This is a genomic window from Escherichia sp. MOD1-EC6300 (assembly GCF_002965045.1).
In the GTDB taxonomy this organism is placed as follows: domain Bacteria; phylum Pseudomonadota; class Gammaproteobacteria; order Enterobacterales; family Enterobacteriaceae; genus Escherichia; species Escherichia coli_F.
Genome location: NZ_PTRH01000015.1, coordinates 57672 through 101139, shown reverse-complemented (window position 1 = coordinate 101139; position 43468 = coordinate 57672). Strand labels below are relative to the sequence as shown.

The 43468-nt window shown below is 52.3% G+C and carries 43 protein-coding genes, 2 tRNA genes, 3 pseudogenes and 1 CRISPR repeat array (1 of these 49 running past the window's edge); of the genes and pseudogenes, 13 read left to right on the top strand and 35 right to left on the bottom strand.

Annotated features, from left to right (window positions below; genetic code table 11):
- Nucleotides 1–269: 269 nt before the first annotated feature.
- The 7 genes from BGE37_RS19820 to pncC form a co-directional block, all read right to left on the bottom strand.
- Nucleotides 270–346: transfer RNA gene (locus BGE37_RS19820), tRNA-Arg, on the bottom strand.
- 3 nt (nucleotides 347–349) lie between these two features.
- Nucleotides 350–442, bottom strand: a tRNA-Ser gene (locus tag BGE37_RS19815).
- Between the two features lie 314 nt (nucleotides 443–756).
- On the bottom strand, nucleotides 757–942 hold the full coding sequence (csrA, locus tag BGE37_RS19810) for a carbon storage regulator CsrA (RefSeq protein WP_000906486.1): 186 nt from the start codon (nucleotides 940–942) through the stop codon (nucleotides 757–759).
- A gap of 234 nt (nucleotides 943–1176) precedes the next feature.
- Nucleotides 1177–3807, bottom strand: a complete 2631-nt coding sequence (gene alaS / locus BGE37_RS19805; RefSeq protein ID WP_105288367.1) for an alanine--tRNA ligase — start codon at nucleotides 3805–3807, stop codon at nucleotides 1177–1179.
- 127 nt (nucleotides 3808–3934) lie between these two features.
- On the bottom strand, nucleotides 3935–4435 hold the full coding sequence (recX, locus tag BGE37_RS19800) for a recombination regulator RecX (RefSeq protein ID WP_032184980.1): 501 nt from the start codon (nucleotides 4433–4435) through the stop codon (nucleotides 3935–3937).
- A gap of 68 nt (nucleotides 4436–4503) precedes the next feature.
- Entirely contained in the window at nucleotides 4504–5565 is a 1062-nt protein-coding gene (gene recA, locus BGE37_RS19795; protein ID WP_000963143.1) for a recombinase RecA, read from the bottom strand.
- A gap of 79 nt (nucleotides 5566–5644) precedes the next feature.
- Entirely contained in the window at nucleotides 5645–6142 is a 498-nt protein-coding gene (gene pncC / locus BGE37_RS19790) for a nicotinamide-nucleotide amidase (protein ID WP_032184981.1), read from the bottom strand.
- A 182-nt stretch (nucleotides 6143–6324) separates the two neighbouring features.
- Here pncC and BGE37_RS19785 point away from each other — a divergent pair, with 182 nt between their 5' ends.
- Nucleotides 6325–6564 carry a hypothetical protein gene (locus BGE37_RS19785; protein ID WP_032184982.1) on the top strand — a complete coding sequence of 80 codons (240 nt, stop codon included), beginning with the start codon at nucleotides 6325–6327 and terminating at the stop codon, nucleotides 6562–6564.
- A gap of 38 nt (nucleotides 6565–6602) precedes the next feature.
- Here the strand turns inward: BGE37_RS19785 and mltB are convergent, their stop codons facing one another.
- The gene (gene mltB / locus BGE37_RS19780) at nucleotides 6603–7688 is read right to left on the bottom strand and encodes a lytic murein transglycosylase B (RefSeq protein ID WP_012311623.1); all 1086 of its coding nucleotides are present in this window, start codon (nucleotides 7686–7688) and stop codon (nucleotides 6603–6605) included.
- A gap of 255 nt (nucleotides 7689–7943) precedes the next feature.
- Here mltB and srlA point away from each other — a divergent pair, with 255 nt between their 5' ends.
- From srlA to BGE37_RS19745, 7 genes and pseudogenes are all read left to right on the top strand, one after another.
- The gene (gene srlA / locus BGE37_RS19775; protein WP_000573321.1) at nucleotides 7944–8507 is read left to right on the top strand and encodes a PTS glucitol/sorbitol transporter subunit IIC; all 564 of its coding nucleotides are present in this window, start codon (nucleotides 7944–7946) and stop codon (nucleotides 8505–8507) included.
- On the top strand, nucleotides 8504–9463 hold the full coding sequence (gene srlE, locus BGE37_RS19770) for a PTS glucitol/sorbitol transporter subunit IIB (protein WP_105276638.1): 960 nt from the start codon (nucleotides 8504–8506) through the stop codon (nucleotides 9461–9463). Before srlA ends, srlE begins: the two co-directional genes overlap by 4 nt.
- 10 nt (nucleotides 9464–9473) lie before the next feature.
- Complete coding sequence (srlB, locus tag BGE37_RS19765) at nucleotides 9474–9845, top strand: PTS glucitol/sorbitol transporter subunit IIA (RefSeq protein WP_000216201.1); 372 nt, start codon at nucleotides 9474–9476, stop codon at nucleotides 9843–9845.
- Nucleotides 9846–9848: 3 nt separating this feature from the next.
- Complete coding sequence (gene srlD / locus BGE37_RS19760) at nucleotides 9849–10628, top strand: sorbitol-6-phosphate dehydrogenase (protein ID WP_001077351.1); 780 nt, start codon at nucleotides 9849–9851, stop codon at nucleotides 10626–10628.
- Nucleotides 10629–10733: 105 nt separating this feature from the next.
- The gene (gene gutM, locus BGE37_RS19755; RefSeq protein WP_086217630.1) at nucleotides 10734–11093 is read left to right on the top strand and encodes a transcriptional regulator GutM; all 360 of its coding nucleotides are present in this window, start codon (nucleotides 10734–10736) and stop codon (nucleotides 11091–11093) included.
- A gap of 66 nt (nucleotides 11094–11159) precedes the next feature.
- Nucleotides 11160–11933 carry a glucitol operon DNA-binding transcriptional repressor SrlR gene (gene srlR / locus BGE37_RS19750; RefSeq protein ID WP_000804546.1) on the top strand — a complete coding sequence of 258 codons (774 nt, stop codon included), beginning with the start codon at nucleotides 11160–11162 and terminating at the stop codon, nucleotides 11931–11933.
- A pseudogene (locus tag BGE37_RS19745) lies at nucleotides 11926–12238 on the top strand (SIS domain-containing protein); the annotation flags it as partial. The gene srlR and the pseudogene BGE37_RS19745, both read left to right, overlap by 8 nt.
- Here BGE37_RS19745 and BGE37_RS19740 read toward each other — a convergent pair.
- The 12 genes and pseudogenes from BGE37_RS19740 to cysD all read right to left on the bottom strand — a co-directional run.
- Nucleotides 12235–12645 (bottom strand): annotated as a pseudogene (locus BGE37_RS19740) (sigma-70 factor domain-containing protein); the annotation flags it as partial. The pseudogenes BGE37_RS19745 and BGE37_RS19740 sit on opposite strands and share 4 nt — an antisense overlap.
- A 62-nt stretch (nucleotides 12646–12707) precedes the next feature.
- Complete coding sequence (gene nlpD, locus BGE37_RS19735; protein ID WP_306299019.1) at nucleotides 12708–13802, bottom strand: murein hydrolase activator NlpD; 1095 nt, start codon at nucleotides 13800–13802, stop codon at nucleotides 12708–12710.
- Between the two features lie 184 nt (nucleotides 13803–13986).
- The gene (pcm, locus tag BGE37_RS19730) at nucleotides 13987–14613 is read right to left on the bottom strand and encodes a protein-L-isoaspartate O-methyltransferase (protein ID WP_000254708.1); all 627 of its coding nucleotides are present in this window, start codon (nucleotides 14611–14613) and stop codon (nucleotides 13987–13989) included.
- Entirely contained in the window at nucleotides 14607–15368 is a 762-nt protein-coding gene (surE, locus tag BGE37_RS19725; protein WP_001295182.1) for a 5'/3'-nucleotidase SurE, read from the bottom strand. Before surE ends, pcm begins: the two co-directional genes overlap by 7 nt.
- Nucleotides 15349–16398: a tRNA pseudouridine(13) synthase TruD gene (gene truD, locus BGE37_RS19720; protein WP_000568944.1), complete on the bottom strand. Its 1050-nt coding sequence runs from the start codon at nucleotides 16396–16398 to the stop codon at nucleotides 15349–15351. Before truD ends, surE begins: the two co-directional genes overlap by 20 nt.
- A complete protein-coding gene (gene ispF / locus BGE37_RS19715) occupies nucleotides 16395–16874 on the bottom strand; it encodes a 2-C-methyl-D-erythritol 2,4-cyclodiphosphate synthase (RefSeq protein ID WP_001219246.1) in 480 nt (159 codons plus the stop codon). Before ispF ends, truD begins: the two co-directional genes overlap by 4 nt.
- The gene (ispD, locus tag BGE37_RS19710; protein ID WP_032303660.1) at nucleotides 16874–17584 is read right to left on the bottom strand and encodes a 2-C-methyl-D-erythritol 4-phosphate cytidylyltransferase; all 711 of its coding nucleotides are present in this window, start codon (nucleotides 17582–17584) and stop codon (nucleotides 16874–16876) included. Before ispD ends, ispF begins: the two co-directional genes overlap by 1 nt.
- Nucleotides 17585–17602: 18 nt before the next feature.
- Nucleotides 17603–17914 (bottom strand): cell division protein FtsB, encoded by a 312-nt coding sequence (gene ftsB, locus BGE37_RS19705; protein ID WP_000517477.1) that lies wholly within the window; start codon nucleotides 17912–17914, stop codon nucleotides 17603–17605.
- A 193-nt stretch (nucleotides 17915–18107) separates the two neighbouring features.
- Nucleotides 18108–18431, bottom strand: a complete 324-nt coding sequence (locus BGE37_RS19700; RefSeq protein WP_001246111.1) for a DUF3561 family protein — start codon at nucleotides 18429–18431, stop codon at nucleotides 18108–18110.
- Between the two features lie 49 nt (nucleotides 18432–18480).
- Complete coding sequence (gene cysC / locus BGE37_RS19695) at nucleotides 18481–19086, bottom strand: adenylyl-sulfate kinase (protein WP_039021008.1); 606 nt, start codon at nucleotides 19084–19086, stop codon at nucleotides 18481–18483.
- The gene (cysN, locus tag BGE37_RS19690; protein WP_105288366.1) at nucleotides 19086–20513 is read right to left on the bottom strand and encodes a sulfate adenylyltransferase subunit CysN; all 1428 of its coding nucleotides are present in this window, start codon (nucleotides 20511–20513) and stop codon (nucleotides 19086–19088) included. The genes cysC and cysN overlap by 1 nt, the downstream gene beginning before the upstream one ends.
- Before the next feature lies 1 nt (nucleotide 20514).
- Nucleotides 20515–21423, bottom strand: coding sequence for a sulfate adenylyltransferase subunit CysD (gene cysD, locus BGE37_RS19685; RefSeq protein WP_000372392.1), 909 nt, complete (start codon nucleotides 21421–21423; stop codon nucleotides 20515–20517).
- A 251-nt stretch (nucleotides 21424–21674) separates the two neighbouring features.
- Here cysD and iap point away from each other — a divergent pair, with 251 nt between their 5' ends.
- Nucleotides 21675–22712, top strand: a complete 1038-nt coding sequence (iap, locus tag BGE37_RS19680; protein ID WP_105288365.1) for an alkaline phosphatase isozyme conversion aminopeptidase — start codon at nucleotides 21675–21677, stop codon at nucleotides 22710–22712.
- Between the two features lie 82 nt (nucleotides 22713–22794).
- Nucleotides 22795–24165: a CRISPR direct-repeat array (repeat unit 29 nt; unit sequence CGGTTTATCCCCGCTGGCGCGGGGAACAC).
- A 96-nt stretch (nucleotides 24166–24261) separates the two neighbouring features.
- Here iap and cas2e read toward each other — a convergent pair.
- From cas2e to cysJ, 12 genes and pseudogenes are all read right to left on the bottom strand, one after another.
- Entirely contained in the window at nucleotides 24262–24555 is a 294-nt protein-coding gene (gene cas2e, locus BGE37_RS19675) for a type I-E CRISPR-associated endoribonuclease Cas2e (protein WP_000063171.1), read from the bottom strand.
- Nucleotides 24552–25475, bottom strand: a complete 924-nt coding sequence (gene cas1e, locus BGE37_RS19670; RefSeq protein ID WP_105288364.1) for a type I-E CRISPR-associated endonuclease Cas1e — start codon at nucleotides 25473–25475, stop codon at nucleotides 24552–24554. Before cas1e ends, cas2e begins: the two co-directional genes overlap by 4 nt.
- Nucleotides 25472–26122, bottom strand: a complete 651-nt coding sequence (gene cas6e / locus BGE37_RS19665; RefSeq protein WP_032303663.1) for a type I-E CRISPR-associated protein Cas6/Cse3/CasE — start codon at nucleotides 26120–26122, stop codon at nucleotides 25472–25474. The genes cas1e and cas6e overlap by 4 nt, the downstream gene beginning before the upstream one ends.
- The gene (gene cas5e, locus BGE37_RS19660; protein ID WP_032303664.1) at nucleotides 26104–26850 is read right to left on the bottom strand and encodes a type I-E CRISPR-associated protein Cas5/CasD; all 747 of its coding nucleotides are present in this window, start codon (nucleotides 26848–26850) and stop codon (nucleotides 26104–26106) included. Before cas5e ends, cas6e begins: the two co-directional genes overlap by 19 nt.
- 10 nt (nucleotides 26851–26860) lie before the next feature.
- Nucleotides 26861–27916, bottom strand: coding sequence for a type I-E CRISPR-associated protein Cas7/Cse4/CasC (cas7e, locus tag BGE37_RS19655; RefSeq protein ID WP_032303665.1), 1056 nt, complete (start codon nucleotides 27914–27916; stop codon nucleotides 26861–26863).
- Nucleotides 27917–27930: 14 nt separating this feature from the next.
- A complete protein-coding gene (gene casB / locus BGE37_RS19650; protein WP_000029337.1) occupies nucleotides 27931–28467 on the bottom strand; it encodes a type I-E CRISPR-associated protein Cse2/CasB in 537 nt (178 codons plus the stop codon).
- Nucleotides 28464–30026, bottom strand: a complete 1563-nt coding sequence (gene casA / locus BGE37_RS19645) for a type I-E CRISPR-associated protein Cse1/CasA (RefSeq protein ID WP_105288363.1) — start codon at nucleotides 30024–30026, stop codon at nucleotides 28464–28466. Before casA ends, casB begins: the two co-directional genes overlap by 4 nt.
- Nucleotides 30027–30122: 96 nt before the next feature.
- Nucleotides 30123–32823, bottom strand: a pseudogene (cas3, locus tag BGE37_RS19640) (CRISPR-associated helicase Cas3').
- A 195-nt stretch (nucleotides 32824–33018) separates the two neighbouring features.
- Nucleotides 33019–33171, bottom strand: coding sequence for a Hok/Gef family protein (locus BGE37_RS19635; RefSeq protein ID WP_000956457.1), 153 nt, complete (start codon nucleotides 33169–33171; stop codon nucleotides 33019–33021).
- A 263-nt stretch (nucleotides 33172–33434) separates the two neighbouring features.
- Complete coding sequence (gene cysH, locus BGE37_RS19625) at nucleotides 33435–34169, bottom strand: phosphoadenosine phosphosulfate reductase (protein WP_000039850.1); 735 nt, start codon at nucleotides 34167–34169, stop codon at nucleotides 33435–33437.
- 73 nt (nucleotides 34170–34242) lie between these two features.
- Nucleotides 34243–35955 carry an assimilatory sulfite reductase (NADPH) hemoprotein subunit gene (gene cysI / locus BGE37_RS19620; RefSeq protein ID WP_001003078.1) on the bottom strand — a complete coding sequence of 571 codons (1713 nt, stop codon included), beginning with the start codon at nucleotides 35953–35955 and terminating at the stop codon, nucleotides 34243–34245.
- Nucleotides 35955–37760 carry an NADPH-dependent assimilatory sulfite reductase flavoprotein subunit gene (gene cysJ / locus BGE37_RS19615; RefSeq protein ID WP_105288361.1) on the bottom strand — a complete coding sequence of 602 codons (1806 nt, stop codon included), beginning with the start codon at nucleotides 37758–37760 and terminating at the stop codon, nucleotides 35955–35957. The genes cysI and cysJ overlap by 1 nt, the downstream gene beginning before the upstream one ends.
- Before the next feature lie 315 nt (nucleotides 37761–38075).
- Between cysJ and queD the strand changes: the two genes are divergently transcribed.
- The 4 genes from queD (at nucleotide 38076) to BGE37_RS19595 (ending at nucleotide 40633) form a co-directional block, all read left to right on the top strand.
- A complete protein-coding gene (gene queD, locus BGE37_RS19610; RefSeq protein WP_105288360.1) occupies nucleotides 38076–38441 on the top strand; it encodes a 6-carboxytetrahydropterin synthase QueD in 366 nt (121 codons plus the stop codon).
- Between the two features lie 77 nt (nucleotides 38442–38518).
- Entirely contained in the window at nucleotides 38519–39790 is a 1272-nt protein-coding gene (locus BGE37_RS19605; protein WP_105288359.1) for an FAD-dependent oxidoreductase, read from the top strand.
- Nucleotides 39781–40041, top strand: a complete 261-nt coding sequence (locus BGE37_RS19600) for a ferredoxin family protein (RefSeq protein WP_000109506.1) — start codon at nucleotides 39781–39783, stop codon at nucleotides 40039–40041. The genes BGE37_RS19605 and BGE37_RS19600 overlap by 10 nt, the downstream gene beginning before the upstream one ends.
- A gap of 16 nt (nucleotides 40042–40057) precedes the next feature.
- On the top strand, nucleotides 40058–40633 hold the full coding sequence (locus BGE37_RS19595; RefSeq protein ID WP_098401305.1) for a glycerol-3-phosphate responsive antiterminator: 576 nt from the start codon (nucleotides 40058–40060) through the stop codon (nucleotides 40631–40633).
- A 145-nt stretch (nucleotides 40634–40778) separates the two neighbouring features.
- Here BGE37_RS19595 and BGE37_RS19590 read toward each other — a convergent pair whose 3' ends face one another.
- The 3 genes in view from BGE37_RS19590 to BGE37_RS19580 are tightly spaced (each overlapping or abutting the next) and all read right to left on the bottom strand, a layout consistent with a single transcriptional unit that may run on beyond the window.
- The gene (locus BGE37_RS19590) at nucleotides 40779–41639 is read right to left on the bottom strand and encodes an electron transfer flavoprotein subunit alpha/FixB family protein (protein ID WP_105276663.1); all 861 of its coding nucleotides are present in this window, start codon (nucleotides 41637–41639) and stop codon (nucleotides 40779–40781) included.
- Nucleotides 41636–42415: an electron transfer flavoprotein subunit beta/FixA family protein gene (locus BGE37_RS19585; RefSeq protein WP_105271779.1), complete on the bottom strand. Its 780-nt coding sequence runs from the start codon at nucleotides 42413–42415 to the stop codon at nucleotides 41636–41638. Before BGE37_RS19585 ends, BGE37_RS19590 begins: the two co-directional genes overlap by 4 nt.
- Nucleotides 42393–43468: the 3' portion of an MFS transporter gene (locus tag BGE37_RS19580; RefSeq protein WP_161397385.1), read on the bottom strand. It continues 334 nt past the right edge of the window; only the last 1076 of its 1410 coding nucleotides appear in the window; the start codon falls outside the window, past its right edge; its stop codon occupies nucleotides 42393–42395. Before BGE37_RS19580 ends, BGE37_RS19585 begins: the two co-directional genes overlap by 23 nt.

Here is a 43468-nt window from a genome sequence, read left to right as displayed (position 1 = left end):
TCCGGGAGGATTCGAACCTCCGACCGCTCGGTTCGTAGCCGAGTACTCTATCCAGCTGAGCTACGGATGCATCGGGAAACTTACTTTACTGCAGATTTTTTGATACCGCTACTAAAGCCGTATCAAGTAAGAGATGGTGCATCCGGGAGGATTACTCGCCTTACGGCTCGCCCTTCGGGCCGTTGCTAAAGCAACGTTATCCTCCCTGGTGCTTGCGGTTAGTACCGCCACCTCTTCGACACCTTCATTGCTGAAGATTTCGTAGAATATGGTGCATCCGGGAGGATTCGAACCTCCGACCGCTCGGTTCGTAGCCGAGTACTCTATCCAGCTGAGCTACGGATGCAAATGGCGGTGAGGCGGGGATTCGAACCCCGGATGCAGCTTTTGACCGCATACTCCCTTAGCAGGGGAGCGCCTTCAGCCTCTCGGCCACCTCACCACACGCCTCTTACGAGTGCTTCGAAGAACTTGTTTATCGCTCATCGTCGCTGCGTGGCGCACATATTACTTTCTGAGACTTATAAGTCAAACAATTTTTCCCACACTTTTATCGTTTGCACAATTCACACTCAATTAGTCTGTAAAAACGTCAAAAAGAGTGTTTTATCAACAGAAAAACGGAGGTCTGACAGATAGCAGTAATGCAAAAAATGGAGACTAAAGTTGAATGAACGGGAGTAAAGCGAAAAAACAATGGAGTGAAGGAGGAATTTTGAGGGTGCGTCTCACCGATAAAGATGAGACGCGGAAAGATTAGTAACTGGACTGCTGGGATTTTTCAGCCTGGATACGCTGGTAGATCTCTTCACGGTGAACAGAAACTTCCTTCGGGGCATTTACGCCAATACGTACCTGGTTGCCCTTTACCCCTAAAACTGTCACGGTGACCTCATCCCCAATCATGAGGGTCTCACCAACTCGACGAGTCAGAATCAGCATTCTTTGCTCCTTGAAAGATTAAAAGAGTCGGGTCTCTCTGTATCCCGGCATTATCCATCATATAACGCCAAAAAGTAAGCAATGACAAACACATTACATGTAAGCAGTCATGGCATTACATTCTGTTAAACCTAAGTTTAGCCGATATACACAACTTCAACCTGACTTTATCGTTGTCGATAGCGTTAATGCGAATGCCGTGAAGCGAGTCCACGGCATTGCCTGGCGCTTATATTATTGCAATTTCGCGCTGACCCAGCCTTTCACACTGGCTAACGCTGCAGGTAAGGCCGCAGCATCCGTACCACCGGCTTGCGCCATGTCAGGACGTCCACCACCCTTGCCGCCCACCTGCTGAGCGACCATACCAATCAGTTCCCCTGCTTTCACACGATCTGTGACGTCCTTAGATACGCCTGCAATCAGAGAAACCTTACCTTCGGCTACCGTTGCCAGCACGATAATTGTCGACCCCAGCTGATTTTTTAAATCGTCAACCATGGTACGCAACATTTTCGGCTCAACACCGCTAAGCTCGCTAACCAACAGCTTAACACCATTAACATCAATTGCCTTAATGGAAAGATTTGCGCTCTCCTGTGCGGCTGCTTGTTCTTTAAGCTGTTGTAACTCTTTTTCCAGCTGACGCGTACGTTCCAGTACTGAACGCACTTTATCAGCCACATTATTGCTATCGCCTTTCAGCAGATGTGCGACTTCGCTTAAGCGATCGCTGTCTGCATGAACGGTGGCGATAGCGCCTTCTCCGGTTACCGCTTCGATACGACGAACACCTGCAGCAGTACCCGATTCAGAGATGATGCGGAACAGACCAATATCACCGGTGCGGCTGGCGTGAGTACCGCCACACAGCTCGGTGGAGAAATCGCCCATGCTCAGCACGCGTACGCGCTCATCATACTTCTCGCCAAACAGAGCCATCGCACCTTTCGCTTTCGCCGCTTCGAGATCCATGATGTTGGTTTCGATCGGCAAGTTACGGCGAATCTGCGCGTTCACCAGGTCTTCAACCGCACGAATCTCTTCTGGTTTCATCGCTTCGTTGTGTGAGAAGTCGAAGCGCAGCACTTTGTCGTTAACCAGTGAACCTTTCTGCGATACATGAGTACCCAAAACCTGGCGCAGCGCAGCGTGCATCAGGTGCGTTGCGGAGTGATTCAGACGAATACGAGCGCGACGAGCCTCATCAACATCAGCCTGCACCGCGTCGCCCACTTTCAGAGAACCCGCAGCAAGTTTACCGATGTGACCAATCGCCTGGCCGTATTTCTGCGTATCTTCCACCGCAAAGGAGAAGTTAACGCCTTTCAGTTCGCCTTTATCGCCAACCTGACCGCCAGATTCCGCATAGAATGGCGTTTGATCCAGCACGACTACCGCTTCCTGGCCTGCATTGATGGCATCAACCGCTTTACCATCAACAAACAGCGCAGTCACTTTGCCGTTCAGTTCCAGATGGTCATAGCCTTTAAATTCAGATGCACTGTCAACACGGATCATTGCGTTGTAATCGGCACCAAAGCCGCTGGCTTCGCGCGCACGACGACGCTGCTCTTCCATTGCTGCTTCAAAACCAGCTTCGTCAACTTTGATGTTGCGTTCACGACAAACATCAGCCGTCAGGTCAACTGGGAAACCGTAGGTGTCGTACAGACGGAAAGCAGTTTCGCCATCCAGCGTATCGCCAGAAAGTTTCGCCAGCTCTTCGTCCAGCAGCGCCAGACCGCGCTCCAGAGTGCGGGCAAACTGTTCTTCTTCAGTCTTCAGCACCTGCTCAACCTGTGCCTGCTGGCGTTTCAGGTCTTCACCCGCAGAGCCCATAACGTCGATCAGCGGACCAACCAGTTTGTAGAAGAAAGTTTCTTTCGCGCCCAGCATATTGCCGTGACGCACTGCGCGACGAATGATACGACGCAGTACATAACCACGGTTTTCGTTGGACGGCATTACGCCATCCGCGATCAGGAACGCACAAGAACGAATGTGGTCAGCGATTACGCGCAGCGATTTATTGCTCAGATCGGTCGCGCCAGTGACTTTCGCTACCTCCTGGATCAGCGTGCGGAACAGGTCGATGTCATAGTTAGAGTTAACGTGTTGCAGCACCGCAGCAATACGTTCCAGCCCCATACCGGTATCCACAGACGGCTTCGGCAGCGGTTCCATCGTACCATCTGCCTGGCGGTTGAACTGCATGAAGACGATGTTCCAGATCTCAATGTAGCGATCGCCGTCTTCTTCCGGACTTCCCGGAGGGCCACCCCAAATGTGGTCGCCGTGATCGTAGAAGATTTCGGTGCACGGGCCACACGGACCAGTGTCACCCATCTGCCAGAAGTTGTCAGATGCGTATGGCGCACCTTTGTTATCGCCGATGCGAATAATACGTTCGCGCGGGATCCCTACTTCTTTTTCCCAGATTTCGTAGGCTTCGTCGTCGCTTTCATAGACGGTAACCCACAGACGCTCTTTCGGCAGGGCAAACCATTTTTCGCTGGTCAGCAGTTCCCATGCAAACTGAATAGCATCGTGTTTGAAATAGTCGCCGAAGCTGAAGTTGCCCAGCATTTCGAAGAAGGTATGGTGACGCGCGGTGTAACCGACGTTTTCCAGGTCGTTGTGTTTACCACCCGCACGCACGCAGCGTTGGGAAGTGGTAGCGCGGGAATAATTACGCTTGTCGAGCCCAAGGAACACATCCTTGAACTGGTTCATCCCGGCGTTGGTAAACAACAAAGTTGGGTCGTTATGGGGTACCAGGGAGCTGCTGGCAACTACCTGATGTCCCTTACTATGGAAAAAGTCGAGAAACGCCTGACGGATCTCAGCGGTGCTCTTGCTCATAATTATCCTGAAATCAAGCTAACGAAATATCGCCACCAGCGACAGCGTGTCTTAACCGCCGGGCTGGTAACTGAAAAGTGGGAATAAGATAAGTTTTCTTGACTGGGAAGTAAAATACCGTATGCGTTCAGTCGGCAAAATTTCGCCAAATATCCTGGATATCCTCCATCAGATAGCCGCGATAGAGCAGAAAACGCTGGATCTTAACTTTTTCTGAAAAGACAGTTGGCAAAGGTTCGCCATATTTTCGCGTCGCCTGATCGCGCGCCAGTGCACACCAGTCGATGTCACATTCACGCATCGCTTTTTCTGTCGCCTCGCGGGAAAGACCTTTCTGATTCAGTTCCTGACGGATACGCGCCGGACCGTAACCTTTGCGGCTCCGGCTGGCGATAAAGCGCGCCACAAATCGGCTGTCATCGAGATAGCCATGTTCATGGCACCAGGCGATAACGCGCTCGTAATCTTCTGCCGTGGCATCAATCTCTTCCGGGCCATTTTTGCCCATAATCGGTGCCGCGAGTTTACGTCGCAGTTCTTGCTCACTGTGATCGCGCACCGCCAGAATGCGTACCGCACGATCCAACAGGCGAGCATATGCCGGGCGACGGGACGTTGATTCTGTCATGGCATATCCTTACAACTTAAAAAAGCAAAAGGGCCGCAGATGCGACCCTTGTGTATCAAACAAGACGATTAAAAATCTTCGTTAGTTTCTGCTACGCCTTCGCTGTCATCTACAGAGAAATCCGGCGTTGAGTTCGGGTTGCTCAGCAGCAACTCACGTACTTTCTTCTCGATCTCTTTCGCGGTTTCCGGGTTATCTTTCAGCCAGGCAGTCGCATTCGCTTTACCCTGACCGATCTTCTCACCTTTGTAGCTGTACCACGCGCCAGCTTTCTCGATCAGCTTCTCTTTCACGCCCAGGTCAACCAGTTCGCCGTAGAAGTTGATACCTTCGCCGTAGAGGATCTGGAATTCAGCCTGTTTAAACGGCGCAGCGATTTTGTTCTTCACCACTTTCACGCGGGTTTCGCTACCCACCACGTTTTCGCCCTCTTTCACCGCGCCGATGCGACGGATGTCGAGACGAACAGAAGCGTAGAATTTCAGCGCGTTACCACCGGTAGTCGTTTCCGGGTTACCGAACATCACACCAATTTTCATACGGATCTGGTTGATGAAAATCAGTAGCGTGTTGGACTGCTTCAGGTTACCCGCCAGCTTACGCATCGCCTGGCTCATCATACGTGCCGCAAGGCCCATGTGAGAGTCGCCGATTTCGCCTTCGATTTCCGCTTTCGGTGTCAGTGCCGCCACGGAGTCAACGACGATAACGTCTACTGCGCCAGAACGCGCCAGAGCGTCACAGATTTCCAGTGCCTGCTCGCCGGTGTCCGGCTGGGAGCACAGCAGGTTGTCGATATCGACGCCCAGTTTACGTGCATAGATTGGGTCCAGCGCGTGTTCAGCATCGATAAACGCACAGGTTTTACCTTCGCGCTGGGCTGCGGCGATCACCTGTAACGTCAGCGTGGTTTTACCGGAAGATTCCGGTCCGTAGATTTCGACGATACGGCCCATCGGCAGACCACCTGCCCCAAGCGCGATATCCAGTGAAAGCGAACCGGTAGAGATGGTTTCCACATCCATGGAACGGTCTTCACCCAGGCGCATGATGGAGCCTTTACCAAATTGTTTCTCAATCTGGCCCAGTGCTGCCGCCAACGCTTTCTGTTTGTTTTCGTCGATAGCCATTTTTACTCCTGTCATGCCGGGTAATACCGGATAGTCAATATGTTCTGTTGAAGCAATTATACTGTATGCTCATACAGTATCAAGTGTTTTGTAGAAATTGTTGCCACAAGGTCTGCAATGCATACGCAGTAGCCTGACGACGCACCGCATCACGGTCACCGCTGAAGCATTCCCGCCGGGTAATGCCTTCTCCACGGGCAGTGGCAAAAGCAAACCAGACGGTGCCAACAGGCTTCTCTTCACTGCCGCCATCCGGCCCGGCGATACCACTAATAGACACGGCATAATCAGCACGAGCCGCTTTCAGTGCGCCTATCGCCATTTCCACCACGACGGGTTCGCTCACCGCGCCGTGCTGCGCCAGCGTCTCTTCGCGTACGCCGATCATCTGCGCTTTGGCTTCGTTACTGTAGGTGACAAATCCGCGTTCAAACCAGGCGGAACTACCGGCAATATCGGTAATCACTTTCGCTACCCAACCGCCGGTACAAGACTCGGCAGTTGTTACGGTTGCGCCACGGGCTTTCAGCGCCTGCCCTACCTGTTCGCTTAACTGCATCAGTTCACTGTCAATCATCACAACCTCAGTCAGTCAAAAAATATATGCCGGACAAGATAGCACTTTCCCGCAGAAGATGGGGACGAGCGATTCATTTTACGAGTTGCGTTCCGGAAAAAGACTGTTGCGACCAGTCGGTAAAGAAAAAGCGCTACCATGCCGCGTTCACATTGATATGTATTCACAGGGAGAGAATAGCAATGGCAACAAAGAAAACGGATAACACGCCACAAAACGTGCTTAAACAAACCACGCAAATGCGTATTTGGGTCATCATTGGTGGCATCGGCGCACTGGTTTCAGTGATATGTAAAATTTTATCTTCTGGCTACCTTGAACCTTTCGACTTCGGTCAGGCTGCGTTAGGCGTTGTCTGCCTGGGATATGCGATATCGCTGTCGAAAAAAATCAAGCAATTACGTCATTCGAATAAACAGTAAGAAAACAGAGGGAAGTTTAACCTCCCTCTTGCAAAGAGTTACTGCACGCGCGCCAGTGCCACGGCTTGTCCTAACTGCCAGACGGCCATTGCGTAATGGGTGCTGTGATTGTAACGGGTGATAGTGTAGAAGTTCGGCAAACCGTACCAGTACTGGTAACCGGTGCCAACATCCAGGCGCAGTAAGCTGGCCTGCTGATGGTTGCCCAGCGGCTGCTGTGGCGTTAAACCTGCCGCGGCAAGCTGCGAAATGCTGTACTTGGTTTTGAAGCCATTTGGCAAGCCTGGAGCCTGACCGTTTGCCATTACCGCAACCTGATCACCTTTCACCCAGCCGTGCGCTTTGAAATAGTTCGCCACGCTACCGATGGCATCAACCGGATCCCACAGGTTGATATGCCCGTCGCCGCTGAAATCTACCGCATATTGTTTATAAGACGATGGCATAAACTGTCCGTAGCCCATCGCCCCGGCAAAGGAACCTTTCAGATTGAGCGGATCGTCCTGCTCATCGCGCGCCATCAGCAAGAAGGTTTCCAGCTCACCAGAGAAATACTCCGCGCGGCGTGGGTAGTTAAATGACAACGTTGCCAGCGCATCGAGGATACGAGTTTTCCCCATCACGCGTCCCCAGCGAGTTTCGACGCCGATAATCCCGACGATGATTTCTGGCGGTACGCCATACACTTGCCATGCGCGATTCAGCGCATCTTCATACTGATTCCAGAAAACCACGCCGTTTTGCACGTTGTCCGGCGTAATAAATTTTTTGCGATAACGCAGCCATGCGCCGTTCGGACCTGATGGCGGCTTCACCGATGTGGTTGGTGCCTGGTTATCCATCAGCCGCAATACCGAATCCAGACGTTTCGCCTGGGAGAGAATTTCCTGCAACTGCTGACGATTGAAACCGTGTTTGTTCACCATTTTGTCGATGAACTGCTGGGCATTCGGGTTGTTAGCGAAATCGCCGCCCATCTGCATCACATTGTGCTGCGGCTCAAGCAGGAAGCCGCCAGACGGCGTTCCGGTGGTCGTTTCAGTCTCAGTAGGTTTTGGCTTGCTGCTACAGGCGGCAAGCAACACAAAAAGGGGAAGCAATGTTACATAACGACGCTTGAACATGAGGGGTCCATTTAACAGATTCAACCAGGGGCAAGTATGGTAAAGCATCACGCCCCGCACAAGGAAGCGGTAGTCACTGCCCGATACGGACTTTACATAACTCAACTCATCCGCCTCACTATCCTTTTATATAAACTTTCAAATTAAAATATTTATCTTTCATTTTGCGATCAAAATAACACTTTTAAATCTTTCAATCTGATTAGATTAGGTTGCCGTTTGGTAATAAAACAATAAATCCTGAAGGAGAGAACAATGATAGAAACCATTACTCATGGTGCAGAGTGGTTTATCGGGCTGTTCCAAAAGGGCGGAGAGGTGTTTACCGGGATGGTGACCGGCATTCTTCCGCTGTTGATTAGCCTGCTGGTTATCATGAACGCACTGATTAATTTTATCGGTCAGCATCGTATTGAACGTTTTGCTCAACGTTGCGCAGGTAACCCTGTTTCCCGTTACCTGCTGTTACCGTGCATTGGCACGTTTGTCTTTTGCAATCCGATGACCTTAAGCCTGGGTCGCTTTATGCCGGAAAAGTACAAACCCAGCTATTATGCGGCGGCCTCTTATAGCTGCCACTCAATGAATGGCCTCTTCCCCCATATCAACCCTGGCGAACTGTTTGTTTATCTTGGCATTGCCAGTGGTCTGACAACGCTAAATCTGCCACTTGGCCCACTGGCGGTGAGCTATCTGCTGGTTGGTCTGGTGACCAACTTCTTCCGCGGCTGGGTAACCGATCTGACCACCGCTATTTTTGAGAAAAAGATGGGCATTCAACTTGAACAAAAAGTTCACCTGGCAGGAGCAACATCATGACACGTATTCGGATCGAAAAAGGAACGGGTGGCTGGGGCGGCCCGCTTGAGCTGGAAGCCACACCGGGCAAAAAAATCGTCTATATCACCGCCGGTACACGTCCTGCATTTGTCGACAAACTGGCACAGCTTACTGGCTGGCAGGCTATCGACGGATTTAAAGAAGGTGAACCTGCGGAGGAAGAAATTGGTGTCGCGGTAATCGACTGTGGCGGCACATTACGCTGCGGCATCTATCCGAAACGGCGTATTCCCACCATTAATATCCACTCGACGGGCAAGTCCGGTCCACTGGCGCAGTACATTGTGGAAGATATTTATGTCTCTGGCGTGAAAGAAGAAAACATCACTGTAGTGGGTGATGCGACACCACAACCCTCTTCCGTGGGCCGTGACTATGACACCAGCAAGAAAATCACCGAACAAAGCGATGGTTTACTGGCGAAGGTGGGAATGGGTATGGGTTCTGCCGTTGCCGTGCTGTTTCAATCTGGCCGTGACACCATCGACACTGTATTAAAAACCATTCTGCCGTTTATGGCGTTCGTCTCGGCGCTCATTGGCATCATTATGGCTTCTGGCCTTGGTGACTGGATTGCCCACGGTCTTGCTCCGCTGGCGAGCCATCCACTGGGTCTGGTCATGCTGGCGCTCATCTGCTCCTTCCCGCTGCTTTCACCTTTCCTCGGCCCAGGCGCAGTTATCGCACAGGTTATCGGCGTATTGATTGGCGTGCAGATTGGTCTCGGCAATATTCCGCCGCATCTGGCTTTACCTGCACTGTTTGCCATCAACGCGCAGGCGGCCTGCGACTTCATCCCGGTCGGTTTGTCGCTGGCGGAAGCCCGTCAGGACACGGTTCGCGTCGGTGTCCCTTCTGTACTGGTGAGCCGCTTTTTAACCGGCGCGCCGACTGTACTGATCGCCTGGTTTGTCTCCGGTTTTATCTATCAATAGAGGCTGAAACATGACCGTTATTTATCAGACCACCATCACCCGTATCGGCGCGAGTGCCACTGACGCCCTCAGCGACCAGATGCTCATCACCTTTCGTGAAGGCGCTCCTGCGGATCTCGAAGAGTATTGCTTCATTCATTGCCACGGCGAGTTGAAAGGTGCACTCCATCCCGGTTTGCAATTTTCGCTCGGGCAGCATCGCTATCCGGTGACCGCCGTTGGCAGCGTGGCGGAAGACAACCTTCGCGAACTGGGTCATGTCACCCTGCGCTTCGATGGTTTAAACGAAGCGGAATTTCCGGGCACTGTCCATGTGGCAGGCCCTGTACCCGACGATATCGCGCCGGGATCGGTTTTGAAGTTTGAATCTGTTAAGGAGTAAAAAATGAATCAGGTTGCCGTTGTTATCGGTGGTGGGCAAACCTTAGGCGCGTTCCTGTGCCACGGTCTGGCTGCCGAGGGGTATCGCGTCGCGGTTGTCGATATTCAGAGCGACAAAGCCGCAAATGTGGCACAAGAAATTAACGCCGAATATGGTGAAGGAACAGCGTACGGTTTTGGTGCTGACGCCACCAGCGAGCAAAGCGTTCTGGCGCTCTCTCGTGGGGTAGATGAAATCTTTGGTCGCGTGGATTTACTGGTCTACAGCGCCGGAATAGCAAAAGCAGCCTTTATCAGCGACTTCCAGCTCGGCGATTTTGATCGTTCGCTACAAGTGAATCTGGTGGGTTATTTCCTGTGTGCGCGTGAATTTTCGCGTTTGATGATCCGCGACGGGATTCAGGGGCGCATTATTCAGATCAACTCGAAATCCGGCAAAGTGGGCAGCAAACACAACTCTGGCTACAGCGCAGCGAAATTTGGTGGCGTCGGACTGACTCAATCACTGGCTCTGGATCTGGCGGAGTACGGCATTACGGTGCATTCACTAATGCTCGGTAATCTGCTGAAATCGCCGATGTTCCAGTCACTGTTGCCACAATACGCGACCAAGCTAGGTATCAAACCGGATCAAGTCGAGCAGTATTACATCGATAAAGTACCGCTCAAACGTGGCTGCGATTATCAGGATGTGCTGAATATGCTGCTGTTCTACGCCAGTCCAAAGGCATCGTACTGCACTGGACAGTCGATTAATGTCACCGGCGGTCAGGTGATGTTCTGATCAACAGCGGAGATCCGTTAAGGATCTCCGCGAGACTAATAGAATGCCTGATGCGCTACGCGCATCAGGCATACAGGACTTCCGCCACTACATTAAGGAAAAGTTATGGTATCCGCACTCATCACCGTCGCCGTTATCGCCTGGTGTGCGCAACTGGCCTTAGGCGGCTGGCAAATTTCTCGTTTTAACCGTGCCTTCGACACACTATGCCAGCAAGGGCGGGTTGGCGTGGGCCGTTCCAGCGGACGCTTTAAACCGCGGGTCGTGGTCGCCATCGCCCTGGACGATCAGCAGCGCATCGTCGATACCTTGTTTATGAAAGGACTGACCGTTTTCGCTAAACCGCAAAAAATTCCCGCAATTACGGGTATGTATCCTGGTGATTTACGGCCCGATGTGATCTTTCCCCATGATCCACTATCACAGAATGCTCTATCATTGGCGCTTAAACTGAAACGTGGATAATTTCGTTGTGAATGTTACTTGCTTGCGAAGTTATCATTTTGAAACCTAAATCAGGTAATCACGCCCATGAAACCTCGTCAGCGTCAGGCCGCCATTCTGGAGTATCTGCAAAAGCAGGGTAAATGCTCGGTTGAAGAATTGGCGCAATACTTTGACACCACAGGCACAACCATTCGCAAAGATCTGGTCATTCTGGAACATGCAGGAACCGTCATTCGTACTTATGGCGGAGTGGTGTTGAATAAAGAGGAATCCGATCCGCCTATCGATCATAAAACACTCATCAACACCCACAAGAAAGAGCTGATTGCAGAAGCTGCCGTTAGTTTTATCCATGATGGCGATTCGATCATTCTTGATGCTGGCAGTACAGTTTTGCAGATGGTCCCCCTGCTCTCGCGCTTTAATAACATCACAGTAATGACCAACAGCCTGCATATCGTCAATGCGCTATCCGAACTGGATAACGAACAAACTATCCTGATGCCAGGCGGAACGTTTCGTAAAAAATCGGCCTCATTTCACGGGCAGCTGGCAGAGAACGCCTTCGAACATTTCAGCTTCGATAAATTGTTTATGGGCACCGATGGCATCGATCTCAATGCAGGCGTAACTACCTTCAACGAGGTCTATACCGTCAGTAAAGCGATGTGTAATGCCGCGCGCGAAGTGATTTTGATGGCGGACTCATCAAAGTTTGGCCGTAAAAGCCCCAACGTAGTTTGCAGTCTTGAAAGCGTCGATAAGCTAATTACCGACGCAGGTATCGATCCGGCGTTTCGTCAGGCGCTGGAAGAGAAAGGGATCGATGTGATCATAACCGGAGAGAGCAATGAGTGAAGCACTACTGAACGCGGGACGTCAGACGTTAATGCTGGAGTTGCAGGAAGCAAGCCGTTTACCAGAACGTCTGGGCGATGATTTTGTTCGCGCCGCCAATATCATCCTGCACTGCGAAGGCAAAGTGGTGGTTTCGGGAATTGGCAAATCGGGCCACATTGGTAAGAAAATCGCCGCAACGCTTGCCAGTACCGGCACGCCTGCTTTTTTTGTCCATCCGGCAGAAGCACTGCACGGCGATCTGGGGATGATTGAAAGCCGCGATGTGATGCTGTTTATCTCTTACTCCGGTGGCGCAAAGTTCCGGGTCAAACTTCTCTACCGCGCGGATCAGCCCCAGGTTGCCCTCTTCGATAAGATCCAGCAAAGCCAGACCACGATTGCCATAACGGCGGGCAATTTTTACCACCAGACGCAAGTTACTCTCGATCATCCGGCGGCGGGAGGCAACATCTCCTCGCAGTGCGCGACGCGCAAAATAAACTTCTTCTTCGGCCGTTAACAGTGGTGAATAACCAATCTCACCAAGGTAAAGCTGAGTCGCGTCCAACACACGCTGTGTGGCCCCTTGCGATAACAGTTCCTCTTCGGCCAAATCGTTATCACTGGGTTCCTCTTCTACTAAGGCCTTTTCGTCAAAAACCTCAACTCCGTTCTCATCAAATTCCGCATCTTCATTTAAATCATGAACTTTCAGCGTATTCTGACTCATAAGGTGGCTCCTACCCGTGATCCCTTGACGGAACATTCAAGCAAAAGCCTGGTTCCGCCGATTTATCGCTGCGGCAAATAGCGCAGCGGGTTTACGGATTTCCCCTTGTAACGAATTTCAAAATGCAAGCGTGTTGAACTGGTTCCGGTGCTACCCATAGTCGCTATTTTTTGCCCCGCCTTCACTTCTTGTTGTTCCCGGACCAGCATTGTGTCGTTATGGGCGTAGGCACTCAGGTAATCATCATTATGTTTGATGATAATCAGATTACCGTAGCCGCGCAGCGCGTTACCGGCATAAACAACGCGGCCATCTGCGGTCGCGATAATTGCCTGTCCTTTGCTGCCTGCGATATCAATCCCCTTGTTACCCCCCTCAGAAGCACCAAAGGTTTCGATCACTTTGCCCTCAGTCGGCCAGCGCCAGGTGGAGATAGGCGCACTGGTTGATGTACTGCTGACAGTCGGCTCGGTTGTGCTTGCTGTTGGTACCGTTACAGGCGCTGTGACCGTGGTCCCAGTTGGCTTGTTGTTCGGCAACATTTTGTTAGCACTCTGTTCACCCGAAGACTCAGAATACGTAATTGTCGGTTGCGACGCAACAGCAACGGTGGAATTTTGTGCAGGCTTGATCACAACTCCTTGCTCTGCTGCATCGGCCTGGGTAATGGCATTTCCACCAGTGATTGGCGTACCGGAAGCATTACCCACCTGTAAGGTCTGACCTACATTCAGCGCGTATGGTGCCTGAATATTGTTGCGCTGAGCAAGGTCACGGAAATCATTGCCAGTAATCCAGGCGATATAGAAAAGTGTGTCGCCTTTTTTCACGGTGTATGTACTGCCGCTATAACTGCCTTTCGGAATGTTCCCATACTGACGGTTGTAGACGATGCGTCCGTTTTCCATCTGTACCGGCGGCTGAGCAACTGGCTGCACCGGCTGGATTTGCGGTTGTTGTGCAGATTGAATTTGTGGCTGCTGTACCGGCTGAATTTGCGGTTGCTGCGTTGTAGACGTCGTCCCCATTTTCGGCGGCGGCGTAATCAACATACCAGAATTGGTGTTTGCAGACGCATTGCCATTAACGGAGCTGACCGGTGCCGGTGGATTTGAAGTGTCAGAACAGCCTGCCAGCCATAGCGAAACCAGTGACAAAGCCGCAATGCGGCGAACGGTGAATTTTGGGCTTCCCGCGCTCATTTATCCCCCAAGAAAAATTGGTTAATAACCAGTGACATAATTACCGTGCAAGGCACCATACTGAACACTGGAAAAGATGTTCACGATACGCTGACCTGCGGCAAAATAACCAGGAAAAATCCAGGTATTTCCTCACGTTTTAAGCCAGCTCACCCTTCACTAAAGGGACAAAGCGCACGGCCTCCACGGTATCGATAATAAATTCGCCTCCCCGACGACGCACCCGTTTCAAATACTGGTGCTCCTCCCCTACGGGTAAGACGAGAATCCCGCCTTCGTCCAGCTGCGTCATTAGCGCAGTTGGAATTTCCGGCGGTGCCGCCGTAACAATGATAGCGTCAAACGGCGCACGTGCCTGCCAACCTTGCCATCCATCGCCATGACGGGTTGAAACATTATGTAAATCAAGGTTTTTCAGGCGGCGACGCGCCTGCCACTGCAAGCCTTTAATACGTTCAACCGAGCAAACATGCTGGACAAGATGCGCCAGAATTGCCGTTTGATATCCCGAACCGGTGCCAATTTCCAGCACCCGCGACTGCGGCGTCAGCTCGAGTAATTCGGTCATTCGCGCCACCATATACGGCTGCGAAATTGTCTGCCCCTGACCTATCGGCAAGGCGATATTGTCCCAGGCTTTTTGTTCAAACGCTTCATCAACGAATTTTTCACGCGGCACGGCGGCAAGTGCATTCAGCACCTGCTCATCCTGAATACCTTGCGCACGTAATTGATCCAGAAGTGCTTGTACGCGTCTGCTTACCATTGCGTGCCAACTCCCACGCTGTTTAACCAGTCTGAAACCACATCTTGCGCGCTATGCGCAGTTAAATCCACATGCAGCGGCGTGATAGAGACATAGCCCTCATCTACCGCAGCAAAATCGGTCCCCGGACCGGCATCGCACTTACCACCCGGCGGGCCAATCCAGTACAGCGTATTGCCGCGCGGATCTTGCTGCGGGATCACCTGATCTGCCGGATGTCGGGTACCGCAGCGCGTCACGCGAATACCTTTGATTTGATCCAACGGTAAATCCGGTACGTTAATATTGAGAATACGCCCGGTGCGCAACGGCTCTTTACACAGTGCGCGCAAAATGGAACAGGTTACCGCCGCGGCAGTGTCGTAATGTTTATGCCCGTCAAGCGAGACAGCAAGCGCCGGAAAGCCTAAATGACGGCCCTCCATCGCGGCGGCTACCGTACCGGAATAAATAACATCATCCCCCAGATTCGGCCCGGCGTTAATCCCCGACACAACAATGTCCGGGCGCGGACGCATCAGAGCATTCACGCCAAGATAGACGCAATCGGTCGGGGTTCCCATTTGCACAGCAATATCACCATTTTCAAAGGTAAACGTGCGCAAGGAGGATTCCAGTGTCAGAGAATTTGAAGCGCCGCTGCGGTTACGATCGGGGGCGACCACCTGAACGTCAGCAAACTCACGCAAGGCTTTCGCCAGCGTTTGTATACCGGGTGCATGTACCCCGTCATCATTACTCAGCAATATGCGCATAATCACCTGTTGTGTTGATAAGTTCCCTGACAACGCTGGTCGCAAAACTGCCTGCCGGAAGCCAGAAACGGATTTCTACGGTGACGTCATCCCACCAGTTCCAGCTTAATTGTTGCGGATACAGCAGCATCGCTCTGCGCGCGGCTTCAACTTTTTCGCGCACCAGTAAGGCTTGCAATTCAGTTTCTTCGGCGACAGCTGCTTGTTCGAATGCCAGCGCTTCACGCTGAGTTCCCCATTCGCCACTGCCCGGCAATGCAGCAGTAATCATCAGCTCTTTATCGTTGACGCGACGCTGTAATTCCGCCAGTTCTTCATTGGAGGCAACAAACCAGCTGCCACGTCCGGCTAATTGTAGCGCATCGCCGTCAACAACTTGATTAACGTCTGCTTTTTTGAGGCGCTCAGCAACAATCTGATTAAACAACGCACTGCGGGCTGCCGACAACCAAAAACTCCGTTTATTGCGATCACGCACCGGAGTATTGGTTTGCGCCCAGCGCAGCGCACCCTGCAAGTTGCTGCCGCTAATACCAAAACGTTGGGCACCAAAGTAGTTCGGTACACCTTTTACGCAAATATCGATCAGACGTTGTTCAACGTCATCACGATTGCTCACTTCGCGGAGTACCAGGGTAAAAGCGTTACCTTTCAGCGCCCCTAAACGCAGCTTACGCTTGTGCCGCGCATACTCCAGCACCTGACAACCTTCCAGTTGAAAAGCACTGAGATCGGGCATCTCTTTGCCTGGCACGCGAGCGCATAACCACTGTTCCGTAACAGCATGTTTGTCTTTTTGCCCAGCGAAGCTGACTTCACGGGCATGAATTTTCAGGAATTTCGCCAGTGCATCCGCCACAAAACGGGTATTACAGCCGTTTTTGAGGATTCTAACCAGAATATGCTCACCTTCACCATCAGGCTCAAAGCCCAAATCTTCCACCACCACAAAGTCTTCCGGATTGGCTTTCAGCAGCCCGGTACCTTGCGGTTTACCGTGGAGGTAAGTGAGATTATCAAACTCAATCATTTTGTTGCCTTAATGAGTAGCGCCACCGCTTCACAGGCAATCCCTTCCCCACGCCCGGTAAATCCTAATTTTTCCGTAGTAGTGGCTTTCACGTTAACATCATCCATATGGCAGCCGAGATCTTCGGCAATAAACACGCGCATTTGTGGAATATGCGGCAACATCTTCGGTGCCTGAGCGATGATAGTGACATCGACGTTACCGAGGGTATACCCCTTCGCCTGAATACGACGCCAGGCTTCGCGCAGCAATTCGCGGCTGTCGGCCCCTTTAAATGATGGATCGGTATCCGGGAACAGCTTGCCGATATCCCCCAACGCCGCTGCACCAAGCAATGCATCGGTCAGCGCATGTAACGCCACGTCGCCATCAGAATGCGCCAGCAACCCTTTTTCGTAAGGAATGCGTACGCCACCAATGATAATTGGGCCTTCACCGCCAAAGGCGTGTACGTCAAAACCGTGTCCAATTCGCATTATGTATTCTCCTGATGGATGGTTCGGGTGAGGTAAAACTCGGCCAGTGCCAAATCTTCCGGACGCGTGACTTTAATGTTATCCGCGCGGCCTTCGACCAACTGCGGATGGAATCCGCAATATTCCAGCGCCGAGGCTTCGTCGGTAATAGTCGCACCTTCATTTAAAGCGCGCGTCAGACAGTCATGTAACAGCTCACGAGGGAAAAATTGCGGCGTCAGCGCGTGCCATAAGCCGTTGCGATCAACGGTATGAGCAATGGCATTTTTGCCAGGTTCGGCACGTTTCATGGTATCGCGCACCGGTGCGGCGAGGATCCCCCCTGTGCGACTGGTTTCGCTCAACGCCAACAATCGCGCAAGGTCATCCTGATGCAGACAAGGACGAGCGGCGTCATGCACCAATACCCACTGCGCGCCGTCAGCGGCTTTCAGACCTGCCAGCACGGAATCGGCACGCTCATTACCGCCATCTACAACGGTAATTTGCGGATGATTCGCCAGAGGAAGTTGTGCAAAGCGGCTATCGCCAGGACTTATGGCAATGACGACACGAGTCACCCGGGGATGCGCCAGCAGCGCATGCACCGAGTGTTCAAGAATGGTTTGATTACCGATTGAGAGATATTGCTTAGGACATTCCGTTTGCATTCGACGGCCAAATCCGGCCGCCGGAACCACGGCGCAAACATCCAAATGAGTGGTTGCCATGTTAATTCCCGGGCTGATTTATCGAGTGTTTTGCCCCGCAGACTGTGCGCGTTTCGACGCGTCAGGCACCAGACGATAAAAAGTTTCGCCCGGCCTGGTCATGCTGAGTTCATTACGCGCACGCTCTTCGAGCGCCTCCTGGCCGCCATTGAGATCGTCAATTTCGGCAAAAAGTTGATCGTTTCGCGCTTTAAGTTTCGCGTTTGTAGCTTGCTGTGCCGCCACATCATCATTGACGCGGGTATAGTCATGTATACCGTTCTTACCGAACCACAGCGAATACTGTAGCCAGACCAGAATAGCCAGCAACAGCAGCGTTAGTTTACCCATCCTGCCCCCTGAAAAACGGCATCATCATCCCATGCATCCGAAGACGACTCTACATCCTCTGTTGGGGATACCGCGACAACGCGGGCAAATGTACCACATTTGTCCATTGTTACGTATACCCAGGGCGTGCAGAACATAATCTCATTATTCGTTACGGTTTGAATTATGAACAGAGGAGACGGGAAAGTACAAATTAGCCCAGTAGCCACATAAACAGTGCGCCAAACATAATGCCGACTGTCACCAGGGTGAAAACAATACTGTAGCGTAGCTTTCCGTCCATCAATGAATGCAGTGCAATCCCCACCACCACCGCGACAGGCATCAGTGCCAGAAAGAAAGGCCAGGTGTAGATAAAGAAGAACAGCGTGTTAGAGCCATAAATCAACATCGGCATCGCCAGCGCAAATAACCAGGAGACAAAACCGACCACAGCACCTGGCAGTGACCATGTGGTTTCTTCATCCTCAGTAAGGCTGTCGTTATTTGTTAGTGTAATGTTATGGCTATTACGCATATTTGATCCTGTAACTTTGACGGACCGGGCATGGAAACCCGGTGGTGTCTCAGGATCTGATAATATCGTTCTGTCTCAACAGATCTAATAATTGCTGTACCAAATTTGTTACTAATTGTTCACCATTGAGATGAATTTCTGCCGATTCAGGTGCTTCGTAAACGGAATCTATTCCCGTAAAGTTACGCAGTTCACCGGCACGTGCTTTCTTATATAAGCCTTTTGGATCGCGGGCCTCGCAAATCGCCAGCGGCGTATCGACAAACACTTCGATAAAACGCCCTTCTCCTACGCGTTCGCGAACCATCTGGCGTTCGGCGCGGTGTGGCGAGATAAAAGCGGTCAGCACCACCAGTCCAGCTTCAACCATTAAATTCGCCACTTCACCGACGCGACGGATATTCTCTTTACGATCGGCATCGCTAAAACCGAGATCGCTGCATAAGCCGTGGCGGACGTTGTCGCCATCCAGCAAATACGTACTGACACCAAGGTTATGTAACGCCTCCTCCAGCGCCCCGGCGACCGTGGATTTACCGGACCCGGATAGGCCGGTAAACCACAACACAACACCACGATGACCGTGGTGTTGCTCGCGTTGTTGCACTGTGACCGGATGGCTATGCCAGACGACGTTTTCGTCATGCAGCGCCATTATTTATCTCCCCGTAAATCGCGAGCGCCCCAGTGCGGGAAATGACGACGGACCAGGGCATTCAATTCCAGTTCGAATGCACTGAATTCAGATGGCACAGCAGTTGCCTGGCTAACTGGCTCGTGCACCATACCGGCACCTACGGTCACATTACTCAGGCGATCGATAAAAATCAGCCCACCGGTAACCGGGTTTTGCTGATAACGATCTAACACCAGTGGCTCGTCAAAGGTGAGATCTACCAGGCCGATGCCGTTCAGCGGTAGGTTTTCAACTTCGCGTTGGGTAAGGTTATTGATATCAACCTGATAACGAATGCCATCAACACGAGCACGCGTCTTCTTACCGGCAATTTTGATGTCGTAACTCTGGCCCGGGGAAAGCGGCTGTTCCGCCATCCACACCACATCCACCGACGCACTCTGCACAGCCGGTAACACTTCGTCTGCCGCCAGCAGCAGATCGCCACGGCTGATGTCGATCTCATCCGTCAGCACCAGGGTGATCGCTTCTCCGGCAAAGGCTTCTTCGCGATCGCCATCAAAGGTCACGATCCGCGCGACGTTTGATTCCACACCAGAGGGCAGCACTTTGACACGTTGCCCGACTTCCACGCGACCGGATGCCAGCGTTCCGGCGTAGCCACGAAAATCGAGATTCGGGCGGTTAACGTACTGCACCGGAAAGCGCATTGGCTGAGCATCCACCACTCGCTGGATTTCCACGGTTTCCAGCACTTCGAGCAGTGTCGGACCGCTGTACCACGGCATACTTTCACTTTGCGAAGCCACGTTGTCGCCTTCCAGTGCGGAGAGCGGCACAAAGCGGATATCCAGATTACCCGGCAGCTGCCCGGCAAAGGTCAGATAATCTTCACGAATGCGGGTGAACGTCTCTTCGCTGTAACCCACCAGATCCATTTTGTTGATCGCCACGACCAGATGTTTGATACCCAACAGCGTGGAGATAAAACTGTGACGACGGGTTTGATCGAGCACGCCTTTACGGGCATCGATCAGTAAGATCGCCAGTTCGCATGTCGATGCGCCAGTCGCCATATTGCGGGTGTACTGCTCGTGCCCGGGAGTGTCGGCAATGATAAATTTACGCTTCTCGGTGGAGAAATAGCGGTAAGCCACATCAATGGTGATGCCCTGTTCACGCTCAGCTTGCAGGCCGTCCACCAGCAGGGCCAGATCCAGTTTTTCGCCCTGGGTGCCGTGACGTTTACTGTCGTTATGCAGTGATGAGAGCTGATCTTCGTAGATTTGGCGGGTATCGTGCAGCAGGCGACCAATCAGGGTACTTTTGCCGTCATCGACGCTACCACAGGTCAGAAAACGCAGCAGGCTTTTATGTTGTTGCGCAATCATCCAGGCTTCGACGCCGCCTTCGTTGGCGATTTGTTGTGCAAGTACGGTGTTCATCTTAAAAATACCCCTGACGTTTTTTCAGCTCCATGGATCCCGCCTGGTCGCGGTCAATCACGCGCCCCTGACGTTCACTGGTGGTGGAAACCAGCATCTCTTCGATGATTTCCGGCAGTGTTTGCGCATTTGACTCCACCGCGCCGGTCAGCGGCCAGCAGCCCAGCGTACGGAAACGCACCATCCGTTTTTTAATCACTTCGCCCGGTTGCAGGTCGATACGGTTGTCATCAATCATCATCAACATACCGTCGCGTTCCAGAACCGGACGTTCAGCGGCGAGATACAGTGGGACAATGTCAATATTTTCCAGCCAGATGTATTGCCAGATATCCTGCTCGGTCCAGTTAGAGAGCGGGAAGACACGAATACTTTCGCCTTTGTTAATTTGCCCGTTGTAGTTGTGCCACAGTTCCGGGCGCTGATTTTTCGGGTCCCAGCGATGGAAGCGATCACGGAAAGAGTAGATACGCTCTTTAGCGCGGGATTTCTCTTCGTCACGACGTGCGCCACCGAAGGCGGCATCAAAACCGTACTTGTTCAACGCCTGCTTCAAACCTTCGGTTTTCATAATATCGGTATGTTTTGCGCTGCCGTGTACGAATGGATTAATCCCCATCGCCACGCCTTCCGGGTTTTTATGCACCAGCAACTCGCAGCCATAGGCTTTAGCCGTACGATCGCGAAACTCATACATCTCGCGGAATTTCCAGCCAGTATCAACATGCAGCAGAGGGAAAGGCAGCGTACCCGGATAAAACGCCTTGCGCGCCAGATGCAGCATGACGCTGGAATCTTTACCGATAGAGTAGAGCATCACCGGATTTGAGAATTCTGCCGCCACCTCGCGAATAATGTGGATGCTTTCCGCCTCCAGTTGCCGCAGGTGAGTAAGTCGTTTTTGATCCATAACCGTTCCTTTGCAATACCGCTATTTTCTTGCCATCAGATGTTTCGACTATAGGGAGCGTAAGAGAACGAATGAAATTACCAATTAGAATGAGTAGTTCCTTAACGGAATAACGATTTGGCAAAGCTAATATCAAAAAGTGCTTAAGGCACCGGATTTCGGGCGTTTAGGAAGATTTGAAATTGTTTTAGCGCAGCGGCAGTTTCATACTATGGCGGTAAAAAAATTTGCATGGTATTTAAGGACTCACTATGTTTTCCGCATTGCGCCACCGTACCGCTGCCCTGGCGCTCGGCGTATGCTTTATTCTCCCCGTACACGCCTCGTCACCTAAACCTGGTGATTTTGCTAATACACAGGCACGACATATTGCTACTTTCTTTCCGGGACGCATGACCGGAACTCCTGCAGAAATGTTATCTGCCGATTATATTCGCCAACAGTTTCAACAGATGGGTTATCGCAGTGATATTCGGACATTTAATAGCCGATATATTTACACCGCCCGCGATAATCGCAAGAGCTGGCATAACGTGACGGGAAGTACGGTGATTGCCGCTCATGAAGGCAAAGCGCCGCAGCAGATCATCATTATGGCGCATCTGGATACTTACGCCCCGCTGAGCGATGCTGACGCCGATGCCAATCTCGGCGGGCTAACGTTACAAGGAATGGATGATAACGCCGCAGGTTTAGGTGTCATGCTGGAACTGGCTGAACGCCTGAAAAATACGCCTACCGAGTATGGTATTCGATTTGTGGCGACCAGCGGCGAAGAGGAAGGAAAATTAGGCGCTGAGAATTTACTCAAACGGATGAGTGACACCGAAAAGAAAAATACGCTGCTGGTGATTAATCTCGATAACTTAATTGTTGGCGATAAATTGTATTTTAATAGTGGTGTAAATACACCAGAGGCTGTCAGGAAATTAACCCGTGATCGAGCGCTGGCAATTGCGCGTAATCATGGGATTGCAGCGACAACAAATCCAGGTTTGAATAAAAACTATCCGAAAGGCACCGGGTGTTGTAACGATGCAGAAGTTTTCGACAAAGCCGGTATTGCGGTACTTTCGGTGGAGGCGACCAACTGGAATCTTGGAAATAAGGATGGTTATCAGCAACGCGCAAAAACACCGGCCTTCCCGGCGGGAAATAGCTGGCATGATGTAAGGCTTGATAATCAACAGCATATTGATAAGGCGCTTCCTGGAAGAATAGAACGTCGCTGCCGTGACGTTATGCGGATAATGCTACCGCTGGTGAAGGAGCTGGTGAAGGCGTCATGAGGCGTTTGAAAATGGGAGCTGGGAGTTCCCCCGCTGACGCGGGGGAGCTCAGTTATGGGTAACAGTACCCCAGAACCGAGAGCGGTTTATCCCCGCTGGCGCGGGGAACACTTCTGCAATGTGGAAAGCACCTATTGGTTTTGCGGTTTATCCCCGCTGGCGCGGGGAACACAAATATCCGGGCAAAACCCGCCGTGCTGCCTGCGGTTCATCCCCGCTGGCGCGGGGAACACCTCATACGCGTCAATTCAATTGCAATGTTAATCGGTTTATCCCCGCTGGCGCGGGGAACACCCATTCCCCATCCTTGATGTAGTCACTTGTGCCGGTTTATCCCCGCTGGCGCGGGGAACACTCCCGTTGCTCCCAGAACCACCGATGAAGCTCCGGTTTATCCCCGCTGGCGCGGGGAACACCCCCGGCGACGTAACTCAATACACAGGTGGTACGGTTTATCCCCGCTGGCGCGGGGAACACACGCTCTCTGGCCTGCTCCTGAGTATCAGCCGCGGTTTATCCCCGCTGGCGCGGGGAACACATTTTTTTAGCGTATTTAGCTGATGCGGCGTTCGGTTTATCCCCGCTGGCGCGGGGAACACACGTTAGTGGCGCTTGTCTGGGTGTGAGCGGTCGGTTTATCCCCGCTGGCGCGGGGAACACGTGGTCTCAATCCACTGACTTTCCGTGTGGACCGGTTTATCCCCGCTGGCGCGGGGAACACCTTTACATGCTTTACGATAAAGATGCGGCGCCCGGTTTATCCCCGCTGGCGCGGGGAACACGACACAGTACCCCTGATATCGCTTGACCGTATGGTTTATCCCCGCTGGCGCGGGGAACACGGCCACATCCGCCAGCTCACGTAAAGCCTGGGCGGTTTATCCCCGCTGGCGCGGGGAACACGCCGGATGAGTATCACGAGATGATGCCGATGATCGGTTTATCCCCGCTGGCGCGGGGAACACATGACCGCAAAAAGAGCGGCCGGCCGTTGTCACGGTTTATCCCCGCTGGCGCGGGGAACACTACCGGATCATAATTCCCCGCATGCCACACCTCGGTTTATCCCCGCTGGCGCGGGGAACACGAAATAATATTCAGTGGGATGTTATTAGCCAGCGGTTTATCCCCGCTGGCGCGGGGAACACGCAAACAGGAAGCTCTCTGGCGTCATAATCCACGGTTTATCCCCGCTGGCGCGGGGAACACTCGTACTCACCCGTTGTGCAGTCGTAAAAGTGCGGTTTATCCCCGCTGGCGCGGGGAACACTATTTGTCAACTCCTCTGACAGATCGCCAATGCGGTTTATCCCCGCTGGCGCGGGGAACACATAAAATCGGTGAAATCGGCAATGAGAAACAACGGTTTATCCCCGCTGGCGCGGGGAACACGTCTTTTGGCCGACCGTAATCGTTGTTTCCGGCGGTTTATCCCCGCTGGCGCGGGGAACACACTAAGCATACGTATCTGTTTTTAAACAATTTTATTCCACATCAACAATCTACCAACTAAATTCAAACATTTCCTTATTTTTAAAGAACGGGTAACTTATTGATTCTCAACAGGAAGAAACGAAACCAACCGTAACCCATCCAAATCCACCGGAATACGTCTGTTTTCACCCCAGGTCTGAAATTCAAAACCCGACTCGGTATTGGTCGCCCAGGCCATGACCACATTTCCGCAACCTGCCAGTTGGGAGATTTGCTGCCAGATCATCTCCCGAATACGTTTGGATGTATCACCAACATAAACACCAGCACGCACTTCCAGTAGCCAGATCGCGAGCCGTCCACGTAAGCGCGGCGGGACATTTTCTGTAACAACCACGACCATGCTCATCCGCTGCGCCCCCGGTGACCACTATCACCCAGCGTTTCAGGTTCCGGGATAGCTGGCGGTAACATATCCGGCGCGGGTTGTGGTGGTTCAATTTCACCGGCGGCAAGGACTTCCTCAATTAACGGGATTAATTTGCCCGTTAACTTAGTGCTACGGAAAATATCGCGACAGGCCAACCTGACTTCTTTATCTGGTTCTGCGGGTTGCCTCGCCGCTATTTCAAATGCCTTTGGCACAACCGTATCAAATTTAATGATATCGGCTATGTCATAAACAAATGAAAGCGGTTTGCCACCATGGATAAAACCAATAGCGGGCGCATATCCCGCGGCTAATACTGCCGCTTCAGAAATACCGTACAGGCATGATGTGGCAGCACTGATGCAGCGATTCACAACATCGCCTTTTTCCCAGTCTTTAGGATCGTATTTGCGACCATTCCATTTCACGCCATATTGCTTCGCCAGTAATGCATAGGTCTGGCGAACGCGGGCTCCCTCAATTCCCCGTAACTGCTCCATTGAACGGCGAGCTGGCGGTGGTTCACGAAAACGTAATTCATACATTTTGCGCACCACCTTCAACCGTAGATCTTCCGTTAAAGCCAGCTTTGCCTGGTAGAGTAATTTATCTGCCCGCGCCCCTCCGGGTTGTCCGGAGGAGTAAACGCGAACGCCCGCTTCACCGACCCAGACCAGCAGTGTCCCCACCGTGGCGGCCAGATGCACCGCCGCGTGGGAAACTCTCGTTCCTGGTTCGAGCATTATGCAAGCGACCGATCCCACCGGAATATGCGTGCGGATCCCTGTTTTGTCGATCAGCACGAAAGCGCCGTCCAGTACGTCGATCTGACCGTACTGGAGGAAGATCATGGAGGTGCGATCTTTTAACGGGATCGGACTCAGTGGTACAAACGTCACGCCTCTGCTCCGGGTTTGATTAACATCAGACCACAGCCGAACGCCCGGCTTTTGCCATACCCCAGGCAGAGACGTTGCAGAAATAACCCTGGCTCGGTGACCGTCAGCATCCCCGTATAATCCACGCTACTGAACTGGATCAGTTGCCGGGCATTTTCCCGCCGCAGTTGCTGTTGTCGGTAGGCATCGACCGAGGTATCCAGCAGTGTAAAACCACTTCTCTCTCCCTGCGCAGCCAGCCAGCCCAGCGCCGCCTGTTGTTGATGCAACCAGACATCACTTCCTTCCGCCTGCCCCCTCACCTGCCGTTTCGCCTCCATCAGCAGATCGTGGCGCTTACCCGCTTTACAGACTGTTGGATTCGCTCGCAGGTTGAAAAAAAGGGATTGTCCGGTACGCAGCTCCGGCGCAAATGACCGGCATTCGATGGTGAACGTTTCACTTTCCGCCGGGCGTTCCTGCGACAGGACAAAAAAGCGAAACGCGCCCTGGAGTTCTTCCCGACGATAAAGAAATTGCCTTTCTTTGCCGCCAGGGAAAAGATCCCACAGCCACTGATGCATCACATATTCACCGCGATCCACCAGATGCAGCAACTGCGCTGGGGAAAGCTGGCCGGTATGTAAGGTTATTCTTGAGAGGTACATGGTTCCTCCTTGCTGAGCCACGGCCCCTGATTGACAGTGCGTTCCCCAAACAGCCACTGCTGACGATTTAAAGGAACATCCCGGCGGCGTAATATTTTGCTCGCGACCAGGCCGTCGTGTTCCCCTTCCCACCAGCATTCATCCTGAAGTTTCGGGAGTGAGACTTTTAGTTCGTGGAAACGATCCTGATACTGTTGATATGCGGTACGTAAGGCATCAGACGCGTTGCCTTCGAGCAGTAACGGCGCAAGGGGTAACGCCAGCGGATGGCTTTTTCGCCCCAGATAAAGCGGAAAAACCGGATGGCGTAAACCTTCCTGCAACTGTTCGAGGCTGTAAGGCGCATCAGCTGTTGTTGCCACGGCCACCATCCACCAGGCATCGGTGTAGTAGTCGCGCCGGGAGATAATCGCGCTTAGAAGATCAGGGTCGCTCAACTCTTCGCGACGGCTGAAATAACGCGCTTTACGCACCTCTTTTGGCATCTGGACCGTGTGATAATCCCGTGCCCAGCGCGGGTTACGGCTGGCGCAAACCACCAGTGAATAGTGGCGATTAAACGCGTTTAAGCATTCGGTGTCATCACGCCGTATCCCTAACCCGGCAGCCAGCAGCCCCAGCAATGCTGAACGCGAAGGCAGTTCATGGGTATGACGCACCTCACCGGGTGCATCAACGCCCCAGGATGCCATTGGCCCATGAAGCTGAAAAATCAGATATTGGCTCATAAGCCGCCCCTTACGCGCAGATAAAGTCCAGCACGTCCTTCATGCTTCCCTGTTTGTTCATCACGTCAAAACTTGCGCATTCGGTCTTCTGTTCGTAAACCGTATTCATGTTTTCGCGAAGCGTTGTAATACGCTGCACTGCCACATCTAACTGACGTGTGCCATTAATGGGTTCATAGAAAGCCGCCGCCAGAGAACGCGGTTGTTCGGTGCCTTTTTCTGCCAGCGCCCAGGAGGCGTAGGCACGGCTGGCAAAGCTGTTTTGTTTACCGGTTGGGGAAACTTTAAACGCTGCTTCCGTAAAGGCGCGCAGGGTCTGATTAGCTAATGCTTCGTCACCGCCGAGGTTTTCGACCAGCAGATCTTTATCAATGCAGATATAGGTGTAGAACAGCGCAGAACCAAACCCAGTTTCACCAAGATGCCCTGCACCAGCATCTTCAGAGGCCTGGCGCAAATCATCAACGGCGGTGAAAAAATCATCTTCGACAATCGTTTCACTGACACCAAACGCGTGCGCGACCTGACAGGCGGCTTCAACATTAAACTCGGGTTTATTCGCCAGCATACGACCAAACATGGCGATATCTACCGCCATACGATCTTTACGTAACAAAGCGAGATCGTCCTCTTTTGGCGCGCGCTTTTCTTCTGCCAGTTGATGGGCCAGCGCTTTTACGGCGTCAAATTCTGCAGGGCTGATATGGACGAGCTGTTCAGTTTCAGCGTTAGTGAGCGGATCTTTTGTTTTTTTGTCTTTTTTGGCTTTACCAAGATAATCGGCAATATCTGCCGCCCATTCGATGGCTTTTTTTTCTTCGATTCCTTTCTCAATCATGATAGTTGCTGCCTCGCGCGCGATACGCCCACTACGAATACCAATATGGCCCGCCAGCGCCTGTTCAAAAAGTGCAGAAGTGCGCCACGCACGTTTCAGACTTTGCGAGGAAACGCGCAGACGCGTTGCTCCACCCAGCACCACGGTTTTCGGCGCACCGGTGTCATCACGGTTAAGGTTGGCTGCAGGGTAAGCGGTTAACAAATGGAGCTGAATAAATGTCGTCATGAGATAGTCCTTTATTAATTTTGTTCGTTATCGGCGTCGCCAGCCTGGTAATATTCCAGCGCCCAGCGGATACGGATAAATTCTGTTGGCCGCTGCTGACGGCGGTGATGGTTGAGCAGGTCGTCACTCTCCTGGCACCAGCGGAAAATATCGTCTGCCAAAGAGATAAGATTGACGGAACCGTTTAATAATTTGACCGCGCGACGTAACTGGCGCAGTAAATCATCCGGCGTTTTTACTGCCGACAGGCGCGAAAACCGCCCTTCTGACATTACTGCCGCCAGCTGCGCGGCAAAAGGCTGCCGTTCATCAATGGCTTTTACATTGGCGCTAACTGCAGCGACCAGTGCCAGTGCGGTAAAACGCCACTCTTGCGCTTCAACTTTCCACAACGTGTGGGTCTGCATCAGCAGAGAACGAAACCCTTCTGACAAACAAACATCATTAACCGTCGTACTACGCCGCAGACTGGCACGATTGCCGCGTTTTTCCTGCAATTCCTCGTGCCATTTGCGCAGCGTGGCTTTGTGCTCCTCTTTTACAATACTCATTCAGCAGCCTCCTGCTTTTTCTCCCTGGCGGCTTTAGCACTTTGCTTCTCCGCCGATGTTGTAAAATATTTCTTGCGCGCGGTCATGACGCGTTTCAAATCAACGGGCTCATAAGGATTAGTGAATACCCGCTCGTCAAAATCCTGACGCGCGAATAACCACATTTCCTTTTGCCATTTGCTGAGTAATTCATCCGGCTCCTGACCTTCTTCAATTTGACGCACTAACCTCAGGAAGCGATGCTGAGTTTTGTTCCAGAAGTCGATATCCACAAAACTGAAATCACCCCGTGCACCTTTTGGATCGGAGAACCATGCTTCTTTCAATGCACTCCGTAACAGACTTAGAATCCGTGAAGCCGTTTGCGCAGCCAGCCGCAGCTTTGGTATCTGGCCTTCTTTTTTATTGAGCAGTAGCGGGAAATGGTGTTCGTACCAACAGCGCGCTTTCATGTTGTCGAAATCATAGCCAAATCCCCACAGGCCCACTTTTGCCTGTTTCAGACTGCTGGCATTAAAGAGTTTCACCACCAGCGCGGGAAGTTCCGTATTGTTTTCTGACTTACCCGTTTCGATAAGTCCTAGCCAGTCGCGCCAGATTAAACCGCCCGGTTGTGGTTTAACCGAGTAAAGCTCGCCGCCCTCTTTAAGTGGTATACGGTAGGGCGTTAAGGGATGCTGCCACATGGCATAATTCGCACCGTAATTTTTGGTCGTCATCAGGCTCAGGAGCGCGTCGCTCTGCTCACCGCAAATATCGCAGTTGCCGACTGTCGTGGTATTAAAATCAACACGTATGCGCCGAGGCATTCCCCAGTACGCCTGGAGTTTGTTGACCTGATCATCAGTTACCACCGCACCGGCCAGTTCACTGGTACGCGTCGGGCCAAGCCAGGGGAAAACCAGATCGCCAAATTTTTTGGGTAGCGGTAAGTCAGATTCATCCTGCGGCATCACGTTGAGCCACAGTTTGCGCCACAAGGGTGTTTGTTGATTGCCCTGATATTCCTGTAATTCAATCAGCGTCGTCATTGGCCCACCGCCGCGCAAACCGGTGCGATAGCCTTTGCCGCCTGACGGCGCATTTAACTGTAGGGAAAACAGCGCTAACGCGGAACAATGAGGGCATATGTGTTCAGTCACGCCACGCTTAATAAAGTGGTCTTTATTGAACTTCGTTGTTTGAGCGCCGGGAATTTCAGGCAGTAACGAAGCGACAGGAACTTTATCTCCCGTAAGCGCCTCGAAATCCTGCATAAATGAAGGGGAATCTGGGCCAAACTGGAAAGCATGTTCTAAAGACAGCAATGCTTCCCTTAGCTTTTCAGCTTCCAGTCCGTCTTCCCATATATCATCCCAACGACCGTGATTTTTGGGCGCGAAGCTGGTTTGTAGTAGTCCCAGCAAAAACTGCCATGCCGCACCCTGGAGATCTGCCCGCGGCGCAGCGATATCGACAACATTTTCATCCGCCAGATCGACTGGCGCCAGTTTGCCTGTCGTTCCGTCTTTATAACGAACGGGCAACCACGGGGTTGTCAGAAGTGAAAACGAGTTCATACGCATCCTCTCGTAAAAAGACCATCCCAGGTCGGTTATCCATCCTTCCATCCTTTTTTGTGTATCAACTATTCAGAGAATCCTGTCGCAGGCATATCAACCAACCTTGCCAATCAATCCCTCCGTAGCCGAATATCCACAACTTTCGTCATCGGTGACCAAAATCACGTTTGCCATCTCCGGATCTTGCCGCTGTTCAACGCACCACTGCCTGAACGCATCCCCTTCCAGTAAAGAAAACTTATCCCGATGTTTTTTCCACCAGCTTTGGCGCACTCTGACAACGCTCATTTCCCATGCGTGTGCACCGGTGGCATAAGGCTTCACCACACCGCCAATACAGCTAGCCAGCCACAGGGAAACAGACTCTTCAGCCAGACGTGTCGACAGTTTTTCCGGGAGGTAATCGTTGATATTGGCGGCATAGCCGGGCCTGAAGTTCAGCACAAACTTATTAGCCATTGAACGATCGCAGTAGTATTTGCCCACTTGCTCCTGCTCGCTGCGGGCAAACCCTTCCGGCATTACCACGTCCTCACCGTAGACTGATTCAATCAGAAGCCGGGCTGAGTGTGGCATCTGAATCGCGCCTTGTTCACGCAGCACACGCTGCGTCAACCAGATTCGCCCATGATCGGGATAGACAAATGCACTGTTACGCATGGCACAGCCAAACCATTCTTCACCCGGAGAGTCGTTCCAGACGGGGGCCAGAATCAGCAATACAGGAGGGTGACGCTCGTCTTTACCGTCACGCTTTAACTGACCATTAATATCGCGGATATGTCGCTGTAATCGCCCTGCTCGCTGGATCAGTAAATCAACAGGGGCAAGGTCGGAAATCATTTCGTCCAGGTCGCAGTCGACGCTCTGCTCCAGGACCTGAGTACAAATGAGGACTTTTCCGGCACGCTGTGAACAGTCTTCTTTACCAAAGCGTGCCAGCGTCTCCGTTTCAATTCGCTGGCGATCGCTGAAAGCAAAGCGGCTATGAAAAAGTGAAAGGCTGGAAGCAGGAATGACGCCGCGGGCAAGCAGCTGACGATGAACCTGGATGGCGTCATCGACAGAATTCCGAATCCAGGCGATGCATTTCCCCTGACTTACCGCCGATTCGATACGCGCAATACACTCTTGTTCGCTATGAAGCCAACCCACACTCACGCTGCGCTCAACGTCTTTGCGCGTCGCTACCCGGTGCGAATGCACATCGGATTTCGTGACATGCGTCAGCCAGGGATAATCATCTTTTTCCAGCAACGGAGCTTCTTGCTGGCCCTCTGCACCACGCGCAAAGGCGGCGACGAGTTTGTCACGCTGCTGTTGAGACAACGTAGCAGAAAGCAAAATAACGCTGTTTCCGCCACGCGCCTGCCGCTCGATCAGCCCTTCAAGAATGCACGACATATAAGCGTCACAGGCGTGGATCTCATCGGCTAGCAGGATTTTGTTACTCAGCCCCAGAAGCCGCAGATTATTATGTTTGAACGGCATCACCGCCATCATCGCCTGATCCAGCGTGCCGACGCCAATTTCAGCCAGCAACGCCTTCTTGTTACTGTCAGCAAACCAGGCCGCACATCCCTGACTGAACGCTTGTTCATCCGGTTCTTCTGACCCCACAAAATCACCAGACCACAGCGATGCGTTAAAGCGATCCATTAGCGAACGAGCGCTGTGTGCCAGCACCAGGCTGGGGCGGGATTGTGGCGAATAGAAAGCAAGCCAGGTTTTTACCAGCCTATCGTACATGGCATTGGCCGTTGCCATTGTTGGCAGGCCAAAAAACAAACCCTGTGCTTTCCCCGCAGACATCAACCTGTGCGCCAGGATAAGCGCCGCTTCTGTTTTACCTGCGCCAGTCACATCTTCCAGAATAAACAACTGTGGTCCTGGCTGGCTGATATCCAGATCCAACACCTTTTGCTGTAACGGTGTTGGGTTCTCAATAAAAGGAAACAGCGTATTAATTCCAGTGAAAGGCGCGCTTTCTGCTTTTGGGGGAAAGACGGTTAATGCGTTTTGAGCCTGAACTAAAGCCTTCTGCCAGTAATCTTTAATATCCATTGCCTGTGCAACGCGTGGAAAAAACCGCGTTGACGATCCCGTCCAGTCTGCGAGTACGACGGTTGCAGAGATATACCAGGAAAAATGTTTTATAAGTTCAACGCCCTCGTCATCATCCCAGAATGTAGGGATCTCGATGAGCGGAAACAGTACCTTGATTTCAAGGAGAAAATCCCGTGCGGCAGCTTTGTCTTCAGGCAGAAAGTTGTCCAGTTCATCGATACGGTCAGGAGGCCGACCATGATGCCCGGTCGTCACGGGCATCCACATATCTATTACTCGTTTAAGTTTGCGCAAAGAGAGTGAAGATGAAGGAAGCAACTCTTCACATTCAATTAAATAATGATGCCACAACCAGTAACCCAGCGTTGAATGAGAGATCTTTTCGTAATTCTTTCTTGCGCCTTCCGGAACCTTGAGTTGTGGGTGCAGGTAAAGTTGCTGAAATGAGCGGGCAAATTTTCCAGTATCGTGCCAGCACAACAACCAGGCGAAAAATTGTGCTGCCTGATCCGTGTCAGCGAAACCTAATTGACGAAAATAGTCAGCCAGCCCGAAACAGTTGTTTTTGACCATTAAATAGCCTATCGCGGCTACATCCAGCGAATGCCAGCAAAGAAGGTGATAATCGTCGCCACCCTCTTTCTCGCCACGTCGGGTTTTTCCCCAGAAATCAAAGAAAGTCACAATGTTTTTATCCTTCAGTAAAACTTAAAGGATATTTACGCATATATTAAAAATTATCTGTGATATATATCGTTCAATAAAATATTTACATTATGAATAATTCAATGATTTTCATCTGTGATATATATAAATAATAAACACAGGCATAATATTCACAAAAACAATATAAATGAAAAAAAGGGTGCAGGAGACCAAACCATCACAATTCAATACGCGGGGTTTTACCCCCGCGTGGTGGCTACTTCTTCGGTTCGTAAGCGAGAACTGCCTTAAACTCCATACCACGTTCTCTGATACTCAACTCACACAACGAGTCGCCTACCATCAGCGTGAATCCCAGTACTGTACAACACAGTACGATGATTGCCACAAGGGCATATTTTGTCAGCATGTCTTGCCTCCCTGCAAAGAAGAGACTAACATTCGAATTGCTACGTTCGAACGCGAGCCTCAGGTTGATAGAAATATCGCCCGGGGCTTTTGTCCATCTGGAACCTCGCGAATGCTCAACGCCAGACAGCCTCAAGCACCCGACGCCATTCTATAACTGTTGATTTCCCCTGCTATATTCATGTTTAAATGCCGGAATGCGGCTCGCAAAATAAAAACGCCCCCATCATTTCTGACAGAGGCGTTTATTTTATCCGGCAATATTTACCCTTCGTGCAGCCCACATTCCCTTTTTAAGCCAAAGAAACGCGTTTCTTCTTCCGCCATACCAGGTTCCCATTTACGGGTTGTATGGGTATCACCAACCGATAAATATCCTTCGTCCCATAATGGGTGATATTTCAGGCCATGTTTTTGCAGATACTGATAAATAGTTCGGTTATCCCAGTCGATAATCGGCAGCACTTTAAATACGCCACGCTGAATTGCCAACACCGGTAAATTAGCGCGGCTGCCGGATTGTTCACGGCGCAGGCCAGCAAACCACGTTTGTGCGTTCAGTTCTTTCAGCGCCCGGTTCATCGGTTCGACTTTGTTGATATCGTTGTACTTTTCAATGCCTTCAACGCCCTGCTCCCACAGTTTGCCGTAGCGTGCTTCCTGCCAGGCGGCGCTTTCGGTAGCGCGGTACACTTTCAGGTTGAGCTTGAGTTTGTCCGTTAACTCGTCAATAAAGCGGTAGGTTTCCGGAAACAGATAACCGGTATCGGTGAGGATCACCGGAATATCCGGGCGAATCTGATTCACCAGATGCAGGCTAACCGCCGCCTGGATACCGAAGCTGGAAGAAAGCACATATTCACCGGGCAGATTATCCAGCGCCCAGGCAACACGGCCTTCAGCATCCAGTTTTTCAAGCTCGGCGTTAGTTTCCGCCAGCGCCAGAATGCGATCTACCTTCGGCAGTTCGTTCAGGGCATTTAGATCGAGTTTGGACATAGATTCCTCACTGTTTGCCTTGCCTGATGCGACGCTTACGCGTCTTATCAGGCCTACAAGACTGGACTGATGGTTAATCCCACAAATCACGCGCCGGATCGAGCACCGGGCGAATGATGCCCGCACGCACCGTAAAGTCGCCGAAGCCTTCACCCGCTTCACGTTCTTTCGCCCAGCGCCCTATCAGTTCATCAAGCGTCGCCAGGATTTCCGGCTCGGTGATGTTTTCTTTATGCATCCGTGGGATACGTGTCCCAATGCGGTTGCCACCAAGATGCAGGTTGTAGCGACCCGGCGCTTTACCCACCAGGCCAACTTCCGCCAGCATCGCGCGACCACAACCGTTCGGGCAGCCTGTTACACGCATCACGATGTGCTCATCGCTGACACCATGTTTCGCCATTAAATTATCGATGTTATCGATAAACGACGGCAGGAAACGCTCCGCTTCCGCCATCGCCAACGGGCAAGTCGGGAATGACACGCAGGCCATTGAGTTTTCGCGCTGCGGCGTGACGGCATTCATCAATCCGCTCTCTTTGGCGATCTTCTCAATCTTCGCTTTCTCGCTTTCCGGTACACCAGCGATGATCAGATTCTGGTTCGCCGTAATGCGGAAATCACCTTTGTGGATCTTCGCGATCTCCAGCAGGCCGGTTTTCAGCGGACGCCCCGGATAATCAAGAATTCGGCCATTTTCGATAAACAGCGTCAGGTGCCATTTGTCGTCGATCCCTTTTACCCAGCCGATACGATCGCCGCGCCCGGTAAATTCATATGGACGGATCGGCTCAAATTTGATCCCCGCGCGACGTTCCACTTCTGCTTTAAACGTCTCGACCCCCACGCGCTCCAGCGTGTATTTGGTTTTGGCATTTTTACGATCGGTTCGGTTACCCCAGTCGCGCTGAGTTGTCACGACGGCTTCCGCCACCGCCAGCGTATGCTCCAGCGGCAGATAACCAAACTCACTCGCCGTGCGGGCGTAGGTTTTCTTGTTGCCGTGTTCGATAGAAAGCCCACCGCCCACCAGCAGGTTGAAGCCCACCAGCTTGCCGTTTTCCGCGATCGCCACAAAGTTCATGTCGTTGGCGTGCAGATCGATATCGTTCTGCGGCGGGATCACTACCGTGGTTTTGAATTTACGCGGCAGATAGGTCTGACCGAGGATCGGTTCTTCGTCAGTAGTGGCGACTTTCTCCTGATCGAGCCAGATCTCCGCATAGGCGCGGGTTCGCGGCAGCAGATGTTCAGAGATTTTCTTCGCCCACTCATACGCTTCCGCGTGCAACTGAGATTCAAATGGGTTCGAGGTGCAGAGTACATTACGGTTCATGTCGTTGGCGGTCGCCAGCGCATCAAGACCGACCGAGTGCAGCATCTGGTGCACCGGTTTGACGTTCTTTTTCAGAATGCCGTGGAACTGGAACGTCTGGCGGTTGGTCAGGCGAATGCTGCCATAAATGGTGTTTTCACCGGCGAATTTATCAATTGCCTGCCACTGTTTAGTGGTGATCACCCCACCCGGCAGACGGCAGCGCAGCAGCATCGCATGACGCGGTTCCAGCTTCTGTTCAGCACGTTCGGCGCGGATATCGCGGTCATCCTGCTGATACATACCGTGGAAACGGATCAGCAGGAAGTTGTCGCCCTTAAAGCCGCCGGTCAGACCGTCGTTTAAATCTTCCGCAATGGTCCCGCGCAGGTAGTTGCTCTCAAGCTTCATGCGCTCGGCGTCTGTCAGTTTTCCTTCGACCACTAAAGGCCCTGGATGTTTTTCGTTCATTAGTAGACATCTCGCTGATAACGGCGCTCTACGCGCAGCTCACTTAAAAATTCATCCGCCGCTTCGGTGTCCATGCCACCAAATTCGGCAATCACTTCCAGAAGTGCCTGTTCAACGTCTTTCGCCATGCGATTAGCGTCGCCGCAGACATAAATGTGGGCTCCGTCATTGATCCAGCGCCACAGCTCTGCGCCCTGTTCGCGCAGTTTGTCTTGTACGTAAATTTTTTCTTTTTGATCGCGCGACCAGGCAAGATCGATACGTGTCAGCACGCCCTCTTTGACGTAGCGCTGCCACTCCACCTGATAGAGGAAATCTTCCGTAAAGTGTGGGTTGCCAAAGAACAGCCAGTTTTTACCCGGCGCTTCGTCAGCAGCACGTTGCTGCATAAAGGCGCGGAACGGCGCGATGCCGGTGCCTGGACCAATCATAATCACCGGCGTTTCCGGGTTGGCTGGCAGACGGAAGTTGTCGTTATGTTCGATAAAGACGCGGACTTCGCCCTCTTCTTCCACACGATCCGCGAGGAAACTAGAGGCACCACCGGCACGGGCGCGGCCTTCAATGTCATAACGAACGACACCAACGGTGACGTGTACTTCGTTCTCGACTTCCGCCTGCGAGGAGGCGATGGAATACAGGCGCGGCGTCAGCGGGCGCAGCAAGTTAATGAGGGCTTCAGCGTCAAGCTGTGCCGGAGAGAAACGCACCATATCGACAATCGGCGTCGTCGCGGCGTAATGCTGTAACTTCGCTTTATCGCCCACCAGCGGCAGCAGCGTTTCACTGCGGGTAAGCGTGGCGTAGTTCTCAACGATGTTGGCGGTGTTGACGGTCAGTTCGAAGTGCCACTGTAGGGCCTCGTTCAGAGGTAACGTTTTGCCCTCGACGGTGACAGGTTCATCGCCTTTCAGCCACAGCAGTTCGACAAGTTCTTTCACCAGTGCCGGATCGTTCTGATACCAGACGCCCAGCGCGTCACCCGGCTGGTAACGCAGGCCCGAGTCACCTAAGTCAATTTCGATATGGCGAACGTCTTTTTCAGAGTTACGCCCGGTAATTTTCTGGTTAACAGAGAGGCTCGCCACCAGCGGCGCGTCTTTGCTGTACGGGCTGGTGTGGATTTCATTTACCGCGCCAGTAGCGACGGATTGCGAAGGTGCCGCGACAGGCGTACGGGACTTCAGAACATCAACCACGCGGGCGCGCCACTCGATGGCAGCAGCCTGGTATTCAACGTCGGCATCGACACGGTCGAGCAGGCGTTCACCGCCCAGTTCCGCCAGCTTGCTGTCAAAATCTTTCCCGGACTGGCAGAAAAATTCATAAGAGCTATCGCCGAGACTAAACACAGCAAACGCGGTGTTTTCCAGCTTCGGCGCTTTTTTGGAGAACAGGAACTTATGCAGCGCGACGGCCTCCTCCGGCGGTTCCCCTTCACCTTGCGTTGACGTCACCACGATGAGCAGTTTTTCGCTGGCGATTTGTTTGAATTTATAGTCGCCCGCGTTCACCAGCTTAACGTTCAGTTTTGCCGCTAATAAATCATCGCGTAATGTTTCAGCAACCCGGCGCGCATTGCCGGTTTGCGAAGCGGAGATAATAGTTATACCCGGCATTTCTGCGGCGGGGGCGGGCGCTGGCGTCGCTGTAAGCGCAGCAGGCTGTTGGTTGAGCACGCCCCAGAAATAGCCAGAAACCCAGGCAAGCTGGGTGGGAGTTAAATCGGTCGTGGCCGCCTGAAGGCGTGCCAGTTGCTCCGGGTTCAACGGAAGCAACGCGGAAGGTGGGACCTGTGTCGTCATGCGTCGTTATGTTCCAGTAAGCAAAGCTGTTTCTGCGCCCTGTCAGCGCCCATAAAACAGAAGAGAAGGTAAGGTTAACGGGGTGAACGGTGTGGATTAAAGACGGGATAGCGATAACTAATAACCAAATCGACTAACCTGTTTTAGCAATAGTCTTTAACAACAAAACAGATTAACCAACCCAATGAAAAACAAATGAATTTAGCCAATCATTAAGATAAATCAGCGATTTTGCGCAACAAAGTCGTTTTAGATAATGCGAAAAAAAAGCCTTTCCGGTACTCTACGGCGGTTTTATCGTCATGTAGAGAAATTATGATGTCCACCACGTTATTTAAAGATTTCACCTTCGAAGCCGCTCACCGCTTACCACACGTCCCGGAAGGACATAAATGTGGTCGCCTGCACGGGCATTCCTTTATGGTGCGACTGGAAATTACCGGGGAAGTCGATCCGCATACGGGCTGGATTATCGATTTCGCTGAACTGAAAGCGGCATTTAAACCAACCTATGATCGCCTCGATCACTATTATCTCAATGATATTCCTGGCCTGGAAAACCCGACCAGCGAGGTTTTAGCAAAATGGATTTGGAATCAGGTTAAACCGGTTGTTCCGCTGTTAAGTGCGGTTATGGTGAAAGAAACCTGCACCGCAGGTTGCATCTATCGCGGCGAATGATAAGAGTGTGTCGGCGGTCAATTTCCCTTAAGTAACGCTATGTTAGGGTGTTGCGCTCTGGATATCTGGGGCATGACATGGAAGACGACTGCGACATTATTATTATTGGTGCGGGTATAGCAGGCACCGCTTGTGCTTTACGCTGCGCGCGGGCAGGTTTATCCGTTCTGTTACTGGAACGCGCTGAAATTCCCGGCAGTAAAAACCTTTCCGGCGGGCGTTTATACACCCATGCGCTCGCGGAACTCCTCCCTCAGTTTCACCTGACCGCGCCTCTTGAACGACGCATCACTCACGAAAGTCTTTCTCTGCTAACGCCGGATGGCGCAACGACGTTTTCCAGCTTACAGCCCGGCGGTGAATCCTGGAGCGTATTACGTGCACGGTTCGATCCGTGGCTGGTTGCCGAAGCCGAAAAAGAAGGTGTCGAATGCATCCCTGGTGCGACGGTAGATGCGCTGTATGAAGAAAACGGCAGGGTGTGTGGTGTCATTTGCGGTGACGATATTCTCCGCGCCCGTTATGTGGCGCTGGCAGAAGGTGCCAACAGCGTCCTGGCTGAGCGTCACGGGTTAGTGACTCGTCCTGCTGGCGAAGCGATGGCGTTGGGGATCAAAGAAGTTCTTTCACTGGAAACATCCGCTATTGAAGAACGTTTTCATCTGGAGAATAACGAAGGCGCAGCGTTGCTGTTCAGCGGCGGAATCTGTGATGACTTACCCGGCGGCGCATTTCTTTATACTAATCAACAAACGCTCTCGTTAGGGATTGTTTGCCCGCTCTCTTCACTTACGCAAAGTCGTGTTCCGGCAAGCGAGCTGCTGGCTCGCTTTAAAACGCATCCGGCAGTGCGCCCGCTTATCAAAAACACGGAATCACTGGAGTATGGTGCGCATCTGGTGCCAGAAGGTGGCTTGCACAGTATGCCGGTGCAATACGCCGGTAACGGCTGGCTGCTGGTGGGCGATACGTTGCGCAGTTGCGTCAATACCGGAATTTCCGTGCGCGGCATGGATATGGCGCTGGCTGGCGCACAGGCGGCGGCACAAACGCTGATAAGCGCCTGCCAGCACCGCGAGCCGCAAAATCTGTTTCCGCTTTATCATTACAACGTAGAGCGCAGCCTGCTGTGGGATGTTCTACAGCGCTATCAGCATGTTCCGGCGCTTTTGCAACGCCCTGGATGGTACCGTAAGTGGCCTGTGTTAATGCAGGATATTTCCCGTGATTTATGGGATCAGGGTGATAAACCTGTTCCGCCGCTGCGTCAGTTGCTCTGGCGTCATTTACGTCGTCATGGCCTGTGGCATCTGGCGGGCGATGTTGTCAGGAGTATTCGATGTCTGTAGCCCGTAATCTCTGGCGCGCTGCTGATGCGCCACATATTGTTCCGGCAGACTCCGTTGAGCGCCAGACGGCAGAACGGTTGATTAACGCTTGTCCGGCTGGTCTTTTTTCGCTCACGCCGGAAGGCGACTTACGCGTTGATTATCGCGGCTGCCTGGAGTGTGGCACCTGCCGTTTACTGTGTGATGAAAAAAACCTACAACAGTGGCGCTATCCGCCTTCCGGATTCGGCATCACCTACCGCTTTGGATAAATAATAAGGATAATTTATGCCCCTCTTACACCTGCTCCGCCAGAATCCGGTGATTGCTGCCGTTAAAGATAATGCCAGCCTGCAGTTGGCAATCGATTCTGAATGCCAGTTTATTTCCGTGTTATACGGCAATATCTGCACCATCAGTCATATCGTCAAAAAGATTAAAAGTGCCGGGAAATATGCCTTTATTCATGTCGATTTGCTGGAAGGCGCATCAAATAAAGAAGTAGTAATTCAGTTTCTGAAACTGGTGACCGAGGCGGACGGCATTATCAGTACCAAAGCGTCAATGCTAAAAGCGGCGAGAGCGGAAGGCTTTTTCTGTATTCATCGCTTGTTTATTGTCGACTCGATTTCTTTTCACAACATTGATAAGCAGGTTGCGCAATCGAATCCTGATTGTATTGAAATTCTGCCAGGCTGTATGCCTAAAGTGCTGGGCTGGGTAACGGAGAAAATCCACCAGCCGCTGATTGCTGGCGGGCTGGTGTGCGATGAAGAAGATGCGCGTAATGCGATTAACGCCGGTGTCGTGGCGCTTTCCACCACGAATACCGGGGTCTGGACGTTAGCGAAAAAATTGCTTTGACGGGATACTCGTAACGAGTTGAATTTGTCTGATTTGTAGGCCACATGCCAAATCCGGCATTCAGCGCCTGATACGACGCTTGACGCGTCTTATCAGGCCTACAGTCCCCAGCCCAGAACCGTAGACAGGATCATCCGGCAGCACGTTATTGGCAATCTGCGTGAATGGTTGTCACCAGTGCCTCCAGCACCGCTTTCCAGTCATCTACCACGCCAACATCTGCCTGTGAAAATACCGCCGCGCTGGCGTCATGATTAATCGCCACCACAAACTTGCTATTGCGGACGCCCGCCATTAACGCTGCTGCGCCGGAAGCGCCAACAACAATACACACCTCAGGTGCCAGCAGATGTCCGGAAATACCAATCACTTTTTCGGCATCAACGCCACCGTTCATTACTCGCGCCCGACTGTAGCCCGCTTCGGCTCCCAGCTTTTCTGCCAGCATAGCGATTTCCTGGTTATCTGCCTCTCCGCCCTGCCCCACCACCAGCACCCGTCTGGCCTCAGCTAATGGGTCGTGGGTAACATTTTTCAGATCCTCTGTGCTAACCAGCCAGTCGGGAAGCGCGCCGGGGACAATGTTCAGTTGCTGCATACCAGAGGGCAACGTGGCATTTTTCACTGCTCCCGCCTGGCGGGCAAGGGAAAGGCATAGCGGGCGTTTTTCTGTTTGCAGCGTCGCCGTTAGCGCATTTCCCCACTGGGATTTGCGTACGCTTCCGGTTGGAATATTTAATGAAGTCACCTGGCATATACTGGCACCATGTAAACGCCAGGACAGGCGGGTAGCCAGTTCATCGCCAAACGTTCCCGGCGGAAAGAGAACAACGTCCGCAGGCGTTCGCTGCCACTGTTCTACCAGCGCATCCAGCACCTGTTCCGCGACCATCGGCTGCGGCTCGATTTGCCAGTGCGTTAATGTGCTGCCGCTGAAATCCTGCTCCGCCAGCCAGCCCGCTATTGCGGCATGTTCCTGATTTATTGTCACAATGGCGATATTCATGGCTGCATCCTTTGGCGTAAATAGTCCTGCCATAGCTTTTGCGCTTTTTCTGCTACCGTTTGCCCATCAAGAAGCGTTGCACCGCGTCGTTGCTCTGGCCTTTCCAGTTGCCGGCACTGCATCGCTGACGATTCAGCAGTAACAGTTTTGCGGATAATTTCAGCTTTCCCCGCAGCCATTCGCTGGCGCATTCCCGGTACTGGCAAGGCCACCTCGCCACACTGGCGCACGGCAATCACCGCAGGCAAGCGAACCCGACAACAGCGTAATCCATGTTCAGTACGCTGTTCGAGCGAGATAAACGGTGCGTCGAGAGTAAAACGCTCCACCTGGGTAAAACAGGGCCAGGTCAGCATTTCCGCCAGCAAAAATGGCGTTTGCCCGTTCTGCCCTTCGCTGCTCTGGCAGCCAGTAATGATCAGATCCAGCGGATTCTGGCGCTGCCATTCGGCAATATGGCGAGCGACAAATTCCGGCGCAAAGCGCAGATCTGCCGCCGTCTCCAGCAATACAGCTTCCTCAAACCCAAGAGCCATGAGATAGCGCAGCCAGTGCAACGCCCGTTCATCCCCCATGCTCAACGCGGTTAAAGACATCGGCGTACCGTTTTTTCTCTGCGCTAACAGAAGCGCGGCAGCGGCCTGTTCATCAGCACCGAGTAAACTTCGCAGCAGCGAAACATCCGGTCCGCTATTACCCTGAGCCGCCGCCTGCCACTCTTTTTCCGCCAGCATTCCGGCATCCGGTTCGGCTTTAAACGCTAACAGAATGTTCATTCACACCTCCTACATTTCCCGCCGCCACCAGCGGGAGTGCTTTGGTTTCTGGCGCCCATAGCCAGGTCACAACAAAACCAACCAACAACACTGCCGCCAGGAGCAATAAGGTGACTTGCATTCCCCACTGTGCCAGCACCCACGGCAGCAGGCCAGTACTTACCGCCGCGCCCAACCGACTCATGGCGGTGGCAAAACCGACGCCCAGCGAGCGAATGTCAGTAGGAAAACTTTCCGCAGGCAAAATGCCCACCAGATTACTGACTGCCGAAATGGTGGTACTGAAGAGAACAAAAAGCAGCAGCGTTAATGAACAGCCAGAAGGCAAACAGGCCATCACTACCAGCGTTGCCGCCAGCAACAAAAAACTGCCAAGTAAAAATTTGCGATGTGCCAGCAGGTGCGTCAGAAATAATCCCAGCAGCGCACCCACAATTAATAACGCGTTAAGCAGCAGGCTGGCAGTCAGCGCATCTTCCAGTCCAATAGTCTGGGCGATAGTTGGCAGCCAGGTGTAAATTACAAACCATGGGATTACGAGGCAGACAAAGAAGACACTGTTAAACGCCGTGCGCCGCCAGTAGCGCGAAGAGAACAAGGTTTTGATGTGTTTATGGGTCGCCGTTGCCACTTCATCGCCCAGTAAAACATGGGGACCAAAATAGCGATGCACGATAGCGTGAGCTTCTGCAAAACGCCCCTGGCGCAGTAGCCAGCGTGGCGATTCTGGCGTTCCCCAACGTAACAACGTAATCAACAGGGCAGGAAATGCCGCCGATGCAAGTAACCATCGCCAGGCTTCGGGGCTTTCGCTAATAAAGTGATGTCCGGCAATACTTGCCAGCACATAGCCTACGGTCCACACCACGCTGAATGCGCCCAGCAAAATACCGCGATGGCGGCGCGGAGAAAATTCAGCCAGCAAGGTGTGGCCTACTGAGTAATCGCCTCCCAGCCCAATGCCGATCAAAATGCGCAGTCCAATAAGATGCTCTGGCGTGGTGGCAAAAAATTGCAGGAACGAGGCGAGTGTAATCAGCATAAAGCTGAAGG

Coding starts and splice junctions, on each gene's coding strand:
- csrA (WP_000906486.1), bottom strand. CDS start 942: ATGCTGATTCTGACTCGTCGAGTTGGTGAGACCCTCATGATTGGGGAT.
- alaS (WP_105288367.1), bottom strand. CDS start 3,807: ATGAGCAAGAGCACCGCTGAGATCCGTCAGGCGTTTCTCGACTTTTTC.
- recX (WP_032184980.1), bottom strand. CDS start 4,435: ATGACAGAATCAACGTCCCGTCGCCCGGCATATGCTCGCCTGTTGGAT.
- recA (WP_000963143.1), bottom strand. CDS start 5,565: ATGGCTATCGACGAAAACAAACAGAAAGCGTTGGCGGCAGCACTGGGC.
- pncC (WP_032184981.1), bottom strand. CDS start 6,142: ATGATTGACAGTGAACTGATGCAGTTAAGCGAACAGGTAGGGCAGGCG.
- BGE37_RS19785 (WP_032184982.1), top strand. CDS start 6,325: ATGGCAACAAAGAAAACGGATAACACGCCACAAAACGTGCTTAAACAA.
- mltB (WP_012311623.1), bottom strand. CDS start 7,688: ATGTTCAAGCGTCGTTATGTAACATTGCTTCCCCTTTTTGTGTTGCTT.
- srlA (WP_000573321.1), top strand. CDS start 7,944: ATGATAGAAACCATTACTCATGGTGCAGAGTGGTTTATCGGGCTGTTC.
- srlE (WP_105276638.1), top strand. CDS start 8,504: ATGACACGTATTCGGATCGAAAAAGGAACGGGTGGCTGGGGCGGCCCG.
- srlB (WP_000216201.1), top strand. CDS start 9,474: ATGACCGTTATTTATCAGACCACCATCACCCGTATCGGCGCGAGTGCC.
- srlD (WP_001077351.1), top strand. CDS start 9,849: ATGAATCAGGTTGCCGTTGTTATCGGTGGTGGGCAAACCTTAGGCGCG.
- gutM (WP_086217630.1), top strand. CDS start 10,734: ATGGTATCCGCACTCATCACCGTCGCCGTTATCGCCTGGTGTGCGCAA.
- srlR (WP_000804546.1), top strand. CDS start 11,160: ATGAAACCTCGTCAGCGTCAGGCCGCCATTCTGGAGTATCTGCAAAAG.
- pcm (WP_000254708.1), bottom strand. CDS start 14,613: ATGGTAAGCAGACGCGTACAAGCACTTCTGGATCAATTACGTGCGCAA.
- surE (WP_001295182.1), bottom strand. CDS start 15,368: ATGCGCATATTGCTGAGTAATGATGACGGGGTACATGCACCCGGTATA.
- truD (WP_000568944.1), bottom strand. CDS start 16,398: ATGATTGAGTTTGATAATCTCACTTACCTCCACGGTAAACCGCAAGGT.
- ispF (WP_001219246.1), bottom strand. CDS start 16,874: ATGCGAATTGGACACGGTTTTGACGTACACGCCTTTGGCGGTGAAGGC.
- ispD (WP_032303660.1), bottom strand. CDS start 17,584: ATGGCAACCACTCATTTGGATGTTTGCGCCGTGGTTCCGGCGGCCGGA.
- ftsB (WP_000517477.1), bottom strand. CDS start 17,914: ATGGGTAAACTAACGCTGCTGTTGCTGGCTATTCTGGTCTGGCTACAG.
- BGE37_RS19700 (WP_001246111.1), bottom strand. CDS start 18,431: ATGCGTAATAGCCATAACATTACACTAACAAATAACGACAGCCTTACT.
- cysC (WP_039021008.1), bottom strand. CDS start 19,086: ATGGCGCTGCATGACGAAAACGTCGTCTGGCATAGCCATCCGGTCACA.
- cysN (WP_105288366.1), bottom strand. CDS start 20,513: ATGAACACCGTACTTGCACAACAAATCGCCAACGAAGGCGGCGTCGAA.
- cysD (WP_000372392.1), bottom strand. CDS start 21,423: ATGGATCAAAAACGACTTACTCACCTGCGGCAACTGGAGGCGGAAAGC.
- iap (WP_105288365.1), top strand. CDS start 21,675: ATGTTTTCCGCATTGCGCCACCGTACCGCTGCCCTGGCGCTCGGCGTA.
- cas2e (WP_000063171.1), bottom strand. CDS start 24,555: ATGAGCATGGTCGTGGTTGTTACAGAAAATGTCCCGCCGCGCTTACGT.
- cas6e (WP_032303663.1), bottom strand. CDS start 26,122: ATGTACCTCTCAAGAATAACCTTACATACCGGCCAGCTTTCCCCAGCG.
- cas5e (WP_032303664.1), bottom strand. CDS start 26,850: ATGAGCCAATATCTGATTTTTCAGCTTCATGGGCCAATGGCATCCTGG.
- cas7e (WP_032303665.1), bottom strand. CDS start 27,916: ATGACGACATTTATTCAGCTCCATTTGTTAACCGCTTACCCTGCAGCC.
- casB (WP_000029337.1), bottom strand. CDS start 28,467: ATGAGTATTGTAAAAGAGGAGCACAAAGCCACGCTGCGCAAATGGCAC.
- casA (WP_105288363.1), bottom strand. CDS start 30,026: ATGAACTCGTTTTCACTTCTGACAACCCCGTGGTTGCCCGTTCGTTAT.
- BGE37_RS19635 (WP_000956457.1), bottom strand. CDS start 33,171: ATGCTGACAAAATATGCCCTTGTGGCAATCATCGTACTGTGTTGTACA.
- cysH (WP_000039850.1), bottom strand. CDS start 34,169: ATGTCCAAACTCGATCTAAATGCCCTGAACGAACTGCCGAAGGTAGAT.
- cysI (WP_001003078.1), bottom strand. CDS start 35,955: ATGAACGAAAAACATCCAGGGCCTTTAGTGGTCGAAGGAAAACTGACA.
- cysJ (WP_105288361.1), bottom strand. CDS start 37,760: ATGACGACACAGGTCCCACCTTCCGCGTTGCTTCCGTTGAACCCGGAG.
- queD (WP_105288360.1), top strand. CDS start 38,076: ATGATGTCCACCACGTTATTTAAAGATTTCACCTTCGAAGCCGCTCAC.
- BGE37_RS19605 (WP_105288359.1), top strand. CDS start 38,519: ATGGAAGACGACTGCGACATTATTATTATTGGTGCGGGTATAGCAGGC.
- BGE37_RS19600 (WP_000109506.1), top strand. CDS start 39,781: ATGTCTGTAGCCCGTAATCTCTGGCGCGCTGCTGATGCGCCACATATT.
- BGE37_RS19595 (WP_098401305.1), top strand. CDS start 40,058: ATGCCCCTCTTACACCTGCTCCGCCAGAATCCGGTGATTGCTGCCGTT.
- BGE37_RS19590 (WP_105276663.1), bottom strand. CDS start 41,639: ATGAATATCGCCATTGTGACAATAAATCAGGAACATGCCGCAATAGCG.
- BGE37_RS19585 (WP_105271779.1), bottom strand. CDS start 42,415: ATGAACATTCTGTTAGCGTTTAAAGCCGAACCGGATGCCGGAATGCTG.